Source organism: Arsenophonus nasoniae, from assembly GCF_004768525.1.
Classification (GTDB): Bacteria; Pseudomonadota; Gammaproteobacteria; order Enterobacterales; family Enterobacteriaceae; genus Arsenophonus; species Arsenophonus nasoniae.
The window spans coordinates 1,782,925-1,840,595 of record NZ_CP038613.1 but is presented as its reverse complement, the minus strand read 5'-3'; the positions used below and the strand labels follow the sequence as shown (position 1 = coordinate 1,840,595).

The following is a 57,671-nucleotide window of genomic DNA, read 5'->3' as shown; positions in this document are numbered from 1 at the left end:
ACATAGTCACCGCTTTTAACAATGATATCGCCGGCTGAGCCTATATGCTGTTGGACAGGAATAATCAATTCATTAGCTAAGGGCAGTGTAAGTAACGGAACTTGATTTGATTGTATTTTCATTTCAGGCGGATGTATACCACCTGAAAAAGACCAAATTTTTTCTTTATTTGCAGTAAGTTTTTGGAAAAAGTTAAACATTTGCTCGCTCCTTATTAGCAAATGCAACAGTTGGTCTTGAGCTTGATGAGGGGGTAATATTTTTTACTGGAATAGTGGTGAGATCCCATTTCCAGTTTTTGATCGTGGTTTTTATCGGTAACAGGCTAATACAGTCTGTTGGGCAGGGAGCAACACAAAGATCACAACCGGTACAGAGATCTTCTACCACCGTATGTAACGCGCGCGTTGTTCCAACAATCGCATCGACGGGGCAAGCCTGAATACATTTAGTGCAGCCAATACAGTTAGCTTCATCAATAAAAGCTACTTTTCGTTCAGGTGTTAATTTATCTTCATCAAGCGCTTGAGGTTCTACATTAAGTAATTCGGCAATTTTTAACATTGCTTGTTCGCCGCCGGGCGCACATTTATTTATGGTTTCACCATTATGGGCTATTGCGTCAGCATATGGGCGGCAGCCTGGATAGCCACATTGGCCACATTGGCTTTGCGGTAAAATATGATCAATTTTTTCCACTATTGGATCATCTTCTACTTTAAAACGAAGAGCGGCAAATCCTAAAATAAGTCCAAAGAGAAGGCCAAATCCGGCAATAACACCGATTGCAATTAATAAAGTACTCATTAGAATTTTACCAAACCACTAAATCCCATAAACGCTAAAGACATTAAGCCGGCAGTAATAAGGCCAATAGATGATCCACGAAAGGGGGCTGGGACATTTGCCACCGCGATGCGTTCACGGATAGCTGAAAACAGTACCATCACTAAAGAAAAACCTATTGCAGCTGCAAAACCATAAACGGCTGATTGTAAAAAATTGTGCGATTGATTGATATTTAGCAGTGCCACACCAAGAACTGCACAGTTTGTAGTAATTAATGGTAAAAAAATACCTAAAAGACGGTATAGTGTTGGACTGGTTTTGCGTACCACCATTTCAGTAAACTGAACAACAACCGCTATAACTAATATAAAGCTCAATGTGCGTAAATAGATCAAATCTAGTGGTATTAAAACAAACGTATCCATCAGCCATGAGCAGATGGATGCTAAAGTCATCACAAATGTTGTCGCAAATCCCATACCAATAGCGGTTTCTAGTTTTTTAGAGACCCCCATAAAAGGGCATAAGCCAAGAAATTTTACCAGCACGAAATTATTTACCAAAACGGTGGCGATAAATAATAAAAAATAATCTGTCATCTGAACGCCTAAATTTTTTTATTTAGTCAGTAGAAGTTGCAAACATAAATGGTCGGCTATGATAGCAACTGATTGTAATATAGGTTATCGATCTTGTGTGAAAGTCAATTTTAGTGAATTAATCGTTTTGAGAAAATAAAAAATAGCGATTGCAGCTAAAAAATAAAGAGGTACGCTAAGTAACCTGCATTACCTAATTTAGCGGTAATGTGTTGCTTTAAGTTTATATATGAATGTGTTAAGGGGTTGTTATGAATAAACCTATTAAGGTTGGTTTGATTGGTTACGGTTTTGCCGGTAAAACCTTTCATGTTCCTTTTATTACAACAATAGAAGGATTTCAATTATCGGCTATTGTGAGTAGTGATGAACAAAAAGTAAAAAAAGATTGGCCTAATGTTCCGGTTTTTGCTTCGCTTGAACGACTATTGGCTGAGCAGCCAGAAGTAGATTTGATTGTTATACCAACACCAAATAAAACCCATTTTCCATTGGCTAAACAAGCGCTCGAAGCAGGAAAACATGTCATCGTCGATAAACCGTTTACCTTGACTGTTCAAGAGGCCCTAACGTTAAAACAATTAGCGCAGGCAAAAGGTAAATTACTCTCTGTTTATCATAACCGTCGCTGGGATTCAGGTTTTTTAACGGTGAAATCTTTGTTAGAAAATCAAACATTGGGTGAGTTGAAATATTACGAATCACATTTTGATCGTTATCGGCCTGAAGTTCGTCAAAGATGGCGAGAATCAAAAGAGGCAGGTAGTGGTCTATGGTATGATTTGGCGCCGCACATGCTTGATCAAGTATTGCAACTTTTTGGCAAACCTAAATCGATTATGGCTGATATAGCGATGATACGCCCAAATGCCGAAGCGGTTGATTATTTTCATGTTTGTTTAAATTATTTAACTACCAAGGTTGTTTTACATGCAACCACTGTCGCAGCGGCAGAGTCACCCGTTTATCTACTTCATGGCATGAAAGGAAGTTATATCAAGTATGGTTTGGATCCCCAAGAAGAATGCTTAAAAGCAGGGCTATTACCAACAGCAGAAGATTGGGGTAGGGATAGCCGCGATGGTTCTGTGACGCTGTCACACAATGGCGAGCTGATTGTTGAGCCATTAGAAACTGAACAGGGTAATTACGGTATGTATTATTGTGCCATTCGTGAGGCAATCAATAACGCTGCACCTAATCCAGTTACTGCCGAAGAGGCTATTTTGGTTATGAAATTGATTGAAGCGGGGATAGAGTCGGCGAAAATGCAACGCACAGTAGAGCTGGCAGTTTAATTTCATTCATTTTGTCTATTCTTATTTATAAATATTAAAATATTAAAGGAAGCGTTATGAGTTGGTGGCGTCGTTTACAAATTGACTATTTTTTGCTGTTTATGCTAATGACCATCATGCTCGCTTCCTTTTTCCCTTGTCAAGGTAAAGTAAAAATCGTATTTCAGCATTTAACCACCATCGCGATTGCATTACTTTTTTTTCTCCATGGCGCAAAACTTTCACGCCAAGCTATTTTAGCCGGTGTTGGTCATTGGCGATTACATCTGTTAATTTTTACCAGTACCTTTATTTTGTTTCCTCTTATTGGTTTAGCATTAAAACCTTTGGTGCCTGATTGGATCTCACCAACGATTTATATCGGATTTCTTTACCTTTGCGCCTTACCTGCGACAGTACAGTCTGCAATTGCGTTTACTTCTGTCGCCGGTGGAAATATTGCCGCTGCAATTTGCAGTGCATCTGCTTCTAGCTTGCTAGGGGTGTTTTTGTCGCCAATATTAGTGAGCATCTTGATAGATATCGATAATCATCAACAGATTAATTTGTTGTCAAATATAGGTGCTATTTTATTGCAAATTATGTTGCCATTTGTATTAGGCCATTTGTTCAGGCCTTTAATGGTAAAATGGATTAATCGCTATCGAAAATTGATTACTATTTCTGATCGTTCATCTATTTTATTAGTGGTTTATGTCGCTTTTAGCGAGGCAGTCATTGAAGGGATTTGGTATAAAGTTGATGGCTGGTCATTGCTATTGATTGCGATAATTGGTTGTTTTCTATTGGCTATAGTGGTTTTATTTAATATTTTCACTGCGCGCTATTTTGGCTTTAGTAAAGCAGATGAGATCACAATAGTTTTTTGTGGCTCTAAAAAGAGTTTAGTTAATGGTGTTCCAATGGCTAATATTCTCTTTCCTGCTCATCTGGTGGGTATTATTTTACTACCGGTGATGATTTTCCATCAAATTCAATTAATGGTGTGTGCGGTATTAGCACAACGTTATGCTAAGAGAGCAGTTAACGTTAATGATTAATTAATATTATTTAATTGATGATACATATCCATTTAATCTAGCTCTTTCATTTTGCATTTTTTCTTCTTGGTGAATTTGTTTTTAACTTGTATAAGTTTTTGACTTAATAGAAAAGGGCAGACAGGTAAAGACAAGCTTTCAGCTGAATGTATGTTTTTTGGTGTTCCTTGCAGGGCGACATTTTCTGTCGTGGAGTTATATTCTAGATTAAGGCGCGAAGTTAAATGATAATGATGATAATTTTTTATTTGAATTGAACTGTCAAGATTAAGACGTAACATTAGTTGATGATAAAATTTAGCTTTACTTGAACCAATGGTTGTTGAAATATGAATATTATTGAGTACAAAACAATTTTTTATTTTACTAATTAAAGCGTTTGTTTTTAATTGATTTTGCTGCTGGCTATTTTTTATTAAAGGCCGATCTTTAGTAATATTAATTTTATTCGACATAAAACCACCTCCGATATTAAAATTGATGCAAAGAGCCAGTATTTTATCTGGCTCTTGTCATTTTACTAAGTTTTAATTTGATTGTGGGGCGGTTTTTGGTATTGTTGGTGGCAGAGAGGTTGGATTGTCCATCAAGCCGATATTAATCAAAAACTGATCTAATTTAAATTTCTGCTTATTCATTTCCAATTCGTCACCGACGTAATCAATATCCATAGTAATATTATCTTTTGTTACCAGCATCCATGGCAGAAATGGTCTGTTTTCATTCAATTTTGCTTTTTTCTCATCGCTGAGGAAGTATTCCGTCGGTGATGTAAAGACATTTTGTTTAGCTGAACTTTCAAATTCACTAATTTGTGCGGTTGCTTTCTGGTTAAACAATGTTTTTTGTTCCGGTGTAACAACTTTGTCATCGGAATTTAGTACTTCTATTTGGCTAAGCATTTCTATCAACATCGGTTTTGATAAATCAACATTGATATTAAAATGATTAAATAGTGCTTTGATTACCTGATCATATTGATTATTTTGGCTATAAACAGAGAGTTGATTCAACGTCCAAGGCTTCATATCTATATCTATATCTATTTTGATATTGCTCTCACCGGCACTATTTTTCCAATAAAAGGGTTCGATGACAATTCGCGGGCTATTCTTTAATAAGCTAGGTAAGTTATCTATTAATAATTGGGCGAAAATAGTATCTGCATTATAAAGAGGATTACCATTAGCTAAATTGTGAGCAATTTCATCATTATAATTTTTTAAGAAATTACCAAAAGCCTTAGCATCCATTCTTTCGATTAATAACGTAAGCTCACCAGAACCTAAATTTTGTTCTTTAGCGATAAAATCATTGATGCGATAAGAAATTTTACCGTCAATGTTATCGCCTTTTAATACAGAATCTAAGTTAATAGCAAAGTTTTTAAATGAAAATTTAATGTCGTCGCTGTTAAAATTAATATCGGAAATATTAAGCGTCTGTTTGCCAGAATAGAAATTAAACGGAGTCAGAGATAAATCACTTTGGATGTTGAGTCCTTTAAGGATCATGTTTTCCGTTTTCTCTTTATTACCGATAACAAAATTATCACTAACAACGGAAACTTTTATATCTTTAAGATCGGTATTGCCCACATAATTGATTGTACCACCGCTAAACGTTATATTTTTGCCGTAACTATTACCGTCTAGTGGACTTAAGTGTAAATTTGCATCTAGACCTTCATTAAAACCGACATCAACATTACCCGTTATAAAAGCTTGCTCTTGGGTATATTTGAATAGTTCTTCTGTGGTTTCATTTTTAACAAGTTCAATAGTGGCTGAGGCTAACCTTGGTAATAGATTAAGTTTAACTATCTTGCTAATAGGAAAAGGGCCATGAAAGATTTTTGTGGCAAATTTAACAATAGTATTTTTTCCTTCTTCATTCTCTTTTATATTAATAATGATATCGGCGTTAGAAGTGAAAAATCCACGCTGATAATTTTCTGTTTTAACATCAATATTAGCTTCTGGTGCATTATTCTTTAGTGTAGTATTAGTACGTTCAATGAAAGCATTAAATTCTCCCTCAATTTTTTTTCCAGTATACCAAGAGCCAATTGTCCAAATTATGGCAACAATTACAATGACACTTACAGCGACTAACGATTTCTTCATATATCCATCCCTTAAGGATTTTAGCGAATAAAAGCGATCAAATTTATAAAATATATTATATACAGCTTTGCATGTATTTTAATTTTTGCTAATAATTAAAAACTCTGGCCAGTTTACCTTTTCCATTAAGCATAATTTGTCTTTCGGATGCGGATATAAATATAGATTCACCAGCTAGAATTTCGGTAGTTTGCTTTTCTGAGGTGATAGATATCTTACCTTCAACACAAAATAAAATTGTTGCTGAACTGTTCTCTATTGTAGTCAATTGATTGTCAATGAGATATAAAGAAAAAGCAAAATCATCGACTGGAATGGGATAACAACATTCATTATTGTGTATATTCGGTTGTAATAATAATGTGTTGCAGGGTTTGGCAATGAAATCTATATTAGCCAGTAATTCAGCAATATCAATATGCTTATTCGTTAATCCCGCACGTAGTACATTGTCAGAATTAGCCATCACTTCTAATCCAACGCCCTCAATATAGGCATGCGGCGTTCTGGCATAAAGAAACATCGCTTCACCAGGTTGTAATTCAATAATGTTCAGTAACAATGGTGCAAATAATCCATTATCGTCAGGGTGTAGTGTCAGTATTTTTTTGATTGTGTGCCATGGCTCCCCTTGTTTTTGTTGTACAACAGATTTTAAGGCGGTAAGTAGCGGTTGTTTTTCGCTTATTGTTAGGCTTAATAAATGGCTAAAAAGTTGTGCTAGTTGAGTTTCTGATGGTGTTTTTAAAAAAAGTTGAATAATTGGTGAAGCTACTGCAATTGGTATCAATAAATTAGCGATTTCTTTTAAAGGGCGAAATGAATTTAGCGCTTTAAAGGGCGTTAAAGCATAAATTAATTCAGGTTTATGATTGTCATCTTTATAATTACGATTTGGACTATCAAGGGCAATCCCCGCAGCGTTTTCACGCCTAAACCCCGCTTCGGCAGCAATTTTATCTGGGTGTACTTGGATTGAAAGCGGCTGAGCTGCGCAGAGTACTTTAAATAGAAAAGGTAATTGATGAAATTTTTGCGCAATTTTTTCACCGAGGTAATATGTTGGATCGGTTGTAATTAGTTTATCTAACGATATTTTTTGCTGATTATTAATATCTTCGACAATCGAGCTGGCCTTAGGATGCGCCCCCATCCATAATTCAGCCATCGGTAAATGCTGAGGATTTTTGATATGGTAAAGCTTAGTTAGGGCATCTTTACTTCCCCAGTCATAGTGTTGAATTTTATTGATCATTTTAAACATATAATACTGCTCTTAGTTGATAAAAATTTATTTTTAACTGTAATGCAATAAACTCGCTTATCTCTCACATTTTAAATTAAAAATAGTGCATGATCTCCAGTACAATTAGTTTATCTGCAATGATGGATTATGCATATCCAATTATTTTATGCTAAGGAGATAACAATAATGTCAGAATATCGCATTGAAAAAGACTCAATGGGGGAAATTAAAGTCCCAGCAGATAGGCTATGGGGCGCACAAACTCAACGTTCGCTGGAGCATTTTCGTATCTCAGTGGAAAAAATGCCAGTTGCCTTGATCCATGCATTGGCATTAACTAAAAAAGCAGCAGCTGAAGCAAATACCGATTTAGGTTTGATAACAAAGGATAAAGCTAATGCTATTATCGCCGCTGCTGATGAAGTCTTAGCGAATAAGCATATGGCTGAATTCCCATTAGCCATCTGGCAGACTGGCTCTGGTACGCAAACTAATATGAATATAAATGAAGTCTTAGCGAACAGAGCGAGTGAAATTTTAGGTGGAAAAAGAGGTCAGCAACGTTTAATTCACCCAAATGATGACGTAAACAAAAGCCAGAGTTCTAATGATGTATTTCCAACGGCAATGCATGTGGCCGCAGTTATTGCTTTATACCAACATCTGTTACCTAAATTAAAAGAACTACAGACTACTTTTGAGCAAAAATCTGCCGCTTTTCATGATATTGTCAAAATTGGCCGTACACATCTTCAAGATGCAACACCTTTAACTTTAGGCCAAGAAATATCGGGCTGGTCAGCCATGCTAGCTCATAATATTCGCCATATCGAAGAAAGTATTCCTCACCTTTGCGAACTCGCCTTGGGTGGAACTGCGGTTGGTACAGGTTTAAATACCCATCCTGAATATGCGGTTAAAGTTGCCAGTAAAATTGCAGCATTGTCTGGTCTGCCGTTTGTCACTTCGCCTAATAAATTTGAAGCTTTAGCGACTTGTGATGCTTTAGTGCATGCCCATGGCGCTTTAAAAGGTTTAGCAGCTTCATTAATGAAAATCGCTAATGATGTAAGATGGTTAGCATCAGGTCCTCGTTGTGGTATTGGCGAAATTATGATCCCTGAAAATGAGCCGGGTAGTTCGATAATGCCAGGAAAAGTTAATCCGACCCAGTGTGAAGCATTAACTATGCTTTGTGCGCAAGTTATGGGTAATGATGTAGCTATTAATATTGGTGGCGCATCAGGTAATTTTGAACTTAATGTCTTTCGACCCATGATTATTGATAATTTTTTACAATCAGTGCGTTTATTAGCGGATGGCATGCTGAGTTTCAATGATCATTGTGCTAAGGGGATTGAGCCTAATCGTCAGCGTATAGACAAATTATTACACGAATCCTTAATGCTAGTTACTGCACTAAATACCCATATTGGTTATGATAAAGCCGCTGAAATCGCCAAAAAAGCACATAAAGAAGGATTAACCCTTAAGCAAGCGGCATTAAAACTTGCTTATTTAACGGCAGAAGAGTTTGATAGTTGGGTGCGGCCTGAAAATATGGTAGGTAGTATGAAAAAGTAGTTTTATTCTTTAGAAAGAAACCGAGCTATTATCTCGGTTTCCTTATTTAAATCTCTTGATAAAGATGTAATCGAGCAATAATTAATTTTAGTTTTTTATTTTTTGGTTTATGTTTTATTTTTATATTATTAATATCATAGTCAGAAAGTGTACCTAATTTTGTCAAATGTTTTGTATCACAACTGAACGATAAAAGTGGAAGAGGGCAAGCATATTGCACTTGTCGTTTTTCATTTGCGTACCAAACTCTGGCTATTGGCTGAACTTTTACCGGACGTTGTATTTTTAATATGGCATCATTTGGAATGCTATTTATGTCTTGGATCTCTTTTTCAACTAAATAACGCCATTGTTGCTTGGTATATGCCGACATTGCTTTTTCAGATCGATAGTTTTTATGTAGTCGTTCAAGTATTTGCGCTTTTGTCACTTTATTAACAATCTTTTTATTAGCCCAGCCAAAATTTATACTATCGGGTGAGTCGACATAATTTATTTTACGATAGGCATTAAGGGTAATTAATCCATGCAATTGTTGGTGAATAAATTCAAAGCGTTGTTCTTTTTTTATCCCTGATTCACAAGTAACAATATCTTTTAATTTTGTTTTTAACTTATTAATTGTTTCCAATTGTCGTTTTATAACTGAATAACGTTGTGCTGAAAGATGAAAACATAACGCTCCAGGTAGCCTGATTGCGGTTTTATTACTAATGTGATACGGATTATCATGAATAAATAATCTATTATAGTTTGCCAATGCTAAGTCTAAAGCTGTATCTCCTGTCAAAGTGGTAATTGTTATTTGATTAATATCATTATTTTCATCTCCTTTCTTGGTTTCAGGTAATTTAAATACAATGGCAGAGGTTAAAGATAAACTATTAAGTTCGGTTAAAAAATCAGCTAATCGAACTTTCAATAAATCAAAACATTTTGATAATTTATATCTTGCATCATATTTCATATTAAACATCTTAATTTAGTTACAACATACTATTTATTATAATCCAAAAATACCTAACCTACTAAGAAAATTGTAAAATTTCTACAGATAACACAACAAACTATTATGAGCAAGATCTCTATGTGTGCAGTTCAAGGAATCAAAACAAATTTACTAAGGGCTAGGGTAGGTATAAAAACAAATCAAAAGGTAGGATTTGTCTTAGCTCACATATTTGGTTTAATACTGACCATCAATTAACAAAGTAGTACATCTCGTAATCAAAAGGTAATTAATGAAACTTATTAACTTATTTTTTACTCTTTTCGCTTGTTTTTGTACTAAAAGTTATGCCTCAATTATGAAACATTCGACATCACATGAAAGTGTTTTTCAGCTTTCAAATATTATTATCTATTATCAGCAACTGTTAGCCACCAATCCGATAAAATATTCTATATATGGTCGGGATAAAATAGACGATGTAGAACTTATAAAATACAAAATGGCATCTGAACGTAGCACGCTACGCGTGAGCGGCGCAGCGGTGCTGCTTCGGGGATGTTAATGAGTTGAGTACTGTTTTATACTCTGCAGTAGGTTAATTTTTTTCAGGGATTCATCTCGATGGCTCGCAATAAATCTCCCAGAAAGCGTAAACCGGTTAAATCAGGCAGGCTGCCCGTCACTTCACGTGCCACAGCGCCTGTTTATCCGAAACGTTTTATGATCTCTCTCCCACCCGAAAATGATGATGACAGACCGCCTGAATTTTTTTATGACACCCTAAAAGAAGCCATACGCCACTGCGTCCGACTCGGCCCCCAATTTTTTCTCGACACGCAGTATTACCCGCCGCTAGTCACGATTATCAGGGGTTTTGAACAACGCCAAGACCAAGCTGATGACGCTGGATACGACTACACTGAGGGGGGAATAACTGAAAGTCTGCCTGCCGATGAATTCATCACCTATACGGAGCTAGGAATAATCCCTGTTTCCTTTGAACCCTGGGATAAACACACCGATAACTGGGCTGACGAATCTGACAATTTCTGTTTCTTTGGCAAGATGCCCATAAGGTAATTGAGTCAGATGTATATCCCTCGTCCTGCTAAACTACTTTTCACCATTGATGACGGTTGGAATAAATTCCTCGAAAAATACGGCGATAGCGTTAGTTCGTGGACGAGTTTATCTGTGGAGCGCATGCTTGCCTGCGGCACTTGTGCCATGGGTGTCCGGCGCTATTGTTGCGCTTCGTCTGATTGTTCTCACAGCCGTTTTTTCTGCCAAAGCTGTAAGTCAAAAGCCTGCAGTTCATGTGGCTTTAAAGCCACCGAGCAGTGGTTAGCACAGCAGGTTCATATTTTACCCGACTGCGACTGGCAACACATTACTTTCACCATGCCACATCTCCTTTGGCCTTTTTTTAACAATAACTGGCCGCTACTTAATGCTCTGTTTCGGGCAGCCACTCGAGCTATGCTGCAGTTGGCTCGCAAACAGGGTATCGAAATTGGTATTTTCTGTGCCTTGCATACTTATGGCCGGCAACTCAATCAACATCCGCATGTTCATGTTTCCGTCACTCGAGGGGGTTTGGATAGTAAACATAGTGTATGGCGAAAGCTGTTTTCAAAAAAAAGGATGTCGAAGAAATCTGGCGAGGGGCTGTTATCCGACTACTGCGTCACAGTTATGATTTAATTAACCCTGGCCTTCTTCCCGGTCTTGGCCATATCCGTGACAAAAAACATTGGCGGCGTTACTTGAGGGCGCAGTACGGACGTTATTGGAAAGTGCACTTTGCTAAAAAAACGAAAGGGGCATGGCATAGTGTTAAGTACCTCGGTCGCTACCTTAAACGCCCACCGGTATCTGCGTCAAAACTGCGGCATTACCGAGGGGGTTCCGTTGTTCATCACTACCATGACCACCGAACTGGCCAGCATCGGCAGCAGACTCTGCCGCAGGAAGAGATGATTAGACGCTATATAAGCCATATTCCGGCCAGGCATTTTAAAATGGTGCGTTACTCTGGTTTTTTGTCGAATCGTAAACGGGGAAAACTATTGCCGAAAGTGTATAAGGCACTTGAGATGACGGCACGTAAAAAACCGGAGAACCCAGGTTTTTCTGTGCTGATGAAAGGATTTCTGCGTACCGATCCGTACAAATGTATTCTGTGTGGCGACAGGCTGCTTTTCACCGGGGCGCAAATGGGTAAAAAAGCAACGGAATTGTTGTCAGAAAGACTGCATAACCTGGAGAAAAAGCGATGGTTACGCAGCTAAACGCAGGATCAATGTGTCTAAAATAAGGAAATCAGGTTAGAAATTACACTCTCTGAGGAAATGTTAACTGGCACTAAACACAATAAATCGATCCCCATCTCCTTTTTGCAATAAGGGATGGCTTTTGCTACTCACTTTAAAAGCGATTCAATTTCCTAACCATCAAGTATGGTCACCCGAAAAATTAGTTCCTCCGCAAACTTGGTTTCATAATCTTGATATATATATTCCGACAATACCAAAGCCTAAATATGCTCTTATTATAATAAATAGTAGGGGAAGGTATAATTACAAGGATTTTTTGCCAGATTTCAATAAAGAAATGCTTCTCGATATTGCAAAAAAAACTAATACTATCGTTATTTCAATTAATAATATCGTCAATAGCTATGTTTTATCGAATGATGATAATAAATTTCTCAATGAAAATGATCAACAATATGATCTTATTGCCCGTAATTGGGCGCTATTTATGAATAATCCTGAGAGGAGAGTATTACCATTAGATATACCTATGACTGCCGTTGTTTCACAGACTATTCGATTTACTAAACAAGAATTAAAAAAATGGAATATCAATAAATTTATTGTATCAGGCGTATCAGCTCGAGGATGTACGGCATGGTTAGCTGCTATTGCCAATCCCGATATAGCTGCCATCGTTCCTTTTGCTAATGATGGCCTTAATACTAATAAAATGCTAAAACATGTATATCGGAGTTATGGTAAAAATTGGCCATTCGCATTTCTTCCTTTTTATAATCAAAAAATTGATCAAATGATTGGCTCATTTCATTTTTTAAAGCTAATGCAAATAGTTGATCCTCTACAATATCTTAATTCCGATCATCAAAACCGACTCAGCATACCCAAATATATTATTAATGCGAGCAGTGATGACTTTTATACCCCAGATAATTCTCGTTTTTATTACGATAAATTGCCAGGCACCAAATCATTAAGGATCATTCCCAATACCAATCATATTAATATATTAGCTTTTACCGTACCCTCTTTAATATCATTTATTGTCAACGATCACCGAAAACTGATCCACTTTTTATCTAAATCCGATCAATCAAAATTGATCCACTGTTTTACTCAGTTATTGCTCCTGAGCGCCGCTTATCTTTCAATCGGTAGCTTTCACCGCTTAATTGCAGTACATGCGAATGATGAAGTAAACGATCAAGCATAGCGGCAGTTAATGTTGCGTCATCAGCAAAAGCACTTGGCCATTGCCCAAATGATAGGTTACTCGTCAATATGACACTGCCATGCTCATAACGCTTGGCAATCACATTGAAAAACAGGTTTGCTTCTTCTCGCCCAAACGGCAGGTATCCAATCTCATCGATAATCAACAACTTCGGGGCCATCACCGAACGTGATAGATATTGTTTGAGCTTATTTTGTCGTTTGGCAGTTGAGAGTTGCAACATCAGTTCAGCTGCCGTGGTAAAGCGGGTTTTCTTCTTGGCCTGTACTGCTTTTAATCCTAACCCAATAGCTAAATGCGTTTTGCCTACACCGCTTGGGCCAAGCAACACGACATTTTCATTACGTTCAATAAACGTTAATGCGCTTAATTCCTGTATGTGTTGTTTGGGGATCCCCGTTGCAAACTTAAAATCGAACGTATTAAGTTCTTCATGTGCTGGGAATCCTGCCATCCGACTCAAAAGATTACGAGTTCGTTCATCTCGTTGTTGTTGCTCACATTTTAACAGGGACAGTAAAAACTCTCCGTAGCTTTTGTCTTGGGCAATGCATTTTTCGGCAAGTGATGACCAATGAGTCGGAATAGAATTTAATTTCAATGACTCACACAGGTGTTCAATTTGTTCATGCAATAACATGTTCACCTCCCAGTAATGCTTCGTATACGCTGATTGAGTGTTGCAAACTGACAGATTCAAGGGGCGGTACGATAGGGATATTAAGCGTATTAGTCTGTGGGATAGATTGGCAAACCCTTGCTGGTAAGGGTAGAAGAGACTTAACTTCCTTAGCTAATCTATCTGCTGGCTTCTCTAACGTTGTTCCATGAATTCGCTGATGGGCAACGCGTTGTAACCATGGACCCACTTTTGCATTAGCTATTTCAATATCCAGTTCAAGATTATGAGCACGAAGGTCGGTGTTTAATGGCACGATAAAGCTGTTTTTTAAATAGTGGTTAAAGCGCTCTACTTTCCCTTTCGTTTTTGCCCTGTAGGGCTTGCAAGCCTTCAATTTAAACCCGTAATCTTTCGACATTTGAAGCATTTCGACATGTAATTTATGCTCACCTTCTGCATAAGCATCCCGTTCGATGATGAGGGATTTTGCGTTATCACACAATACTTCCTGTGGTACACCACCAAAGTAGTCGAAAGCTTCTCTTAAACCTTGCTGCCACGATTCTGCTCGTTCATTATCAAAGAACTTTACATAACTCGCACGCGAATAGCCTAGCGTTGCAACAAACGCTTTCAGCGATTTTTTACCTCGCCGGATGCTGGTGAAGTCGATTTGCATTTGTTGACCTGGCTGTGTTTCAAAACGGACGACTACTTCGGGAACAATGCTTGGTTTAAATTGACAAACAAATCGGCGTAATTGAGCAATACCACCTTGATAGCCGTTTTCAACTACCTCATCAAATAAGACTGTTGCAGGGATCCAATCAGGTTTAGCCAGTTCAATTCGCTGAAGCAAATAAGGTTTAAAGGGGGATAATTTAGTCGGTTGTTGACTTCTTTTAGCATAAGTTGGCATTGTCTGTTGTTGTAAATGATGTTTTACGGTGTTACGGGATATACCCAACTCACTGGCAATTTTTCGAAGGCTTTGTCCTTGTGCAAAGCGAACATGAATATCCACAAATATCTCCTTGGTTAACATAAATTATCCGTACAAAAATGTGCGAATAATACCAAGTGGATCAGTTTTAGATGATCGTTAGTGGATCAGTTTTGCATGATCGGTGACAATTTATTAATCGCTTAAATAGAAATGTACCATTACCAAAATTGAGCACCTGTATTAATAAAAATAAACTTACTGTTCACTTCTCAGAAAAACCTGTCAAAATTACCCGCTGGATTGCAAAAAATTCCGTTGCAAGAGATTTTCGTTACTCATGCGGTATAAGGTATTTGCCATCATCAATCAAAATTGGCAAAGGTGAAAATATAACTGTTGCTATGAATTCTAAAATAATGGGTTGGCAAGCAACTTATATTGAAGCTATTTTTAGTGACGGTTATGTTGCTACAACAGAAGTATATATTACACCCGATGAAAAATTTCCAATAACTGCGCCGCCAGCAAAAAACTCAAGTTGCCAAACATTGCCAGGGCGAATATAGCAATGGATATTAAAGTTAATTAATACAGATTTAGATAAATCAAAGTCTTAATTAAAGTATAGAGTTTTGTATTTAATTAAGACCCACAATTTATATTTTCCTTAATTTGATGCTAATAATTAATCCAAGCGAAGTTAAAAATATAATAAAACCAATAATTCCATTCCATTTCCAATGACTCCAAAATACACCGCCTAAAGTGCCGGCTATACTGGAACCACCATAGTAGCTGAACAAATACCATGATGATGCTTGGGCTTTAGCTCGCTTTGAACGTTTTCCAATCCAGCTACTGACAATAGCATGAGCTGCAAAAAATCCTACCGTTAATATCACCATTCCTAATATAATAATTGCGATGGGGGAAAAAAAAGTAATTGTGATACCAATAAACATTAAACAAATAGCAATAAATAAAATATCTGCATAGTTATATTTTAAGGCTAGAAATCCTGCTTTAGACGCGCTATAGGTACCGGCTAAAAAGATGAAAGATAATAATCCAATCATAGTTTGACTAAAATTATAAGGAGCTTCCAATAATCGATAACCTATATAATTATAGAGAGTTATAAAACTTCCCATAATGATAAAACCAATTATAAATAAAAAAAGTAATCCCTTATCTCTAAGGTGGACTCTAAAATTAACCAATAAGAAACGTGGACGAACTGACGATGCTCTAAAATGTTGTGAAGGCGGTAATAAACGCCAAAAAATAATGGCGGCAATAAAGGTAAATAAACTAAATACAATTGTTGCTATCCGCCAAGAAAAATGATCGGTTAGAATACCGGTAATCAAGCGCCCACTCATACCACCTATAGAGTTACCACTGATATATAAGCCCATAGAAAGTGCTAAGTAATTGGGATGAATTTCTTCACTGAGGTAAGTCATAGCAACTGCCGCAACACCACTTAAAGCAAGACCAACCAATGCTCTAGTTAATAAAATACCATTCCAACTTTGCATAAAGGCACTAATAAAGGTAATAATAGCCGCACTTAGTAAAGCGAGCACCATGATATTTTTGCGGCCTACCGCATCGGAAAGGGGACCAGTAACAAGCAATCCAAGCGCGAGTAGGCCTGTACACAATGAAAGGGACATACTAGATTGGGCGGGTGTTATTTTAAACTCACTTGATAAAATGGGCAGTATTGGTTGTACAAAATAGAGTAACGCAAAAGTTGATAATCCCACCATAAAAAATGACAAAGTAACACGTATATAAAGAGCATCACGATATTTTATATGATGCTGAAAATTATCTTTTGGGCAACTGTCATTCTCTTTGTTGTCTTGTTGAGATTTTTTCATCTAATACCTGATAATTATTCACTAATAATTGATACCAGAATAAATAAAATGACATATTTTGTCCAATATATAATTTGAATAAGCTTATTAAAAATAGCAACATAAATATAAAAAGTTAGCATTATTTAAATTAATGAAATTTTAATTAAAATAAGTGACAAATTTTTTTGTAAATACTATTTTTTCTTCGACTCTTCTATATATTTATTCTATTTATTCTAAATTAATTTCTTTACTCAATAAGTTTGAATAAAATTTAATTAATCATCATAAAATACCCAGATATTTATTCTTATTTCATCATTAAAGAAATTATCTGTTATTAATCAAAGCGATACTAAAACATTTTTTCAAACTTAAGTAAAATTCCCTATATCAATATATTTTTACTTTTCATTAGCATTATCTCTATAAATTTCTCCTTTATTTTTATATTAAAAGATATGCATTAATATATTAACACTCTAAAATTATTACTGCGCTATTATACAATTCATGAAAATAGAACTGAGCAGAAGGAAAGAGCAATTATGGCGAATAAAATAACGAGTCAAGTGAAGTGGCTACCATTAGTAATTATCACTATAATCGCAACATTTTTTTTGTATCAAAACCCACCAACAGGATTAAGTTTTGCTGCCTGGCAGACCGTTATTATTTTTGTAGCAACTATTGCTTCAATTGTTGCTAAAGTATTACCCATCGGAGCAATCGGCCTAATCGGAATGACGATCTTTGCCCTTAGTCACGCTGCCGGAGATGAAAGTGCAAGTGATGCCATTATAACTGCACTAAGTGAGCTTAATAGTAGTTTAATTTGGCTCATTGTAGTTGCTTTTATGATTGCTAGAGGTTTTATTAAAACCGGCTTAGGACGACGAATTGCATTACAAATGATCCGGCTATTAGGTAAAAGAACACTAGGATTGGCTTATGGTCTCGCGGTGGCTGATTTGATTTTATCTCCTGCTATGCCAAGTAACACAGCACGCTGTGGTGGCGTTATTTATCCTATTGCTGATTCATTAGCACGTAGTTTTGATTCCCACCCAGAAAATGAATCTGCTGATGGAGTTTTTTTAACCGCATTTCTCGTCGACCTGTGCCAATAACAATGTGGCCATTAGCAATAAATTTTTTAGTTATTGCTTCACCAAACCCCGCGGTAACACCAGTGACAAAAATTATCATTATTTACCTTCTTTTATTTTTTTGCTTCTAATTAAGTGTAAGTAAAAAATCTCACATGAAAAGAGTCAAGTGATATCTTTAAAGCATGTTAGCTACGTAATAAAGTTATATTCTGTCAAAAAAGAAAAATACTTAGAACATTAAATTAACAAATAGATAGAATAAACTTACACATACCTTATACTAGATGAGCAAAAAAAACGCTGCTAGTAACCAAATCAGCCATTCTAAAATGCTTTTAAGGAAAATTTTTTATAATAGGATTTTTTATGAAAAAAACTATCAAGTTAGTACTCAAGATATTTTTTGCTTTATTTTTATCAATATTAATTTATTTTGCCTATATAAAAATAAATAGTGATAAGTTATGGCAAACCATTAATCAACAATGTATTCCTCAGTTTAAAAATGGCAACTTACAATCGCCATGTATCAAAGTTGACCAACAACACCGATATGTTATCTATAAGGATATAAAGGGACCATTACATGATTTATTATTACCGTTAGATAAAATCTCTGGCATTGAAAGTCCTATTTTGCAACAAAAAAACACAGAAAATTATTTCATGCTAGCATGGCAAAATCGGGATCTATTTATAAAATCAGCGAATAAACCTATTAATGAGCAATTTCTTTCTCTCGCAATAAACTCAAAATATGGTCGCACGCAAGAACAATTACACATTCATTTAGCCTGTTTAAAACCTGAAGTCTATCAAACAATAAAAGAAAATGAGCATACCATAACCGCGAACTGGCAACCCTTAAAAGAAAGAATTAATAGTCATCAATACATAGCCATTAAAGTTCCAGCGTCAGACATAAATAAAATATCACCCTTTAATTATCTAGAAAAATATGTTGCAGAGCAGGGTGATAATATTGCCTATTATGGCTTAGCGATGACACCAAGCACACAAAAAAATGAGTTTAATAACCACAACAAAATAACGCTTATATTATTATCAAAATAGTAACCAATCACGTTTATAATATTAAAAAATTAACTTAAATAATAATTTATAAATTTTCCACTTCAGAATAAAAGTATAAAAATTATAACATAAGTCAATATTTCTAACCGAAGATACATTGCAATATACTAAAGCTAACTAATATAATGAATAATGATTAATTTTGTTGCAATTTAGCTATTTTCTAATAGTCAAAAAAATGCTATTTATTTTCTCTATACGATAACAATCCGTATTTTACATTATGTGAACATAAAAAATGATTTGTTTTAAAAATCAATCTATGTGACATATTAATCAACCATTAACTAACAAAATGTTAAATATTTTAACACAAATATGCGCTTTAAATTAAAGTGAAACGATTAATGACATAAAACTCTTATGGAGATGACAAAAAAATTTTTACTTTACGCATCATAAATTCTGCATTAAATGCTGTGCTAGTTAATTAAAATCCGGTGGAGGACTATGTGCGATTAATCAATGTAGCAATTGTTGCATGGTGCTTTTCTATCATCATGTATTCTACTGGATTTTTTTGGGTTTGCTTTAGCAGTGGATTAGTCTCTAGCCTGCTAATTATCTATTATTTTAGGAGAAAGATTTTGTTTAAGAAACGGAAAATTGAAAGTACAGAAAACAAACAAAGCACAGAAAATAATTTTGAAAACAAAAGTGACAAAAAGACCATTATATGTGCTGAAACTTGTTTCACAGGAGATATTGTCTCAGATGCAGATATACTTATTGATGGTAAATATATCGGCAATATTTTATGTAAACAAAACACAGTTATTGTAACAAAAACTGGCATTGTAACGGGTAGTATATTAGCCAAAAAATCAATTATCGATGGCAAAATTGAAGGTCGTGTTGAATCTAATTTAATCGAAATTCAAAAAAATGGCATGATTGAAGGTGAAATTTATAGTGAAAATCTGTCCATTGAAGACGGTGGATTCTTTATTGGGTTATCAAAAAAAATCACAGTAGATCTGAATAAAAAAATACCTGAACGAAATAATGTGCAAGAACATAAAAAACATCAAAAAATTGATGCTGCCAATACGGTTGCCTTAAAAGAGAAGAAAGAAAAAGTTTCTTAATTTACTTGTAGATTAGAATCACTGGAAACATATTTAATGTTTCCAGTTGTCATATTCCTACAAGGAAGGGTAAAATTAAGGTTAACAATAAGTTAATTTACATAAAAATTTTTAATATCCATGAATATAAATAACTCTAATTATTCAAATTTAAGTCAATCTACTGTCAAAAAAGATGACCGTATTTATAACGATTCAAAGGCAAGACCTGTTGAGATAGCAACCAAATTTAATCGTGTTACTAATAAAGTGGAAGTCTCGCAAAATATCCCGTTGATGACACCCGAGGATAAAATGCATCTTAATCGTATGTTTGATCGCTGTTTTACTAACGTTGAAAAATACGCACATCTAAAAAGATAAATTTAGACAAGCCAAGCGCGACAATTACCGCGTAGCGGTTCGGGGTTCTGGTACCCCCGAACTTTACCCCAATTCATAGGGGAGATTTCCTTTGTATATCATATAAAACTCCTCATCAGGTAAAGCGAGTCAGGCTTGAAAACTATAACCAGGACATTCCTAAACCAAGACATTCCTAATGAGCCACAAATAGACATTAGCATTGAGCCTCTACAACAAATATTCGCATAATGTACAACGTTATGTTACAAAAGGGTTCTTGCCCATTTCGGCAAAATTTCGCCTGTCGGAATGGGCGAGGTTCGTCTTTAACATAGAGTGTATTGTGCGATCCTGAAAATTAATAGTAGTCATTATTTCGTTTGTTTTGATAGTAAATTATTCCATACCCTATGCTATTTATTGCTAGAAAAATAATGAACTGCCAGAATGCAGTTCCGTACCATTCAGGCTCTATCTTAATGGGAAAATTGTCTCGAATCCCTGCTTTATAGTCGAGTATAGGGAAAAAGCTACACCATAGTAGACTGAGCATAAGTGGGGTTGTTAATTTTATTACGTTGAAATTTGAACGGAAGTACCAAATAATAAAGCTGATTAGTGCGATCCATATGACAATTTTGATGCCTGTATTAATTGCGATGTCAAGAGGAATTTCAAAAATCTTCTTGATCCAGACAGCAAATCCTATAAGTTGTAGTAGCTCAGACTAGATCTGACAGTTACCAGTTATTTATACAGTATCTGTCAGGCTAAATTTGATTTAAATCTTTTTCTCTCCAAATTTGTTTTCCATCGTGTAAAGTTGCCATGGGTGTTCGACCGCAACACATTTTTCCTTGATGAGTACGCTGGTTATTGTATTCCTCTAACCATTTATCTAAATCAGTTTGTAATTCCTCTAAATTACCGTAGATTTTCTACGAAAAACCACCCGGTAGAACTCTTGTAATACGGTTTTATGAAAACGTTCACAAATTCCATTAGTTTGAGGCGAGCGTGCCTTGGTTTTTGTGTGATCAATATCGTTGATAGCCAGATAAAGTTGATAATCGTGATGCTCAACTTTACCACAATATTCACTACCTCTGTCCGTCAGTATACGTAATATCGGTAATCCATGTTGGGCATAAAAAGGCAGAACCTTGTCATTTAATAAATCCGCAGCAGTTATCGAACTTTTCGTTGTGTAAAGTTTACAATGAACGACTTTGCAGTAAGTATCAATATAAGTTTGTTGGTAGATACGACCAACACCTTTAAATGACCAACATAAAAGTGTCCTGCGACCCCAGGTAACCCGGATGTGCTGTTTCAATCTCACCACTGGCTTCATCATCCTGTGCTTTTCTAACGCGGTGATTTGTGATTCTGACAGAATAATCCCTTCCGTCGCTATTTTATCTTCAAGCGCTTTCAGACGTTTTTTAAAATTTTCTAGATTATGACGTAGCCAAACAGAACGAACGCCACTACCAGAAACAAAATGCTTTTTTTCTTAGTTCATTACTACTACGATGTTGTCCGTGGGCAGGGTATTCAATCGCATACTGAACCACCGCGTTTTCAATCTGTTCATCTACTCTGTTTTTTACGTTAGGTACCCGTCGATTTTGATTAATTAAGGCGTCTATCCCCCCATCGTCAACAAGTTCCTGATAGCGATAAAAAGTATCTCTGGATACCCCCATAATCTTACAGGCTTTTGATACGTTATGAAGCTCTTCAGCAAGATTAAGTAAGCCGACTTTATGTTTGATGATAGGATTATTTGTTTGATACATAAAATTACCTTTTATTTAATTATCTAACGATGTTAATTAAAACCGGTAATTTTCTTTTTTAAATCAGAATTGTCAGATTAAGTTAAGACTAATACATATAAGTAGTAAAAAACCTAAAACAACAAACAAAATTTCAATTTGATTATTATCTGTGCGGTTCATCTATATTTTCCTTTTTTAAAATGCTTAATTTTTAGTCTTTTTTTCTCATAACATTGACTGTTATGTTTAAATTTTCACCGCGAAGCGGTTCGGAAGTTCTGTTACACCCGAACTTTACCGTGGTTTCCCACGGTAATTATTAGATTAATATTACTCTTAACTATTATTTAACATTATTTGGGTGCTTTTTATACTTGTGTTATTCGATCATCGTAATGTTTATTTCTATTAGTATTTTTTTTGTTTTTTGGGATTTTCTGGTGATATGGTGTTTAGCATATCTTTTCTTGCCTCTTCTAAATAATTTTCAATAAGATAGTGTACTACTTCAGACCATTTAATTATGTTGTTTGTTTTATTTGATACTTCTAGTGCTACTCTTTCTATCTTCATTTTTGTTTCTTCGGTTACTGCTATGTGTTTTCTAGCCATATTCTCTCCTTTTTTATTATTTTGGATTAAAATTTTAACTGTTATACATTTTAAACTTTTAAAGTTTTGAATATTTAATATTCTTATGCTATAAATAATTTATTGTTTAAAATTTTAAAAGTTTAAAATGTAATACGATTGGCTGAAAGCAGAACAGGACTTTATTTTTCCGTTACCGATGTTAGGGGACGTTACACCCGAACTTTACCGTGGTTTCCCACGGTAATTATTAGATTAATATTACTCTTAACTATTATTTAACATTATTTGGGTGCTTTTTATACTTGTGTTATTCGATCATCGTAATGTTTATTTCTATTAGTATTTTTTTTGTTTTTTGGGATTTTCTGGTGATATGGTGTTTAGCATATCTTTTCTTGCCTCTTCTAAATAATTTTCAATAAGATAGTGTACTACTTCAGACCATTTAATTATGTTGTTTGTTTTATTTGATACTTCTAGTGCTACTCTTTCTATCTTCATTTTTGTTTCTTCGGTTACTGCTATGTGTTTTCTAGCCATATTCTCTCCTTTTTTATTATTTTGGATTAAAATTTTAACTGTTATACATTTTAAACTTTTAAAGTTTTGAATATTTAATATTCTTATGCTATAAATAATTTATTGTTTAAAATTTTAAAAGTTTAAAATGTAATACGATTGGCTGAAAGCAGAACAGGACTTTATTTTTCCGTTACCGATGTTAGGGGACGTAGCTTATCAACGTATACGGATTGATACGGGAGAGGCCTTTGAATTGACTCAGCCAAATTTTTGTCATGAGGGATCATTTTGTGATTTGGTCAATATAAGGATACGCGGTTCTGTATTGATTATGAGTGGTAATCCGTCTCGATGGGGGAAATTGGATAATGTATTTGGCTGTCAATCTGTTGATGAATGTTTTGATGTTTTTAATGGTATTTTATGTTCTTTAGGATTACCGCCGTTTTCAAAAGGGGCTCGTTTTAAATTGCGTCAGTCTCCAGAGGGTACAGTAGCGGGGCACGTTTGGAATGGCGCATTAATTAAAGAAATACATATCAATCAAAATATTGCAGTAGGTTATGACAATGAAAGGGCGTTTATTCGGGGAATGTCGACACTCCGTTTTAGAAATTCGATCCCTCGGTTACATACCAATGGTATGACGTGTGATTGGTTATCGAAATTAGGTAATGCTCATTTAATTTATCCCAGTGTTTATTGTAAGGCGCATGATTTATTAATTCACTCAATGAAGAAAATAGAAAATAAATTTGGAAATGAAAGTCAGGAATATAAATATTTAAAGATGTTATATGAATACTTGGTATTAGAAGGCATAGTCAGATTTGAATTGAAATTACATGGCAAATATTTACAGCGATATAAATTATGTTATTGGGGTTATTCAGAATTTGATGAATTAAAAACGTTATTAAATGAGTTTATCGCATTACCAGAGAAATTATCGGTGACGAACATGGATATAAAAACGGTAGCAAATGAATTAATTGAAAAAGGTATTGTTGATAGTACCCGAGCTGCTAATACAACGGCTTTTTATGCGTATTCATGGACGTTAGGTGAGCGCTTTGATTTAAATAAAAAACAAGTACAAGTTCATCGAGCACGTTTACGTAAAATCGGTATTGATATTGCGGATGAATATAACGTGTCTTTATTTCCTAGTGTGGTGGTGCGTAATGTGCGTGAAATTAAACCTTATATTGTTGAAAAACCAAACTGGTATAGAGAAAGAAATCATTTAATGCTGGTCGCTTAATAAAGAGAGAATTAAATATGGCAATGATAACGGTAGATTCAAGATATTTATTAATGGTTGAAATTGAAGAAAGTGATGTTCGGGTTTTAGAAAAGGAATTTTTTAAAAAAGATGAAAATGGTAATAAAAAAGATGAAGCGATAAAACGTTATTATCAAATTGGATTATTACATAAAGGTCGACAAAATATTGAAATTTCCATTCCATTAAAAGAAGGTCAATTGCCATATTCCGCAGGGCAATATTTATATCATCCGAATTCTTTTGCGGTAAATAAATATGGCAATCTTGAAATTGCTTATGATCAAATATTTGTGCTTATTTCAGAAGCTAAATCAAAATAATTTGATATTAATGAACTAGTTTGTCGTATTTCAGGTTATAAGCGTTCCTTTAGATATCCTGATAAAAAAACAGGGTAAATGACATTTGGGTATAACGTTGAAATGTTCCTTGATTTAGCAGAGTAGCTAGTATGGAAGATGACTTTGATATTACAACTAAATTATGTCATCCCATTGTGAATACTAATGGGAATGAAAATAGTTGTAATGACGTAATTTTGAAATTATCGAAAACAGAAGTTATTAAGCTTCAATCTTTGGTTATTTCAAATAATCCGCCGTTAGGAGAATTCAATGTAAATATCTTAGGGGCTGGGTTAGGGCTTGTCTTGATCTTTTATGTATTAGGTTACGGATTAGGACGAATGATTAAAATGTTAAATTTGTAGGTGTTTTATGAATATTACAAATAGTATTTCTTCTGCTTATTTAAAAACGGGCGTTTTCGCAACAATGGCATTAAGTTCTTTTGCGTTTGCTGAAGATGCGCCTGTATCGGCTAATTATCTTGATGGATTATTAAAAAAGATTGATGTCGCTCCGATTATTACGGGCGTTGTTGCTGTGGCGGGGACAATTATGGGCGTTGCTGTGGTTGTTATGGGCATTAAAAAAGTTGCTCGTATGCTCAATGCGTTTTAGCTGACAGGGGCTTTATTGCCCCTTTTCAGAGGTATTTATGTGGGAACTAATGAGTTTTTTTACCGGTGTATTATGTGGTTGGGCGGTTGTACAGGGATTTAATACTTATTGATGATAGGCAATGATAATGAATCGATATTCTTTGAAGAAAAAAATGGTTGTTTATCATTTGATTTTTATCTTTTTATTTTTTCCTATTTATTATTCCTATGCGAATCCGGCGATTTTACTTGCTCGTACGGCTATTGGTGCGGGTTTAGCCAGAATAATAGCGACGAGAGCTTCTGCTATTGCTGCTAATGATGCCGTGTATTTATCCTTAGTGAGTAATACAAGCCGTTCTATTTCAAGTTCACTGTTGAAACGTATTTCATCAAAGATAAGTGATAAATCAATTTATAAGTCCGTTGGAGGGGCGTTGAGCTGGGCTGGCGTGGGTTATAGCATTGGGACTATAAATGAAAATGCTTTTGTTTCTGATGAAATTAAAGTCGCTACGAGTGGTAAGAAAAGAGATGATGGTCGGTATGATGTTTTTATAAATGGAAAAAACTATATTTCAGATTTTGAGCCATCTCCAGATAATCCCTTTTTTATAACAATAAATACAACAGAAAATGGTGATGTCATTATTTCGGATTCATTAAATAACTCTTATCCATTTTATACTTATTTTAATAAGAAAATCATACAGGGTTATGATTGGGCAAGTGTTGCTTTGTCTTATTTTTATCAATATAAAAATTCAAATCAAAAAAAAGTTTGTGGATTAGCTGGAGTCGCTTGTAGTGTTGATTCGCCTAGCGTAAAGCGTATTAATAAAGATATGGGTTTTGTGACATTAGAATACGTGGGTGTCTATACTGAATCTCGGGGTTTTTATAAAAAAGGCGAGGTGGGAAAATTTGAGACTAATGTTCATGTTCATACTAATAGTGGTTTCAAAGGTATTCCAAAAGAACCTGAAAAACAGCCTAATCAAGTTAAAGAATCTTTTTTAAAAAAATTAAACGAGGTTTCGATAGATATTGATGAATTAACAAAATTTTATAATGATATATTTATGGAAGCTTCTTTATCTACGGATTATCAAGGCGTTCCCTATAGCTCAAGTAATGCAATTTCTAAGGAAGAAGTCACTTCCAGTAATCCTGAATTATCTAATCTTAAAAAAAGTGAATGGTTTAAACCTGCACAACTTAATTCTCATTCACCTATTCAGGTGATGCCATCATATTCCAATAATAATGAATCAGGTGATTTATCCGGCAATAATGTGGATTTTAAAGAGAATGATATTAAATATCCTGACTTAAAAATGCCAACGGCGGAACAGATATTACAGCCTTATAAGTCGTTTTTTCCCTTCTTGCAAAATTTTAGTTTACCGTCCCGTAATGTTCAGTGTCCGGTCTGGAGTGTTCCATTTTATGGCAAAGATTACAAAATTGACTCACATTGTCCGTTGATTGAACAAAACAGGGGAGTTATTGGAACCATATTTGCGTTGGTTTGGGCATTTATCGCATTGCGGAAATTATTAAGTGCATAGGTGATATATGGGACGATTATTTATTACGTTATTCAGTGGTGCATTTGAGTTTGTTTTTAAAGGAATTGTGCCTAAGTTTTTTTTGTTTTTTGCGTTGTTTTATATTACGACAGAGTTTATTCCTATTGTTATAGACGTGTTTTTGCTTAAATCGACAAATTTAGCGGAGCTTTTTGCTGCTTTGCCTGATGCGATTTGGTATTTCCTAAATTTATTACAGTTTCCATTTGGCGTGCCATTGGTGATATCAGCAATGGTGACGCGCTTTATTATCCGTAGATTGCCGATAATCGGGTAAGGGGATTCGTATGCCAATTACTGCTTATGTCGGCGTTCCTCGCTCCGGCAAGTCTTACGAGGTGGTGAAATCGGTTATTGTTCCTGCGATTGCGTCCGGTCGTCGTGTTGTTTCTAATATTTACGGGCTGAATGAGCAAAAAATAAAAGATTATTGCCTGAAACAAAATAAAAAATTGATGCATGAAAAATTAGGCTTATTGGTTCACGTTGAGAATGGTCAGTGTCTTGATGAAGATTTTTTACCGTCGATGGAAAATCAGTCTACCTTTTGTCAGGCTGGCGATTTGGTGGTGATTGATGAAGTTTGGCGGGTATGGGGCAGCGATAAAGATATTCCTAAAAAATCATCGTTCGTTTATTGCTGAACATGGTCATTTTATAAATAAAAAGACGGGTATTATGTCGGTTTTGGTGGTGATTAATCAGACGGTAACGGATATTCCCCGTTTTATTAAAGCCCGTATTGAAACAACCTATCGGATGCAAAAGCATGTTTCTCTGGGATTAAGTAATCGCTATCGGGTTGATGTGTTTCAAGGCGTTAAAATCACCAAATCGAATCGGATGAATTATTATCAGGAAAAATACGATAAGGCGATTTTTGAGCTTTATAAATCGGTTGAGGGAAATAATCCTAATACCTTAAAGACGGATAAACGGCAGTCTATTTTTTCATCAACAAAAGTGTTGATGTTAATGGTGCTTGTGCCTTTGGCTATTCTGGTTTCTCTTTATTTCGTTTATCAGTACTTCAATCAGTATTTAAATCCTGAAAAGCCGAAACATGCGCAATCTGTTAATTCTGTTTCTCAAAGTTCTAATCCAGTAGCTAGTTTTTCCATCCGTTCGTCTAAAGTGGTTTTATCGTCAAATTTCGTACGGATAGCCGTTTTCATGTGGTGAGTTCACCTAGATTAAGAGTGAAGAATGGAGCTCAAGCATCATTTTCTGTTGGTTCTGATGTGCCTGTATTAGGTAAGGTGAGTTATTCTGATAATAAGCCTGTGCAGTCAATAGAATATCGTTCCAGTGGGGTTATATTAAATGTACGTCCGCAAATCCGGCAACAGGGTGTAGATTTAACCATTGACCAGTAGTTATCAAATTTTGCCAAAACTGAAACAGGTGTCAATAACAGTCCAACATTGATTAAACGTCAGGTCAATACGCAAGTGAGCGTTGCTGATGGCGATATTATTTTGTTAGGCGGTTTGGCTGAGAATAAAGTGACTGAAGTCGATACCGGATTTTCATTTTTGCCGAAGGGCTGGTTTACGGGGGCGTCGGCAGAAAATAATAAAACTGATATTTTAGTGATTTTGCAGGTGAAGAAGGTTCAGCGATGAAGGCAGGCAGCGTACCACAGCATTAGCGAGGAACGCGGCCTGTCTGAAGAGGCGAACCGACGTAGCCGGTAAGAAAATAAAACGTCGGTTTGTTGTATTACATGTTGTTTGTTAAGCGTTAAGTTGTTTTTTAGCGCTGTATAGCCAGACTTCCGATCTGACTATACAGCTATCACATAAACCTGACTGGAGGTCTATATGACTGTGTTCGATCCTACTCAATATCCGGAATTACGCAATCTTTTTCCTGAATTAACGCCAGTACAGTTTGAAACGGCATTGTTATTTGCTTTTGGCATTCCACAAAAAGAAATCTCAGTGTTGCGTTCAGTGGCGTATAAAGTGGTGAGACAGACGATAACAGAATCCAGAATGAAATTTGAGCCAGCCTCATTAACGGGATTATTAACGGTATTTCATGTTCGATTGGTGTTATTTGCCTTGTATGATTGCCAGCAACGCATTTGTAAGACATAAAAAAGGCGGTCAATCTAGGTGCGTTTAACGCACCTAGGGTATTTTATTCGATGAGATAATATCGATGCGGTATTAGGTTATAACTTCTAAAATTAATCGTAAATACCGCCACTTCTGATTTTGAGTCGCATCACACCATATCAGGGAAACCCGCTACTTTATGGCGGGCTTTTTTTATTTCTGCTTCCCCACAATTAAAAAATCACAGAACAGCTATAGGTTATTATCGGTTGGTATATACAATGGTGTTGCAGTATGTAAATCGGAGGGGCTGTGACTATACCACAATCGTAAGCTTTACGTATAATACCTGATATTGAATATCAATAAGTATAATTAAGATATAAATTGACTTAAATTAATAGGGCTATTATTTCATGAATAATATAAATGTTTTTTCATCTATTTCTTCACCAGAGCGACAAGAGCTCAGTATTATTAATAATGCTCCTGTGATTAAATCACCGTTACCGCAATCTCCTATACCGAATGAAATATTATTAAATATGGTAGGTGAGAAAAAAACCGGGAAAATCACCTATCAGCAGGCAGACGAGGCTTTAGGAAGGGTGTTAACTGTTTTCCACAACACAGAGAATCTGACTCTAAAAAATATCGAGAAAGTGTCAATTAACGATTTATTTTTACTCTCATCAACTCTTAGTTTAAAGATATTCGGTGATACTGCTAATTCAGTCGCTAAGGCTAGTAAATTGATGACGGATACTCAAGCGTTTTTACGTGATCAAAACGTTAAGGCATTTCAAGAAGAATTGGCAAAAAAAATTGAGCAATCCGAAAAAAATAAATGGCTAGTTCTTTTCGATTGGATAGTTGGTGTGGCTGAAATAGCTTATGGCGCGGTGTTGACTTGTCTTGGACAACCCGCAGGTCCAGTTTATATCGCCGCGGGTGTGGCAGGTATAGTCAAAGCTATTGCTGAAACAGCAATATATTTTGGTATAGGTGATAAAGAAATGTGGCAAAAAGTTGCTGATGCAGCATTTTACGTGCAAACAGTACTTGAAGTTGGTGCAGTTATTTTAGATGTTTGCAAAGCTGGAGCATTAGTAACGTTGGGTAGAGGGATCATGAAAGGAACACAAATTATTTTAAAAGAGATGATCCCCCAATTAACTCAAGCAGTTTTAAAGAACTCAATAAAGGAAGGTTTTAAAGCAATGAAGGCACTCGCTGAGAAATTTTATGAGATGTTTGTTCGTGAAATAATGCCTTATATTACAAAACTTAAATCACCTAAAAACGCTATAGAAGCAGGTGCTACCATTTTGAATGGCGTGACTAATGGTGGTCTAGCTATTGCTAAAGGAAGTATTTATTTAGATAAAGCTGGACTTCAAAAAGAGATTGAAGAGTTAATGCTTGAGCAGAATTTCTTTGAATTTTGTTTTGACTGGTATGATAAAATGAAAGAACAGCAACAAAAAACGCTTAAAAATCTTGTAGATAAGCAAGCCGATAGTTTGGAAGGCGCTAGTAAAAACATAAGTGAGACAGGGATGTTACAGGCACGTATTGCTAGCTCGATTGTTTAGTAATTTAGTTTTCTTAGTAACAAATATTTTTAAAATGTCCGTCAGGACATGGAAGGCGGCAGATTGAAATCACAAAGATAACTGAATGGAAAACCGCCGAAGCCAGGGGGGACTTATCGGGTAGCAATGAACCCTCGCGTTAGCGCTCCTGCTAAGCCATCTTTTTACGATAAATAAAGCGACTGAGTAGTTTGAGGGTCGAAGACAAGCGAATCGTTTAGCGATATTTTGTTTGTTTTTTAATTTCACACCAAATCAATAAAACAATAAAATGATTATTCCTAGATTAATATTCCATAATATACCATCAAGGTTCGCATAATACATATTATGTTAAATAGTTACCACTGTAATGAAATAATAAAGAAATAACTTTATGTATAATCATCAGTTTTTGCCACTCTCTATTAATTATCCGGGCAAGGCATCGCTTTTATTATTTCTACGCACACATATGGTAGACCATATAACCGTTACTTTAGATAATGGACAGGAAATAACAATTCAACAAGATGAATGCAATGTACTGTTACGTTCTCAGGATGGGCAGACGCAAATATTGAATGAAATGGATTTGGCAAAACTTTATCACAAAATAGTTGATGATATTGAGTCCAATCCAGGAATCTATAGGATAGAGCTACCTAAAGAAGTGGAAATTAAAAATTCAAAAGAACAACTAACTATATCAGAATTAGTAAAATTTATATCAAAATTAGTAGAACTAAATAACAAAATATCTGCTAATGATTGCCTATTGTTAAGAAAGTCACCAGATGGAAACTATTTTTACGTGGCTAAAATGGAAGAGGTAAATAAATCTAGCACACTGCAATTTCGCGCAAATCAAGCGGCTGAATTCATTGGGAATATGCTAGGGAAAGAGATTAAAAAAAATCTCAGTATGGCTGACTTTGCCATACTGACATCACCACACATCCCCGTCAGTCCGACACAGGCCTTTAATAAACCGGTATGTAGTACACCATCGGAGGTTACAATGCGTTGGATAACGACATTAGCTCAAGCCTTAACTAAAGTCGAGAATACAGAGCAGCAAAAAAAACTGATAACGGATTTGTTACAGGCGCAAAAAAGTCGCTGGTTGGCCCATGATATGAACTTGGAAAAAACTGTAAAATCGCTCACTAACGACAGTAATGCTTTGCGTAGCAATGGATTAAACGATTTAGCAAATCTGGCCTATAGCGAAAATTCGACGACGACAGACTTGGTATCTCTTTTACCGCAGAATGAACAAGAGCTTTTTTCTACGCGACTACACGATAATATTTATGGCAGATATTTTGAGTCCGTCTGGATCGCTGAGTTTGTCAATAACCCTCCTCAAGAGGTGTTGAACGCGATGCATACTATCGGAAATGGAATAGCTGATTTACTAGAAAGCCAAACAGACTCAACACAAAGAACATAAGCACGCCTTTGGCGTGAGCATCGCGGCAAAGGCGCTCTATTTCTAGGCAATTCCCTTCTCGTCTTTTATACTCTGCTCTATGTACATCCCCAGACCTGCAAAACTGCTATTTCAATACGATGACGGATGGAACCTTTTCATCGAAAATAATCACGTGGATGAATGGCAACTACTCTCTGTCGAAAAGATGCTCGCCTGCAGCACCTGCGCTATGGGCGTTCGCCGTTATTGCTGTTCTTCACCTGAATGCTCTCATTCACGCTTCTTTTGTCAAACCTGTAAATCCAAAGCCTGCAGTGCGTGTGGCCTCAAAGGCACCGAACAGTGGATTGCCCAGCAGCGCCATATTTTGCCGGATTGCGAATGGCAACATATTACCCTCACTATGCCTCACCTACTTTGGCCTTTTTTTAACAATAACTGGTACTTGCTCAACCAACTCTTTCGCTGTGCAACCCGCGCCATACTCAAACACGCCAAGCGCCAAGGCCTCGAAATTGGCATTTTTTGTGCGCTGCATACTTACGGTCGCCAACTCAATCAACATCCGCATATTCATTTATCCGTCACGCGTGGGGGACTCACTAAATATGACACCTGGAAACCGATTTTCTTTAAAAAGAAAGACGTTGAAAAGGTCTGGCGCAGTGCGGTCATTCGACTCCTTAGGGGATAACTATTTTCAGTTACAACCCAATAAATTGCCTGGCTTCGGGCACATTCGCAATTATCAGACCTGGTGCCGTTACCTCAATGCCCAGTTTCAACGTTATTGGAAAGTACATTTTGCCAAAAAGACACGCGGGGCCTGGCATAATGTGAAATATCTGGGCCGTTATCTTAAACGTCCCCCTATCTCCGCTTCTCAATTGAAACACTACAGCGGCGGCACCGTGGTTCATCATTACTATGACCACCACAGCCAACAATACAGACGACAGACCTTATCCCAAGAAGAAATGATACGGCGTTATGTCAGTCATATCCCTGCGCGACATTTTAAGATGATCCGTTATTACGGTTTTTTAGCCAATCGCAAACGCGGGTGCTTATTACCGAAGGTGTATGAGGCGTTAGACATGATATCTCCTAATGTGCCTGAAAAACCTGGGTTTGGGGCCCTTATCAAAGGTTTTTTAAATACTGATGTCAACGATCACCGAAAACTGATCCACTTTTTATCTAAATCCGATCAATCAAAATTGATCCACTGTTTTACTCAGTTATTGCTCCTGAGCGCCGCTTATCTTTCAATCGGTAGCTTTCACCGCTTAATTGCAGTACATGCGAATGATGAAGTAAACGATCAAGCATAGCGGCAGTTAATGTTGCGTCATCAGCAAAAGCACTTGGCCATTGCCCAAATGATAGGTTACTCGTCAATATGACACTGCCATGCTCATAACGCTTGGCAATCACATTGAAAAACAGGTTTGCTTCTTCTCGCCCAAACGGCAGGTATCCAATTTCATCGATAATCAACAACTTCGGGGCCATCACCGAACGTGATAGATATTGTTTGAGCTTATTTTGTCGTTTGGCAGTTGAGAGTTGCAACATCAGTTCAGCTGCCGTGGTAAAGCGGGTTTTCTTCTTGGCCTGTACTGCTTTTAATCCTAACCCAATAGCTAAATGCGTTTTGCCTACACCGCTTGGGCCAAGCAACACGACATTTTCATTACGTTCAATAAACGTTAATGCGCTTAATTCCTGTATGTGTTGTTTGGGGATCCCCGTTGCAAACTTAAAATCGAACGTATTAAGTTCTTTATGTGCTGGGAATCCTGCCATCCGACTCAAAAGATTACGAGTTCGTTCATCTCGTTGTTGTTGCTCACATTTTAACAGGGACAGTAAAAACTCTCCGTAGCTTTTGTCTTGGGCAATGCATTTTTCGGCAAGTGATGACCAATGAGTCGGAATAGAATTTAATTTCAATGACTCACACAGGTGTTCAATTTGTTCATGCAATAACATGTTCACCTCCCAGTAATGCTTCGTATACGCTGATTGAGTGTTGCAAACTGACAGATTCAAGGGGCGGTACGATAGGGATATTAAGCGTATTAGTCTGTGGGATAGATTGGCAAACCCTTGCTGGTAAGGGTAGAAGAGACTTAACTTCCTTAGCTAATCTATCTGCTGGCTTCTCTAACGTTGTTCCATGAATTCGCTGATGGGCAACGCGTTGTAACCATGGACCCACTTTTGCATTAGCTATTTCAATATCCAGTTCAAGATTATGAGCACGAAGGTCGGTGTTTAATGGCACGATAAAGCTGTTTTTTAAATAGTGGTTAAAGCGCTCTACTTTCCCTTTCGTTTTTGCCCTGTAGGGCTTGCAAGCCTTCAATTTAAACCCGTAATCTTTCGACATTTGAAGCATTTCGACATGTAATTTATGATCACCTTCTGCATAAGCATCCCGTTCGATGATGAGGGATTTTGCGTTATCACACAATACTTCCTGTGGTACACCACCAAAGTAGTCGAAAGCTTCTCTTAAACCTTGCTGCCACGATTCTGCTCGTTCATTATCAAAGAACTTTACATAACTCGCACGCGAATAGCCTAGCGTTGCAACAAACGCTTTCAGCGATTTTTTACCTCGCCGGATGCTGGTGAAGTCGATTTGCATTTGTTGACCTGGCTGTGTTTCAAAACGGACGACTACTTCGGGAACAATGCTTGGTTTAAATTGACAAACAAATCGGCGTAATTGAGCAATACCACCTTGATAGCCGTTTTCAACTACCTCATCAAATAAGACTGTTGCAGGGATCCAATCAGGTTTAGCCAGTTCAATTCGCTGAAGCAAATAAGGTTTAAAGGGGGGATAATTTAGTCGGTTGTTGACTTCTTTTAGCATAAGTTGGCATTGTCTGTTGTTGTAAATGATGTTTTACGGTGTTACGGGATATACCCAACTCACTGGCAATTTTTCGAAGGCTTTGTCCTTGTGCAAAGCGAACATGAATATCCACAAATATCTCCTTGGTTAACATAAATTATCCGTACAAAAATGTGCGAATAATACCAAGTGGATCAGTTTTAGATGATCGTTAGTGGATCAGTTTTGCATGATCGGTGACACCCTTATCAAAGGTTTTTTAAATACTGACCCGTACCAATGTATTTTATGTGGAAACCGATTGCGGTTTATGAGTGCGGAAAAAGGAATACACGCCGTCACTTTACTGTCAGAAAGGCGGGATAAAATGGTCAAAAAACGATGGTTACAAACCGCAGCCTAGGAGCAGTGTGCCTATTATTAGGCTTTTAGATGATAATTTAACCGAATTACTGTTCTCATGGTTAATCAACGAGAAAACTGTCAGAATTTAATAGAAATATTAAGTTCAAAACACCTCCATTAATGCCTTACTGTATTGATTGAGATTCCTAACCATGAACCTTGGTCAAGTATTTGCAAAAACGTATTGATGGTGATATACGATTTTGGTTTAATCAAGTGGATGGTGTTAGCCAATTTTCTGAATCTGCTTGGCCAGAATCAAAAAATTTACTGCTAAAATTATTACGAAATGAAATAACCAATGGGTTTGAAAGTATTGCCATACCCTATTTAGCTGTGAAGTTGTTTAATGGCTTTTCTCAAATTGACAACTTGAGAAATGCAGCTTGGTACCAACAGATCAACTCAAATTACAAATTTATGCTTACTCCACACCGAGGTCGCACTGGCGCAACGCCAAACAATCCTGTATCCCCTGCAGCAGGTATAACGCTGAGGCATCAATTAGCCGCAGTGTCAGAAAGTTGGATGACAATAACCGACAGACCGGCATTGCATTACAAACCTCGACTAAATAAGCAAATAACGCCAATGCCATACCGCACTGCAAAATGGGATCCCTTATAGTGCGGGGATATCTGGCTCAACGAATGTCATGCTTGGTATTGTGTCTCACCTACGTGAGCAAGGCCTGAACATCAATCCTAATTTTGCTCTGCTTGGCATCATGATGTTTATGACTTACGATGGCGGACACTCACCGCATGAGGTTTTATGGACGGCAAACCAATTTGGCCCCGAAGTCGGATTTGACTTCAACGCACAACTAAATAAGAAGGAGCCAAAATCTGCCCCATTAGATTTTGTTTCTGATTATCAGTTATTCGCCAATATGTATAACGAAACCGGTTGTGAAAAGGCTATGAAGGATGCAATTGCACTGGCTTTTGAAAAGACAATATTGCATTGTGAAAGGTTAGGCAAACAATAATACTGCTTATTGCATTGCTAAACGTTCGGCCAAAATAACTTCACAGAAAACGCTTCACGGAGTGAGTTGTGGGCTGTTAAACCAGCCCCACTTAGCTTCTATGTAGCGCCCTCGCCCACAAAACGGTTCTTCACCCCCAATGATGCTTGGAATAAGATTCTCAAAAAATTCAGCGACTGTATTCGCGAATACGCTTAATTATTTCTGGGAACCAAACACATTGCTTAAATGTAAACGATACTCTTCGATATAACTTGTAACATCGGGTGATTTAATCACATCGTTAACAATAAATGTTGATAAAGGTTCCATCCCCAAAAATTGATTAGCCTTATGAAAAGGTAAATAAACCCCATCTACACCGGCTGCATTAAAAAATTGCGTTTCATCGTTAAAAGCCTCTAAAGGTGCATTCCAGGTTAATGACAACATATATTTCTTGCCCTGAATTAATCCACCTGAGCCATATTTCTTACTCGCATCTGAGCGGGTACGTCCATCACTGGCATACAACAAGCCATGCCCTTGGGTAAAAACTTCGTCCATATATTTTTTTACCGTCCATGGCGCCCCCATCCACCATCCCGGCATCTGCCAAATAATCACATCAGCCTGTAAGATTTTTTGTACTTCAGCGTTAATATCATATTGGCTGTCAGCGTGTACCACTTCAACAGCATGACCGATTTCAGCTAAATAATTTTCTGCTACATTAGTTAGCGTATTATTTAATTGCCCCCCTGAGTGGCCAAATTTTTTGCCGCCATTAATAATTAAGATACTACTCATCATAACCTCTAATTAACTTCGTTATAATTATAATAGGTGGTAAAAAACCAAGCTTAAATGACGAGAATGTATAAAATTATTTGCTTATATAACAATAATCAGACCAATGACTAAAATCACTACTAAACAAATGGTATTATTTTTATTTGTGGTCAAAATTAATTTTAAAGTTATTTAATTTTTTAGCGTGCCTAAGCATTAGTAACTAGCTGTAGGAATAATATTAATGAAAGCAAATTCTGAAGAGTTGATGATTTATTACGATCAAGCGTAGCTATTGCGGCCATATCTTCGCTATCCAGTTTCAATTCAACGGCTTTTAAATTACTGGCTAAATTTTCCCGCTTCGTTGAAGAGGGGAGCACACTATAACCTAGCGCCATCGCCTAGGACAATATTACCTGTGCTGGCGTCGCCTGATGTTTTTTAGCTATCTGCTTGATAACTTCATCTTGCAGTGCTTTACCATAAGCCAATGTCATATAAGAAGTAATATGTATTCCCTGCTCTTTTGCCCAGGCAGTAACTCGACGATTTTGCAAATATGGCGACAGTTCAATCTGATTGGTCGCAATATGTTCTATGCCAACGGCAGCTACCGCTTGTTGCATCAAATCAATAGTAAAGTTCGACACACCAATCTCACGTGTTAATCCCATTTCTTTGGCTGTTAATAAAGCCTCCATACTTTCTTTAACACTTACCGCGTTATTGGGGGACGGCCAATGAATTAAGGTTAAGTCAACATAATCTGTGCCTAGTTTGCTTAAACTCTGTTTAAGGCTAGCGATTAACTTTTCTTTACTCAGATTTTCTGTCCATATTTTTGTCGTAATATAGATATCTTCACGTGGTACAGCACTCTCTTTTATTGCTTGCCCTACATCAGCTTCATTATCATAAATTTGCGCCGTATCAATAGCACGATAACCCAATTCAAGTGCATTTTTTATCGATGAAATCACAATATTACTTTTAAGGCGAAAAGTACCTAATCCAAAAGCAGGAACTGACATAAAAACCTCTTAACATTAAATGTATGAATCCTTATTGTTAGAAAATTAAGCTTAATAATAAAGTATCAAATTGACACAAATTTTTTGCTGATTAAGCAATAGTTGTCTTTTAACTGCCATTTTACTATTTCCACAATGTCCATATTTAGATACTTTAAATCCTATTATAGTCAATAAAGACCCTATATTAGGACACTAACCAACAATATTATTTAATCATTATAATGTGCTAAAATATACCCATAAATGTGACTTTATTGCTTTAATGTACTTAAATGAGGATATTATGAGCATATTTGAAGAATCAGCTTCAGCGATCGCTGCGGAATTGGGCGAACGTTTGAAACAAGCTCGATTAAATCATGATTTAACGCAAGCTGAAGTAGCTGAACTGTCCGGTATCAGCCGAAAAACGGTCCTAAATGCAGAAAAAGGTAACGTCCAATTAGAGAACTTAATCGCTATTATGGCAGCATTGAATTTGCTTGAACAATTAGATCTATTTTTGCCTAAACAGGATATCTCACCGATTCAACTTGCTAAGTTACAAGGTAAAAAAAGACAACGCGCATCAGGGCATAGAAAAAATAATACAGAGGATTTAGCAGAATGGTAATGGAAGTTATCAATGTCAACTATAAGCAACATGAAGTGGGTGCAGTAAGTTTTGATACTAGCAAAGGTTTAGGTTTTTTTGAATACAATTCTCGCTTTATCAAACAAGGAATCGAGTTATCGCCATTGAAAATGCCATTAGCAACGCGAATTTATAGTTTTCCCGAATTGGATTTTAATACCTTTAAAGGATTACCTGGTTTAATTGCTGACTCGTTACCCGATGACTTTGGTAATGCAGTACTTAATGCTTGGGTTGCGACGATGGGTAAATCTCCTGACACCATTACACCATTACACCATTACAGCGACTACAATATACCGGTAAAAGAGGGATGGGCGCGTTGGAATACGTGCCAGCAACTAGGATCAAAAGTCTCAATGCCTCACAACAGGTTGAGATCAGTTCTCTGGTTGCTATTACTCAAGAAATTCTTGATTCAAGACAAAAATTTACCGTTGAGCTACATAAAAATGGTCAGGAAGATCGCAAAGCAATGATGGCTCTGCTTTCAGTTGGCATGAGTGCTGGTGGCGCGAGACCAAAAGCCGTTCTAGCTTTTAATCAAGATTTCACCCAGGTTCGTTCGGGACAAACTAATGTTCCGGACGGTTTTACCCATTATTTAATAAAGTTTGATGGTGTTAGCGAACATAATAAAAATCAACAAACCTTTGGTGATCCAGTTGGTTTTGGTGCAATGGAATATGTTTATTATTTATTGGCAACCCGCTGTGGCATAGAAATGATGCCTTGTCGGCTGCTTGCTGAAGGTAATAGACGCCATTTTATTACTCAGCGCTTTGATCGTTTTGGTAATAAAAAACGCCATGTACAAACCTTAAATGGCCTTGCTCACGTTGATTACAAAAAACCCGGCTCTTTCTCCTACGCCGAATTATTCGGTGTTGCTAGACAATTAAAACTTTCAGCAAAAGAAGCAGAACAACTACTAAAAAGAATGACCTTTAATATTGTGGCACGCAATCATGATGATCACGCTAAAAATTTTTCTTTTATGCTAAAAGGCGATAAGTGGATGTTAGCCCCCGCCTATGATTTAGCTTATAGCTACAAGCCCGGTAGTAAATGGGTAAACAGTCATTGGATGAGCTTAAATGGGAAACGTGACAATTTTTCTCGCCAAGATTTTTACTCATTAGAAAAGTTAAGTCCCCTGTTTACTCGAGAAATGATCAACGGAATTATTGATGAAACAATAGAAAAAGTTTCAGAGTGGCAAAAACTCGCTGTTGAGTTTGCAGTACCTAATTTGTTAGCGCAGGAAATTAACGCAAATTTATGTTTAAATATCTAGTATAGTGTCTATTGGCTAATCAACGGTAACTTAGCTGTCCGGCAATTATCCGGACAGTTTTAGCTAACATTTTAATGCTTAATTGCCTGCTGCTGTTGCCATAGCTGATAAAGTTCAACTTGTGACGTTAATTTTAACTGAACAAACGCAAAATTCTTGCTGTTGCTGCGCTGGTAATCTTAATTGTTGAGCTAATTTTTCACTAGAGAGGCCAAAAGATGCAGCATATTGATTGGAATAAGCATAAAAACTCACCTAATCCCTACCATTCTGATGGCCGCTAAACACATTGGACAAGGTTTTCCACTAGTATAAACTGTGCAATCCGCTAATCAATTTTACCTAATGCTTGATCAACACCAGAAGCAATAAGGGTATTATTGGTGACAATCACGACACCAAAGAGTCTACCGCTTACTTTAACATTTTCTTTTGCTAAATTAATTGCTTTTTCCAAAAACTGTTGGTCACTCATTCTTTAGCTCCTGCATTTTGTAGGATCTGCACAAGTTGTTGATAACCTTTTTGTTTAGCTAACTTCAATGGTGTATTACCTAAATGATCAGTTAAATTAACATCAGCACCGCCAGTAATTAATTGTTGCACGATCTGAGCGTATTTATTACTGCCATCACCAAGAATAATAGCTTCAATTAGTGCCGTCCAACCTAGAAAATTGACATGATTAACATCTACACCCGCGTCAATTAACATTTGTACCACTTGCACATGGCCCCGCTCTGCCGCCGGTATCAAAGCTGTTCCGCCATAACGATTAGTACTTTTTAAATCAGCACCGTGAGTCAACGTCATGGTTAGAATTTCCTTTAATCCTTTAGCACCAGCATAGAGATAAGGTGAATCCAAACTAGCATCTTTCGCATTAACATCTGCCCCGTGTTCCATCAAAAATCGCGCAACTTGAATTTGATTAGTATGAGTAGCCGCCATTAGTGGTGTCCGTAAACGCCAATCACGTTGTTCTAGATTGGTGCCATTTTTAAATGCCTGTTCAATCGCCATTAAATCGCCAGTTTCTGCAAGCTTAATTAGGTTTATTTTTGCTGATTGCGCCATCGCGCAGCCTATCAATAATAGTGACAATATTATTCCTCCTATGATCCAGATTGGAACAAGGTATTTTTTCATATACTCCTCCGACAAACCTTACTAATTTGTTAAAATCATTATTAATGAATAACACTAATTTTAATGAAATAAGTAAATTCACTTAGCTATTTAATTAAAAAATTCAAGAAAATATTTGTACAATGAGTATAAAAAATAAGCCTAAATTTATAATACAATTGATTGCAAAAAAATTTATTTATTGCTATTAAATTTACATTAATAAATAAAATTTAATTTAATTTAATTTAATTTAATTTAATTTAATTTAATTTAATTTAATTTAATTTTCATTTAGTAATAAATCGTGCGAAAGTTTTTTATTTTCAATAAGTTATTTTTTATGGAAAAATTGATTTTATCTTGATATAAATCAAGATCTATTTATAAAAAATTAATGTTATTCGATCCAATCAAAATAACGTTACTTAAAAAAATAATAATATTAGTTATAGAATAAAATATAAAATATTTAAAACATTTTATTATTTGCTAAGTTGGTTATTTTTTATCATTATCACCGCATTTCCTGTAAAGTATAGCGATGGCAATCCTGCATTGGTTTTCAATTTGACTTGGCTGGTCATAACGTTGTTATGTCTAACAATGCAATATCATAAAAACGCGGTGAAATATGCTGAAGTGATCTATTGAGCCACAATGTCTTGCCTTAGCCAATATAGAAACAGATCAATTATTAAAAAATGCTAAAAATAAAATTTAATAATAGTAGTAAATTAAATAATAAGATTAATGACCGGTGATTTTCATCAATTAAAATAAATTATGTTTAATAATACACCTAACTTGAAATTATTATTTATCAATTTAGTCAGATAAAATGATCAAAAACACAATCTAACTAATTCACGTAACTGCTTATTATTTGTTTATTAAATTTCAAACAACAAATAATCACTATACATAATAAGACCAAAAAATAATAATCACCCTGCACCTATCAAATAGTTAACAATTGTTTATCAATTAAACACTATTTTTTAATGATTATGATTTGATAAGGAGATTAACTATGGCGGTTGTTAGTAAATTTATTCGTGATCTTGATCCAAGAAAAGACATGGAAGAGCAGTTGAAAGAGACTCTCAATATCCTAGTCAAATTGGGAGAAGCCAAATTAGAGAATTTCAAACATGAAATGAATAATTCCTGGCATCAAAGTGATGAAGACAGCTTAGCACCTGGAGTCACCAAAGATTTTCAAACCGAACGTATGCATGTCATGACCAAAACAGATAGTAAAGATGCAGTTGGTAGTGCAATTGCGAAAACCATCGAATCGGCATTCTCGCTTTCGCAAGAACCAAATGGCGAAAAAGTAGGCAAATTTATTGAAGAGCTGGCAACAAATGGTTTAGATGCTGTGCTAGGTTCTGGTTCCGCTTCGGAAGATCAATATAAACAGTATATTATTTATCCAGATAAGGATTTTTTATGTCGCTGTGATATTTGGTATTGGCGTTATAGTATCGAATCGAAAGGCTTTCAAGAAAAACTAGAACATGTCGTTATTTATCGTATGCAATATGGTGCTGTTGATATTTCACGCGTAGTATCATGAACAGAATAGACTTTTACAACGCTTTCTGGCTAAAGAAAGTGATAACGTAACTCAGAATAATAAAAACCACCCGCCACCTAATCTGATTAATTAAGTCATTGATTATCTGACAAAATATAAAAACGACGAAGCAAAAATAGCAATCCTTGTTAAGCAATTATTAATTCCATTAAATGAATATGGAGCTAATGAAGGAGAGAAAATTTCGCCACAACGCCAACAAACTATTGTTGCAGATTGGCTACAATTGGCGATATTAGGTATGCCCTACGATCAATGGCTATCGAAGCAACTCGCTGATAATAAAGCAAACCCTATTTCATTATTGAATTATGCAGATCTAAAAAAATATCAATTCGACCAATTAAACCGTAAAACCGAGTTTGGCTACCTCTCGGCCGAAGCCAAAAATTATTACCAACACCATGTGCTAAAACGAGTGATGCCAACATTGATGTTGCAAGTTAACTCGCCGCTTGAACATGAAAGACTACAAAAAATGACCGTAGATCAAGCGCAATGGGGCTATTTGCATGCCGGTGCGATGCTACTGGTAGAAACGGGTGATGAAATTAATAAAATGTCGCTGGATAATATTATTACCACAGGCATGTTACTCGACAGTCTTTTATTGGCAGAAAACACCTCGGCTGAATATTCTTGTTATTTCAAATTACCCGCCCTCATCCACAACCAGTTGGATGCTGAAAATAAAAAAACGTTTGGCCAAATAACTGAACAAGACAGCCAAGTTATTTATCAGCAATATGTTAATTACTTACATCAATTCAGCCAGAATAATCCCTTTGTTCAACTCAGGCAGTTATTACAGGATTGGCAATGCCGGCCAGCGCTTGCCCGTCAACAATTAAAGCAATATGATATTGCTGAAGATTGGTTAAATAATTACTTATATAAAAATAGAGAGGTTGAATATCCCAATAATCAAGGAGAGATAACGTTATTACCCAATATCGATGAGATTTTTAATCAGCAAAATCAACATATCGCTGATGTTTTTAAGCAAACCTACTATGTTCTTTTACCCCAAGTGTTTAATTCACTGAGTGAAGAAGAACAACAATTTCTACAACAGGCCGAAATAAATCAAGTTAAGGTTGAATATAATGCCCGAGACAATAGCATTCATTCTCTGCCACCCGGCGTAGCCGGGTTAGTTGCTAACAATGGCCTTATTATTCCTGTGCCTGAGGCAATTGATATGCTCAGTTGTTCGTTTAACCGAGAAGAGCGTCTTTATGCCCTGGAAAAAGAGCAAAAAATGGGCAACTATAAATTATCACGCGTTGACCGCAACCGGGAGCTCATCTTTGACTTAATAAAAGATCACAAAAATAGCCGCCATAACAAAAATTTCGCCTTAAAAATCCACTCCCCCATCTTACTAAAAAAGCCGCTGAACAGCCGAAAATAGCGGTAGAATTCGCTTTATCAACGGTTTTTACCCGCTATTCCTCCAATGCCATTTTTGGTACTGATGGGAATTCTCCATTAATGCTGCGCTATTATGCTTATGCCTTAATGGAAAAAGCCCATCAACTCGATCCAACACTGTTGGGTTACCAGATGTTCAAAAATTGGAAAAATCGCTTACTTGGAACAGAAAATGCCTTCACTTGTACCGCACTTTTATATGATATTATGATTATTCATGCAAATGAACAGTGTAAAGAGACCTTGCATAAAATTATCCCTCCAGCCTGGCGGTAAAGTTTTTGCCGGTAAGTGTTTCAATAATAATTGAATAAAAAAACAACCCCTTGGCAAGGGGTTGTTGATGCTTGAAAATAGTTGATATAGGGCAATTAATAGCAATAACTATTTTATTGCATGCTGTTCATTAGATACTGACTGGCACTGAGTGATGCTTTCGCCCCTTCTCCCGCCGCAATAATAATCTGTTTATAGGGAACAGTTGTACAATCGCCGGCAGCAAAAATGCCTTTTATATTGGTTTCACCTTTGTCATCAACCTGAATTTCACCGATTGCATTACGGGTTATTACGCCATCTAACCATTGGGTATTAGGTAATAAGCCAATTTGGACAAAAGTTCCAGCAACCGCTAAATCATTTAGCGAACCATCCAATCGATTTTTATACTGTAAGCCAGTCATTTTTACACCATCCCCTTTTACTGCTAGGGTTTCAGCTTGTAAAATAATATCTACATTGTTTAAACTCGCTAGTTTCTGCTGCAATACCGCGTCTGCTCTCATTTCTGGGGCAAATTCTAATAAAGTCACATGCTCAACAACGCCAGCAAGATCAATCGCGGCTTCAACGCCAGAATTACCGCCACCAATCACAGCGACTCGTTTGCCTTTAAATAACGGCCCATCACAATGGGGGCAATAAGTTACCCCTTTGGTACGATATTCTTTTTCGCCTGGCACATTCATATCACGCCACTTAGCTCCTGTCGCAATAATAATACTGCGAGAACGTAAAGTAGCGCCCGATACGGTTTCAATCTTATGCAACTGACCCACAGTATCGGCAGGAATAAGTTTTGCCACCATTTGTGAATCGATAATATCAATATCATAATCATTAACATGGCTACGTAGTGCAGCCGCTAATTTGGGCCCTTCGGTTCTCGATACAGAAATATAATTTTCAATATCAATAGTATCTAAAACTTGGCCACCAAAACGCTCGCCAATAATACCGGTACGAATACCTTTGCGAGCTGCGTAAATAGCGGCTGCAGCGCCGGCCGGACCGCTACCCACAATCAAGACATCATAAGGTGGCTGCTGATTCAGTTTTTGGACAGTATTTTTTTCAGCATTAACATCAACTTTAGTGACAATGTCACTTAAAGTCATTCTCCCTTGCCCAAACTCTTTACCGTTTAGAAAAACGGCAGGCACTGCCATAATATTTCGTTGCTGTACTTCTGACTGAAAAATAGCCCCATCGATAGCAGTATGCGTAATATTAGGATTTAAAACCGCCATTAAATTTAAAGCTTGGATAACATCTGGGCAATTATGACATGACAATGAATAATAGGTTTCAAAGTGAAACTGTCCTGTTAATTGACGAATTTGATCTAATACTTCTGCCGCTTCTTTCGCAGGATGACCGCCAACATGCAATAGTGCTAAAACTAATGAGGTAAATTCATGGCCTAACGGCAAACCGGCAAACCTTAATCCGCTATCTTTACCCGGATTAGTAATTAAAAATGACGGTTTACGTACCGCTAAGTTATTGTCTGTGATAAAAGTTATTTTATCTGACAGTGTGCTGATATCCTGTAATAATGCGTTTATCTCGGCAGATTTTTCACTCTCATCTAATGTTGCTATTAACTCAACTGGCTGGATTAATTTTTCTAAATAGGCTCTAAGTTGAGATCTCATATTATTATCAAGCATTGCTCTATCCCCGAAAAAAACGGGTGCTAATGCACCCGAATACAGTAAAATTACTCACAAAGTTTTTAATTAGATTTTTCCTACCAAATCAAGTGAAGGCGACAACGTAGCTTCGCCTTCTTTCCATTTGGCGGGGCAGACTTCACCTGGATGGCTTGCGACATATTGCGCAGCTTTGATTTTACGTAATAAATCGGATGCATCACGTCCGATACCCTCAGCAGTAATTTCTACTGCCTGAATAATACCTTTTGGATCAATAATAAACGTACCACGATCCGCTAATCCTAATTCTTTCTGTTCATCATTTTCTTGATACTTACGCATCACTTCAAAATTACGCGTTAATGTCCAACTTGGATCACCAATCATGGTATATTTAATTTTACCAATTGTATCTGAGTGATTATGCCACTCTTTATGAGTAAAATGGGTATCCGTTGAAACAGAATAAATTTCAACGCCTAATTTCTGGAACTCTTCATAGTGATCAGCTAAGTCACCTAATTCAGTTGGGCAAACAAAGGTAAAATCAGCAGGATAAAAGAAAAAAATGCTCCATTTACCTTTAATATCTTTTTCAGATATCTCGATAAATTTTCCATCTTTAAACGCGGTATTTTGAAAAGGTTTAATTTCTGTATTAACCAAAGACATTTTACTGCTCCCTTCTATTTGATATGTATTTAATGTATAAACATAAAGATATAACGTCTAATTCCTTTCTACTATTAATTCAATAGGTATTACCTATTATAAGAAAACATAAGATATAAAAAAACCGATTAATGAGACGATTTTCAATTGAAAATCAGGTGTCTGATTAATTTTAAGGATATCAGTTAGAAAATAATCAGTATCACGACACCAATTGCTAATTACTGGCAAGATCGTTAGGCGTTTTTTGTGCAGTTACCACAATATTGTATGTACATAAAAATGATTGCTTTGGCACTCGATAAAAACTTTGAGGCTGACTAACAGGCTGAATAAGAATATCACCAGCGCGTAATAATTGTTTTTTCCCCCAACTATTAATAAAGGTAAACGCCGATTCGGTTTCAGGTACAACAAAATAATTCATCATTTTACCAGTAGGAACAAAACGTAAATAATTTGGCTTGCCCAACACGGTAACAGGATCATGATAATATTGGTGAAATTTTGCTTCTTCAACCAAATATTGCTCATTACCTGTGGCTGGACAAATATTTTCCACCACCCAATCACCCTCTTGAGCTGGCTGTGATATACCCTCAGTGCCAACGCCTTTAATGATGGTCTTAATAATTTCACCTGGCGTAGCTAGCCGCGCATAGACCGACTTGCTTTTTTGCGCAATGCCAGTTAAGCCTTCTTGTTGTGCTTGCTTGAAATAGGCCAGAATATCTTTTGTCGGATACTGTTCTAACGAAGTTTGTTCATCATAAGCTAAAACTTGTAAAGGTAATAATATAACAAGTAATTTTAGGTAATTAGACTGTTGATTCTTGTAATTTAATAATAAATATTTAATCATAGAATAGCTCTCAGTAAGAAGAAAAAGATACTAAAAAACAATATCAAAAGTGCTCATTAACTAATACAAGTTTACCAATCAAATTACCTGACTCCATAAAACAATGCGCCTTTTCTGCTTGATGGTTAGGAATCTCAATCAATACAGTAAGGCATTAATGGAGGTGTTTTGAACTCAATATTTCTATTAAATTCTGACAGTTTTCTCGTTGATTAACCATGAGAACAGTAATTCGGTTAAATTATCATCTAAAAGCCTAATAATAGGCACACTGCTCCTAGGCTGCGGTTTGTAACCATCGTTTTTTGACCATTTTATCCCGCCTTTCTGACAGTAAAGTGACGGCGTGTATTCCTTTTTCCGCACTCATAAACCGCAATCGGTTTCCACATAAAATACATTGGTACGGGTCAGTATTTAAAAAACCTTTGATAAGGGCCCCAAACCCAGGTTTTTCAGGCACATTAGGAGATATCATGTCTAACGCCTCATACACCTTCGGTAATAAGCACCCGCGTTTGCGATTGGCTAAAAAACCGTAATAACGGATCATCTTAAAATGTCGCGCAGGGATATGACTGACATAACGCCGTATCATTTCTTCTTGGGATAAGGTCTGTCGTCTGTATTGTTGGCTGTGGTGGTCATAGTAATGATGAACCACGGTGCCGCCGCTGTAGTGTTTCAATTGAGAAGCGGAGATAGGGGGACGTTTAAGATAACGGCCCAGATATTTCACATTATGCCAGGCCCCGCGTGTCTTTTTGGCAAAATGTACTTTCCAATAACGTTGAAACTGGGCATTGAGGTAACGGCACCAGGTCTGATAATTGCGAATGTGCCCGAAGCCAGGCAATTTATTGGGTTGTAACTGAAAATAGTTATCCCTAAGGAGTCGAATGACCGCACTGCGCCAGACCTTTTCAACGTCTTTCTTTTTAAAGAAAATCGGTTTCCAGGTGTCATATTGAGTGAGTCCCCCACGCGTGACGGATAAATGAATATGCGGATGTTGATTGAGTTGGCGACCGTAAGTATGCAGCGCACAAAAAATGCCAATTTCGAGGCCTTGGCGCTTGGCGTGTTTGAGCATGGCGCGGGTTGCACAGCGAAAGAGTTGGTTGAGCAAGTACCAGTTATTGTTAAAAAAAGGCCAAAGTAGGTGAGGCATAGTGAGGGTAATATGTTGCCATTCGCAATCCGGCAAAATATGGCGCTGCTGGGCAATCCACTGTTCGGTGCCTTTGAGGCCACACGCACTGCAGGCTTTGGATTTACAGGTTTGACAAAAGAAGCGTGAATGAGAGCATTCAGGTGAAGAACAGCAATAACGGCGAACGCCCATAGCGCAGGTGCTGCAGGCGAGCATCTTTTCGACAGAGAGTAGTTGCCATTCATCTACGTGATTATTTTCGATGAAAAGGTTCCATCCGTCATCGTATTGAAATAGCAGTTTTGCAGGTCTGGGGATGTACATAGAGCAGAGTATAAAAGACGAGAAGGGAATTGCCTAGAAATAGAGCGCCTTTGCCGCGATGCTCACGCCAAAGGCGTGCTTATGTTCTTCTAAGGGATACGTTTTAGCAATAATGGGTTTAATTTTACCTGAATAAATAAGTGGCCAAACCTTATTTTCTAACTCTTTAGCAATGGCTATTTTTTCCACTAACGTCCTTGCTCGCATTGTTGAACCGGTATGAATTAATTGCTTAACCATTAATGGCATCAAATTTACCTGCTGAGGTGCCCCACGCATCATACCAACTTGAATGATACGGCCATATTTAGCGGCAATTTGATAATTTTTATTCACATAATCGCCACCAATCAGATCAACAACCATATTGACGCCTTTATTTTGGGTATATTCAGCTATTTTTTCAGCAAAATCTTCTGTCATATAGTTAATCACTTTATCAGCACCTAAAGAAGAAGCCACCTTCATTTTTTCCACTGAACCAACAGTAGTAAATACTTTAGCACCAAAAATTTTTGCTAACATAATAGCGATACTACCAATACCAGAGGTACCACCATGGATAAGAACAGTTTCATTTTTTTTAAGTTGACCAATTTGAAAAACATTAGCCCAAACAGTAAAAAAGTTTTCTGGCAGTGCCGCGGCTTCGATATAACTGAGATCACCAATAGGTAAAGCGATAGCTTCATGCACCAAACAATATTCAGCATATCCTCCTCCGGCAACTAAAGCACAAACTTTATCGCCGTTTTTCCAACGCTGACAACCTTCTCCGACACTAACCACTTGACCAGAAATTTCTAATCCTGGTATTGGAGATGCATCTGCTGGAGGTGGATAAACTCCCATACGCTGAAAAACATCTGGACGATTGACACCCGCAGCGGCAACCTTAACAAGCAAATGAGATTTTGGTGGTTTTATTAGTGGTAATTGGCTGGGTTTAAGTTTTTCCGGACCTCCTGGCCCCACAATTTCGATGGCAAGCATCGTTTTTGGTAAAGCATCTATATGATGGTGCGGCATTCAATAATAACTCCGTTGCTGAGCCAATCAACTGATTATTGTACTTGATAGCCGTAAATTTTTCCTCTAATAATTTAACTAATATTTAATATTATATTTTGACTAATAGAAAGTTTGATCAGAAATGCCACTGAGCAATGACGTCAAATTTAGTTAATTTATAATTAATACCATCTATTTCGTTAAGAAATCTCGTTCCAAGACTAACTTTATGATTTATTTTAAACTCAATTTCCATAGCATCAAAATTTTTCATTCTATTTAATTGTCTACTACTAACAAACTGATTTAAATTATTAAAATAAAATTTCTTTGTACTATTTTTTGTAATAAAATTGACCTTCAACTTATCATTTACATTATTTTTTTGTTGTTTTAAACAGGCTTTAGTGACAGCGTCACTAACTGAGTTACATATATTACTTATCGTTAAATTGGCTGGCAATTTATATTGATTTTTAATATCAATAAGATAATTTATATAACACTTCATTGACATAGATTTTATTGGCGTTTTTTTGTTTGTCTGTAAAATGGGTCTAAACTTCGTTTTTTGACTAAAAACGTCATTTTCGTTACTAAGTTGTGGATAAAAATTATCAGCCCAGCGTTGCTGCACTAAGAATGGACATGATATTGCTTGCGGATAAGAAAAAAATAGCGTTCCAGCATAATAGTTATTAGTCTGCAATATGATGATAATAGCAATGCCTAACTGCCAACCTTTCACTATTCAACGCCTCTAAACTGTTTTCTATAAAAAAATAATAAAACACCAATAAAACTATTTCTATAAGTTATTAGTTGGTAAAATTTTAAAAAAACGTCGTTTCTAAATTATATATTGATTAATAAAGGCTTTCAGAATAAATATGTTTTATAATAAAAAACGTTATTAAGTAATATTATTGGAAAATAAACTTTACTAAAAACAAATAAATAAAGTTTAAAATTATAAATAACCACATTTTCAAAACTAATTAAAAATTAATATATTATTAGACAAAATTTGATTTTATTTTTACTTTTCTATAAGTTATAACAATTAGCTTAAGTAAAATAAATGACTGTCAAGTGAACTGTTTATATTGATAATATTAGTTAAATAAAAATACAACTAATTATTAATTCTTTTACTCAAGCGTAGAATATGTGTTAAAATTGACTAAAATCAATATTTCTTATCATAATGAGTCAAGTAATATGATCCCAGAAAAACGCGTTGTTCGCCGAATCCAGTCTGGTGGCTGCGCTATCCATTGCCAGGACTGTAGTATTAGCCAGCTTTGTATTCCATTCACATTGAATGAACATGAACTGGATCAACTCGATAATATTATTGAACGTAAAAAACCAATCCAAAAAGGGCAAACCCTATTTAAAGCGGGTGATGAATTAAAATCACTTTATGCCATCCGAGCAGGTACTATAAAAAGTTATACTATTACCGAGGAAGGTGATGAACAAATTACCGGTTTCCATTTAGCCGGTGATCTTGTAGGTTTTGATGCTATTATCCATAATCAACATCCAAGTTTTGCTCAAGCTCTTAAAACTTCAATGGTTTGTGAAATTCCTTTTGAAAAACTCGACGATCTTTCAGGTAAAATGCCTAATTTGCGGCAACAAATAATGAGATTAATGAGTGGTGAAATTAAGGATGATCAAGAAATGATATTACTGCTTTCGAAAAAAAATGCGGAAGAAAGATTAGCTGCTTTTATTTATAATCTATCACGCCGTTTTGCTCAACGTGGTTTCTCAGCAAAAGAATTTCGCCTAACGATGACTCGAGGTGATATTGGTAATTATCTCGGTTTAACCGTTGAAACAATTAGTCGTTTATTGGGTCGCTTCCAAAAAAATTATACTCTCAGTGTCAAAGGTAAATATATTACAATTAATGATATGTATAAGCTGACCGAAATTGCGGGTAAAACCTCAGCTTAAACAACATTCATAAATGTAGGCCAGATCACATTAACTTATTATTTTTTTGTGATTTGGCTAAGCTACTATCTATTATCCTAACCCATATTGGTTTATCTTTAGTGATATAAATGTTGTTCAGCCTCTAAGAGGAACCATTATGGCTAATTACCGGAATCTGTTAGTTGCTATCGATCCAAATCAGGATGACCAACCTGCACTCCGACGTGCTGTATATATAGTACAACGCAATGGTGGACGCATTAAGGCTTTCTTGCCGATCTATGATCTCTCTTATGACATGACAACCTTATTATCCCCTGAAGAACGCAATGCAATGCGCAAAGGGGTTATCAGTCAGCGAAAAGTATGGATAAAACAACAAGCACACTACTACTTAGAAGCGGGGATTGATATTGAAATCAAAGTGATCTGGCATAACAAACCTTATGAAGCAATTATTCAAGAAGTTGTTGCCGATAAACATGATTTATTATTGAAAATGGCTCATCAAAATGATCGTTTTGATGCCATGATATTTACCCCCCTTGATTGGCATTTACTACGTAAATGTCCTTGTCCAGTCTGGATGGTAAAAGACAAAGAATGGCCTAACGATGGAGCTATTGTTGTTGCGGTTAATTTATCTAACGAAGAATCCTATCATGAGAAACTTAATATTAAATTAATTAAGGAAACAAAAAATATCAGTCATAGGATTGTTAAAAGTCCACATATACATCTCGTGAGTGCCTACCCTGTTGCCCCGATAAATATTGCTATTGAATTACCGGACTTTAATCCAAATATCTACAATCAGGCCTTGCGTGGTCAGCATCTTATTGCGATGAAAAAATTAAGACAAAAATTTACCATAGATGAAAAAGATACTCATGTTGTTGAAGGACCCGTTGAGAAAATAATCCCTGAAATCTGTGACGAATTACATGCAGGTATTGTTGTACTGGGTATTTTAGGCAGAACAGGTATTTCAGCGGCGTTTTTAGGCAATACCGCTGAACAGATCATTGATAAGTTAAAATGTGATTTATTAGCCATTAAACCTGATGGTTTTGTTTGTCCAATAAATCCAGCAAATGGCCCTATCAAATAGAGCCATCAGATTATTAAAAATCTTATAAAGCACGCAAAATAGCTTCTACGCTTACTTTTGCATCACCGAATAACATTTGGGTATTTTCTTTAAAAAATAACGGATTCTGAACGCCGGCATAACCCGTGTTCATTGAGCGTTTAAATACAATCACATTTTTCGCTTTCCAAACTTCCAGGACAGGCATACCCGCTATTGGACTCTTAGGATCATCTTGTGCTGCTGGATTAACAGTATCATTTGCCCCAATCACTAATACCGTGTCTGTACTAGCAAAATCCTCATTTATTTCATCAAGCTCTAAAACGATATCGTAAGGTACTTTTGCTTCAGCTAATAATACATTCATATGACCAGGCAAACGTCCCGCAACAGGATGGATCGCAAAACGAACATTAATCCCTTTTTCACGTAATTTTAGGGTAATATCGTGGATGGGATATTGAGCCTGCGCCACCGCCATTCCATAACCAGGAGTAATAATTACCGAATGGGAATTTTTTAATAATTCAGCCACCTCATCCGCTGTGGTCTCACGATAATTTCCTTGGCTATGCTCATCATCCACTAATATGCCATCAGTGCCAAACCCGCCAGCAATGACACTAATAAACGAACGATTCATGGCTTTACACATAATGTAAGATAAAATCGCACCTGAAGAACCCACTAGCGCCCCAGTAACAATTAGCAAGTCATTACTCAACATAAAACCCGCAGCAGCAGCGGCCCATCCTGAATAAGAGTTCAGCATTGATACCACAACTGGCATATCTGCACCACCAATTGAGGAGACTAAATGCCAGCCAAATGCTAAAGCAATGATGGTCATCATTAATAAGACAAATACTTGCAAGCCAATAGCTGTCGTTTTGACAAAAATAACTAGCAAAATAAATGAAATTAATAACGCCAATAAATTAAGTTTATGGCGATTAGGAAGCATTAAGGGTTTAGATGCTATTTTGCCGCATAATTTACCATAAGCAACAATTGAGCCAGTAAATGTTACTGCCCCAATAAAAATACCCAGGAAAATTTCTGTCAGATGAATATTTTCCATTATATTATCTGAAAATACTTCATGAGCAATAAAGCTATTAAAACCGACTAAAACAGCCGCCAAACCGACAAAACTATGCAAAATAGCAACCAGTTCTGGCATCTCAGTCATGGCAACTTTATTTGCTAAACGCACCCCAATAACGCCACCAATAACCATTGCAATAATAATCCAGCCAATATTATGTGCATCGGGACCTAAGATAGTTGCAATTAAAGCGATTGCCATACCGGTAATACCCAATATATTACCGCGCTTAGAACTTTCGAGACGAGACAAACCAGCCAGGCTGAAAATAAATAAGATAGCCGCCACAATATATGCTGCTGTCACCATTCCACTAGACATAATTTAAACTCCTTATCCTTTACGGAACATTTTCAGCATACGTTGCGTGACTGTAAATCCACCAAAAATATTGATACTAGCAATTAGTACTGCAATAAATGAGAAGAAAGTAACCCAACCACCGCTACCAATTTGCAATAATGCACCTACCACAATAATACCGGAAATCGCATTAGTTACTGACATAAGTGGCGTATGAAGTGAATGGCTGACATTCCATACAACGTAGTAGCCAACAACACATGCCAGCGCAAATACGGTAAAATGAGAAAGAAAATCTTTAGGTGCTACACGCGCAAAACCGCTAAAAAGTATAATTGCCAACATTAAAGAAATATATTTTAGCCAGGGAGAGATTTTTCTCGCTGCCGGTTTTTCTTCATATTTTATCAGTTGATTTTTTGTTTGCGGTTGTTGAGATACGTGAATCGGTGGAGACGGCCAGGTAATTTCTCCTTCTCTAATAACAGTGACTGCACGCACAACAATATCATCAAAATCAATGGCTAGTTGACCATTTTTTTCTTTACAAAGCAGTTTGATTAAATTAACGATATTAGTTGCGTATAGTTGTGAAGATTGTGTCGGTAAACGACTTGGTAAATCGGTATAGCCAATAATTTTAACTTCATGATCAGTAACGATCAGTTTATCTGCTTCGGTTAATTCGCAATTTCCGCCCGACTGCGCGGCTAAATCAACAATTACACTACCAGGCTTCATCGAGTCAACCATCTCTTTGGTAATCAATTTTGGCGCAGGTTTTCCTGGTATCAATGCGGTGGTAATAATAATATCCACGTCTTTTGCTTGTTTAGCGAATAAAGCCATTTCAGCTTGAATAAAAGCCTCGGACATCTCTTTAGCATAACCATCGCTGCTTGCTGAATCCTGTTTAAAATCCAATTCAAGATACTCAGCCCCCATGCTTTGTACTTGTTCTTTTACTTCTGGTCTGGTATCAAATGCTCGCACAATAGCCCCAAGACTACCTGCTGCACCTATTGCGGCTAAACCGGCAACACCTGCGCCAATAACCATTATTTTAGCTGGCGGCACTTTACCAGCTGCTGTAATTTGACCCGTAAAAAAACGCCCAAATTGATAGGCTGCTTCTACCACTGCGCGATAACCGGCAACATTAGCCATAGAACTTAGTGCATCAAGTGACTGAGCCCAGGAAATGCGTGGCACCGCATCCATTGCTAATACGGTAATTTTACGGGCTGCTAATTTTTGCATTAAATCTGGCTGTTGGGCCGGCCAAATAAAGCTAACTAATATTGCCCCCTCTTTGATAAGAGCGATTTCTGTTTCTAGCGGCGCATTAACTTTAAAAATAATATCCGCATCCCACACAGATTGTTGCTCGACAATTTCAGCGCCAGCTTGCTTAAAAGCAGCATCTTCGAAACTAGCAAGATGGCCTGCTTCTCGTTCAACAACGACAGAAAAACCTAATTTAATTAGCTGCTTTACTGTTAATGGTGTTGCTGCAATACGTGCTTCATTGGTAATTCTTTCTTTCGGTACACCAATACGCATAATGATCCCTTCTAGTTCAAAGTTGCTTGATGTTTCTTCCCAGCTTACATAACTAATTATATTATATATATCTGTTATATTGAGTGAAAAACATTGTTGAAACCTACTGAAAATAGTAATCATGAGCCATAATTTATCGGATTTCCACGACATTAAATTAAATTTTTTTGGCAAAAAATGATATTAGTCAAATAGCCTACGACTTGATATTAATTTATAAAAATAATTAGCAAAAGTAGTGAGTATTCAACTAAATTAATAGTTTCACAAGAAAACAATGGGACAATTGCTGTTATTACATGTAATAATTATTATCTGTATGATACGACTATTAATTCAGCACTTTGATAGTAAATTGTGTAATGCGGAAGGATTTTGTATGAAGCTTAAAATAACGGCCATCACAACTGCGGTACTTTCACTAAGCAGTATAATAAGTGTGCAAGCCGCTGTAGAATTAACACCGGAACAAGCTCAAGAATTAAAGCCTTACCAAAGGATCGCTGTCACAGGCCGCTTTAATGCCATTTATGAAGCATCCGATGCAGTTTCTCGCCGAGCAGATAAAGAAGGCGCCTATTCTTACTATATTCAAAGCCTAGATGATGTAGGTGATAGTGGTAATTTACGGGTAGTTGCCGATTTGTATCGCAAAGATGCGACAAAAGTAACCCAACTCCCCTATCGTATCTTTGCTGGCATCAAAGAATTACCTAAAACAGAAGCAGTAAGATTATTGCCATTTGATACTGTGACTGTCAGTGGTTTGTATAGCTCTGAAGCCGCACTTAATGAGGCGCTCGCTAAAAAAGCTAAGAAAAAAGGTGCTGCTTATTTTTATGTCGTCCGTAATGTTGCTTTAAATGATGGCGGTAACACACTTGCTACTGCTTATATTTATGCCGCAAATGCGCCACAACGGATAGTGCAAAATGATAACGCTGTAGTACCCGCAGATACAGAAACGGGTAAAGCCTTATTAGCTAAAGGAGGCGAAGCAGCCAAAAAAGTGATCATACCTGGGGTGGCTTCATCTTCGGCACCGAAGGAAAGCGTAGGCCACTTTTTTGAAACGTCAATGTCAGGTTCGGGTAAAACCAACGTAACACTACCTAGTGGATATCAAATTGAAGAAGTTAATAAAGCAGCAGCTGCGCAGATGGTCCCTTTCGATTCAATTACTTTCTCAGGTTTCTATACTTCTACTCCTGAAATAAGATATCAAATTGCTAAACGTGCAGAGAAAAAAGGCGCAAAATATTTTCATATTACACGTGAATGGCAAGCTAATGGTGGTAGTGTTACAATTAGTGCAGATCTTTATAAGTAACAAAATTTGAATGTTATCTTATAGTTAAATAAATAAGTATTTTAACGGACAAAATTTTCCGTTTTTCTTTTGTGTAATAGATAAGATAATAAATAACAATTTTTCAACAAAAATAAAGCGAATATTTTTTTCTTTTTTGTGCATATTTAACGATTGCATATCATGTTCCATAACC

At 36.4% G+C, this 57,671-nt stretch carries 55 protein-coding genes and 10 pseudogenes (1 of these 65 running past the window's edge); 37 read left to right on the top strand and 28 right to left on the bottom strand.

The features are described 5' to 3' along the window. The 3 genes in view from rsxC to rsxA are tightly spaced (each overlapping or abutting the next) and all read right to left on the bottom strand, a layout consistent with a single transcriptional unit that may run on beyond the window. A protein-coding gene (gene rsxC, locus ArsFIN_RS09140; protein ID WP_034249272.1) for an electron transport complex subunit RsxC crosses the window boundary here: on the bottom strand, nt 1-200 show its 5' portion. 1,561 nt of this gene lie to the left of the window's left edge; 200 of the gene's 1,761 nt are visible here — the first part of the coding sequence; the start codon lies at nt 198-200; its stop codon lies off the left edge, out of view. Beyond that, on the bottom strand, nt 193-807 hold the full coding sequence (rsxB, locus tag ArsFIN_RS09135; protein ID WP_026822006.1) for an electron transport complex subunit RsxB: 615 nt from the start codon (nt 805-807) through the stop codon (nt 193-195). The genes rsxC and rsxB overlap by 8 nt, the downstream gene beginning before the upstream one ends. Further along, entirely contained in the window at nt 807-1,388 is a 582-nt protein-coding gene (gene rsxA / locus ArsFIN_RS09130; RefSeq protein ID WP_026822007.1) for an electron transport complex subunit RsxA, read from the bottom strand. Before rsxA ends, rsxB begins: the two co-directional genes overlap by 1 nt. Nucleotides 1,389-1,639: 251 nt before the next feature. On the opposite strand from rsxA, the gene ArsFIN_RS09125 reads away from it, so the two are divergent. Together ArsFIN_RS09125 and ArsFIN_RS09120 are read left to right on the top strand one after the other, a co-directional pair. Beyond that, a complete protein-coding gene (locus tag ArsFIN_RS09125) occupies nt 1,640-2,686 on the top strand; it encodes an oxidoreductase (RefSeq protein WP_026822008.1) in 1,047 nt (348 codons plus the stop codon). A gap of 56 nt (nt 2,687-2,742) precedes the next feature. Further along, nucleotides 2,743-3,726: a bile acid:sodium symporter family protein gene (locus ArsFIN_RS09120; RefSeq protein WP_026822009.1), complete on the top strand. Its 984-nt coding sequence runs from the start codon at nt 2,743-2,745 to the stop codon at nt 3,724-3,726. A gap of 32 nt (nt 3,727-3,758) precedes the next feature. On the opposite strand, the gene ArsFIN_RS09115 is transcribed toward ArsFIN_RS09120, so the two are convergent. The 3 genes from ArsFIN_RS09115 to manA form a co-directional block, all read right to left on the bottom strand. Beyond that, nucleotides 3,759-4,181 carry a hypothetical protein gene (locus ArsFIN_RS09115; RefSeq protein WP_026822010.1) on the bottom strand — a complete coding sequence of 141 codons (423 nt, stop codon included), beginning with the start codon at nt 4,179-4,181 and terminating at the stop codon, nt 3,759-3,761. A 72-nt stretch (nt 4,182-4,253) separates the two neighbouring features. Then, on the bottom strand, nt 4,254-5,852 hold the full coding sequence (locus ArsFIN_RS09110; RefSeq protein WP_026822011.1) for a YdgA family protein: 1,599 nt from the start codon (nt 5,850-5,852) through the stop codon (nt 4,254-4,256). Nucleotides 5,853-5,940: 88 nt separating this feature from the next. Further along, the gene (manA, locus tag ArsFIN_RS09105) at nt 5,941-7,116 is read right to left on the bottom strand and encodes a mannose-6-phosphate isomerase (protein WP_026822012.1); all 1,176 of its coding nucleotides are present in this window, start codon (nt 7,114-7,116) and stop codon (nt 5,941-5,943) included. Nucleotides 7,117-7,284: 168 nt separating this feature from the next. Here manA and fumC point away from each other — a divergent pair, with 168 nt between their 5' ends. Then, the gene (gene fumC, locus ArsFIN_RS09100) at nt 7,285-8,682 is read left to right on the top strand and encodes a class II fumarate hydratase (RefSeq protein WP_026822013.1); all 1,398 of its coding nucleotides are present in this window, start codon (nt 7,285-7,287) and stop codon (nt 8,680-8,682) included. Between the two features lie 46 nt (nt 8,683-8,728). Here fumC and tus read toward each other — a convergent pair whose 3' ends face one another. Continuing rightward, nucleotides 8,729-9,649 carry a DNA replication terminus site-binding protein gene (tus, locus tag ArsFIN_RS09095; RefSeq protein WP_034249274.1) on the bottom strand — a complete coding sequence of 307 codons (921 nt, stop codon included), beginning with the start codon at nt 9,647-9,649 and terminating at the stop codon, nt 8,729-8,731. 340 nt (nt 9,650-9,989) lie between these two features. Here tus and ArsFIN_RS09090 point away from each other — a divergent pair, with 340 nt between their 5' ends. The 4 genes and pseudogenes from ArsFIN_RS09090 (at nt 9,990) to ArsFIN_RS09075 (ending at nt 13,123) form a co-directional block, all read left to right on the top strand. Next, nucleotides 9,990-10,196 (top strand): hypothetical protein, encoded by a 207-nt coding sequence (locus ArsFIN_RS09090; protein ID WP_135677654.1) that lies wholly within the window; start codon nt 9,990-9,992, stop codon nt 10,194-10,196. A 59-nt stretch (nt 10,197-10,255) separates the two neighbouring features. Next, complete coding sequence (locus ArsFIN_RS09085) at nt 10,256-10,714, top strand: hypothetical protein (protein ID WP_210409078.1); 459 nt, start codon at nt 10,256-10,258, stop codon at nt 10,712-10,714. A gap of 9 nt (nt 10,715-10,723) precedes the next feature. After that, nucleotides 10,724-11,925, top strand: a pseudogene (locus tag ArsFIN_RS09080) (IS91 family transposase). Between the two features lie 124 nt (nt 11,926-12,049). Continuing rightward, a complete protein-coding gene (locus tag ArsFIN_RS09075) occupies nt 12,050-13,123 on the top strand; it encodes a PhoPQ-activated protein PqaA family protein (protein WP_167876678.1) in 1,074 nt (357 codons plus the stop codon). Here the strand turns inward: ArsFIN_RS09075 and istB (ArsFIN_RS09070) are convergent. Continuing rightward, a complete protein-coding gene (istB, locus tag ArsFIN_RS09070) occupies nt 13,023-13,784 on the bottom strand; it encodes an IS21-like element helper ATPase IstB (RefSeq protein WP_135677652.1) in 762 nt (253 codons plus the stop codon). The genes ArsFIN_RS09075 and istB (ArsFIN_RS09070) overlap by 101 nt on opposite strands. Continuing rightward, nucleotides 13,771-14,811 carry an IS21 family transposase gene (gene istA, locus ArsFIN_RS09065; protein WP_135677651.1) on the bottom strand — a complete coding sequence of 347 codons (1,041 nt, stop codon included), beginning with the start codon at nt 14,809-14,811 and terminating at the stop codon, nt 13,771-13,773. The genes istB (ArsFIN_RS09070) and istA (ArsFIN_RS09065) overlap by 14 nt, the downstream gene beginning before the upstream one ends. A gap of 128 nt (nt 14,812-14,939) precedes the next feature. Between istA (ArsFIN_RS09065) and ArsFIN_RS28805 the strand changes: the two are divergent. Both ArsFIN_RS28805 and ArsFIN_RS28800 read left to right on the top strand, forming a co-directional pair. After that, nucleotides 14,940-14,984, top strand: a pseudogene (locus ArsFIN_RS28805) (hypothetical protein); the annotation flags it as partial. 81 nt (nt 14,985-15,065) lie between these two features. Then, complete coding sequence (locus ArsFIN_RS28800) at nt 15,066-15,278, top strand: hypothetical protein (protein WP_407062046.1); 213 nt, start codon at nt 15,066-15,068, stop codon at nt 15,276-15,278. A 90-nt stretch (nt 15,279-15,368) separates the two neighbouring features. Here the strand turns inward: ArsFIN_RS28800 and ArsFIN_RS09055 are convergent, their stop codons facing one another. Then, on the bottom strand, nt 15,369-16,601 hold the full coding sequence (locus ArsFIN_RS09055) for an MFS transporter (RefSeq protein WP_026823855.1): 1,233 nt from the start codon (nt 16,599-16,601) through the stop codon (nt 15,369-15,371). 530 nt (nt 16,602-17,131) lie between these two features. On the opposite strand from ArsFIN_RS09055, the pseudogene ArsFIN_RS09050 reads away from it, so the two are divergent. Further along, nucleotides 17,132-17,683: pseudogene (locus ArsFIN_RS09050) on the top strand (anion permease); the annotation flags it as partial. On the opposite strand, the pseudogene ArsFIN_RS09045 reads toward ArsFIN_RS09050, so the two are convergent. After that, nucleotides 17,661-17,792 (bottom strand): annotated as a pseudogene (locus ArsFIN_RS09045) (SDR family NAD(P)-dependent oxidoreductase); the annotation flags it as partial. The pseudogenes ArsFIN_RS09050 and ArsFIN_RS09045 overlap by 23 nt on opposite strands. 269 nt (nt 17,793-18,061) lie before the next feature. Here ArsFIN_RS09045 and ArsFIN_RS09040 point away from each other — a divergent pair. Continuing rightward, nucleotides 18,062-18,769 carry a CDP-diacylglycerol diphosphatase gene (locus ArsFIN_RS09040; protein WP_051297155.1) on the top strand — a complete coding sequence of 236 codons (708 nt, stop codon included), beginning with the start codon at nt 18,062-18,064 and terminating at the stop codon, nt 18,767-18,769. 473 nt (nt 18,770-19,242) lie between these two features. After that, nucleotides 19,243-19,878, top strand: a complete 636-nt coding sequence (locus ArsFIN_RS09035; protein ID WP_081700709.1) for a bactofilin family protein — start codon at nt 19,243-19,245, stop codon at nt 19,876-19,878. A 1,115-nt stretch (nt 19,879-20,993) separates the two neighbouring features. Here the strand turns inward: ArsFIN_RS09035 and ArsFIN_RS09020 are convergent. The 3 genes and pseudogenes from ArsFIN_RS09020 to ArsFIN_RS09010 form a co-directional block, all read right to left on the bottom strand. Beyond that, nucleotides 20,994-22,025: pseudogene (locus tag ArsFIN_RS09020) on the bottom strand (IS481 family transposase). A gap of 390 nt (nt 22,026-22,415) precedes the next feature. Continuing rightward, the gene (locus ArsFIN_RS09015) at nt 22,416-22,619 is read right to left on the bottom strand and encodes a hypothetical protein (RefSeq protein WP_135677413.1); all 204 of its coding nucleotides are present in this window, start codon (nt 22,617-22,619) and stop codon (nt 22,416-22,418) included. A 318-nt stretch (nt 22,620-22,937) separates the two neighbouring features. Beyond that, entirely contained in the window at nt 22,938-23,141 is a 204-nt protein-coding gene (locus ArsFIN_RS09010) for a hypothetical protein (RefSeq protein WP_135677413.1), read from the bottom strand. 178 nt (nt 23,142-23,319) lie between these two features. Here ArsFIN_RS09010 and ArsFIN_RS09005 point away from each other — a divergent pair, with 178 nt between their 5' ends. From ArsFIN_RS09005 to ArsFIN_RS29145, 13 genes and pseudogenes are all read left to right on the top strand, one after another. Continuing rightward, the gene (locus ArsFIN_RS09005) at nt 23,320-24,387 is read left to right on the top strand and encodes a phage/plasmid replication domain-containing protein (RefSeq protein WP_071846919.1); all 1,068 of its coding nucleotides are present in this window, start codon (nt 23,320-23,322) and stop codon (nt 24,385-24,387) included. Between the two features lie 17 nt (nt 24,388-24,404). Further along, entirely contained in the window at nt 24,405-24,731 is a 327-nt protein-coding gene (locus ArsFIN_RS09000) for a single-stranded DNA-binding protein (protein ID WP_026824084.1), read from the top strand. A gap of 131 nt (nt 24,732-24,862) precedes the next feature. Beyond that, nucleotides 24,863-25,120 carry a hypothetical protein gene (locus ArsFIN_RS08995; protein ID WP_135677648.1) on the top strand — a complete coding sequence of 86 codons (258 nt, stop codon included), beginning with the start codon at nt 24,863-24,865 and terminating at the stop codon, nt 25,118-25,120. Nucleotides 25,121-25,127: 7 nt separating this feature from the next. Beyond that, nucleotides 25,128-25,373: a hypothetical protein gene (locus ArsFIN_RS08990; RefSeq protein WP_135677416.1), complete on the top strand. Its 246-nt coding sequence runs from the start codon at nt 25,128-25,130 to the stop codon at nt 25,371-25,373. Between the two features lie 127 nt (nt 25,374-25,500). After that, entirely contained in the window at nt 25,501-26,925 is a 1,425-nt protein-coding gene (locus tag ArsFIN_RS08985) for a hypothetical protein (RefSeq protein ID WP_135677647.1), read from the top strand. Between the two features lie 7 nt (nt 26,926-26,932). Beyond that, nucleotides 26,933-27,223, top strand: a complete 291-nt coding sequence (locus tag ArsFIN_RS08980; protein WP_026821880.1) for a DUF2523 family protein — start codon at nt 26,933-26,935, stop codon at nt 27,221-27,223. 10 nt (nt 27,224-27,233) lie between these two features. Then, the gene (locus ArsFIN_RS28195; RefSeq protein WP_210409110.1) at nt 27,234-27,590 is read left to right on the top strand and encodes a zonular occludens toxin domain-containing protein; all 357 of its coding nucleotides are present in this window, start codon (nt 27,234-27,236) and stop codon (nt 27,588-27,590) included. Next, nucleotides 27,523-28,128, top strand: coding sequence for a zonular occludens toxin domain-containing protein (locus ArsFIN_RS28190; RefSeq protein WP_210409109.1), 606 nt, complete (start codon nt 27,523-27,525; stop codon nt 28,126-28,128). Before ArsFIN_RS28195 ends, ArsFIN_RS28190 begins: the two co-directional genes overlap by 68 nt. Beyond that, nucleotides 28,101-28,571: pseudogene (locus ArsFIN_RS08970) on the top strand (type II secretion system protein GspD); the annotation flags it as partial. The gene ArsFIN_RS28190 and the pseudogene ArsFIN_RS08970, both read left to right, overlap by 28 nt. Nucleotides 28,572-28,769: 198 nt before the next feature. Next, nucleotides 28,770-29,048: a hypothetical protein gene (locus tag ArsFIN_RS08965; RefSeq protein WP_026823775.1), complete on the top strand. Its 279-nt coding sequence runs from the start codon at nt 28,770-28,772 to the stop codon at nt 29,046-29,048. Nucleotides 29,049-29,425: 377 nt separating this feature from the next. Then, nucleotides 29,426-30,604, top strand: coding sequence for a type III secretion system translocon subunit SctE (gene sctE / locus ArsFIN_RS08960; protein ID WP_026824125.1), 1,179 nt, complete (start codon nt 29,426-29,428; stop codon nt 30,602-30,604). A gap of 376 nt (nt 30,605-30,980) precedes the next feature. Next, nucleotides 30,981-32,039 carry a hypothetical protein gene (locus ArsFIN_RS08955; protein ID WP_026824168.1) on the top strand — a complete coding sequence of 353 codons (1,059 nt, stop codon included), beginning with the start codon at nt 30,981-30,983 and terminating at the stop codon, nt 32,037-32,039. A gap of 79 nt (nt 32,040-32,118) precedes the next feature. Beyond that, nucleotides 32,119-33,187 (top strand): annotated as a pseudogene (locus ArsFIN_RS29145) (IS91 family transposase); the annotation flags it as partial. Between the two features lie 67 nt (nt 33,188-33,254). Here ArsFIN_RS29145 and istB (ArsFIN_RS08945) read toward each other — a convergent pair. Both istB (ArsFIN_RS08945) and istA (ArsFIN_RS08940) read right to left on the bottom strand, forming a co-directional pair. Further along, a complete protein-coding gene (gene istB / locus ArsFIN_RS08945) occupies nt 33,255-34,016 on the bottom strand; it encodes an IS21-like element helper ATPase IstB (protein WP_135677409.1) in 762 nt (253 codons plus the stop codon). Next, a pseudogene (gene istA, locus ArsFIN_RS08940) lies at nt 34,003-35,044 on the bottom strand (IS21 family transposase). Before istA (ArsFIN_RS08940) ends, istB (ArsFIN_RS08945) begins: the two are co-directional and overlap by 14 nt. Nucleotides 35,045-35,134: 90 nt before the next feature. Between istA (ArsFIN_RS08940) and ArsFIN_RS26295 the strand changes: the two are divergent. The 3 genes and pseudogenes from ArsFIN_RS26295 to ArsFIN_RS08930 all read left to right on the top strand — a co-directional run. Continuing rightward, a pseudogene (locus ArsFIN_RS26295) lies at nt 35,135-35,293 on the top strand (IS91 family transposase); the annotation flags it as partial. A gap of 173 nt (nt 35,294-35,466) precedes the next feature. Beyond that, nucleotides 35,467-35,922 carry a hypothetical protein gene (locus ArsFIN_RS08935; RefSeq protein WP_026823617.1) on the top strand — a complete coding sequence of 152 codons (456 nt, stop codon included), beginning with the start codon at nt 35,467-35,469 and terminating at the stop codon, nt 35,920-35,922. Nucleotides 35,923-35,962: 40 nt separating this feature from the next. Beyond that, complete coding sequence (locus ArsFIN_RS08930) at nt 35,963-36,286, top strand: hypothetical protein (RefSeq protein WP_135677646.1); 324 nt, start codon at nt 35,963-35,965, stop codon at nt 36,284-36,286. Between the two features lie 198 nt (nt 36,287-36,484). Here ArsFIN_RS08930 and ArsFIN_RS08925 read toward each other — a convergent pair whose 3' ends face one another. Then, nucleotides 36,485-37,075 (bottom strand): NAD(P)H-dependent oxidoreductase, encoded by a 591-nt coding sequence (locus tag ArsFIN_RS08925; RefSeq protein ID WP_026823615.1) that lies wholly within the window; start codon nt 37,073-37,075, stop codon nt 36,485-36,487. Nucleotides 37,076-37,266: 191 nt separating this feature from the next. Next, nucleotides 37,267-38,091 (bottom strand): annotated as a pseudogene (gene dkgB / locus ArsFIN_RS08920) (2,5-didehydrogluconate reductase DkgB). A 286-nt stretch (nt 38,092-38,377) separates the two neighbouring features. Here dkgB and ArsFIN_RS08915 point away from each other — a divergent pair. The 3 genes from ArsFIN_RS08915 to ArsFIN_RS27420 are packed head-to-tail and all read left to right on the top strand — an operon-like array spanning nt 38,378 to nt 40,025. Further along, nucleotides 38,378-38,707 carry a helix-turn-helix transcriptional regulator gene (locus ArsFIN_RS08915; RefSeq protein WP_026823614.1) on the top strand — a complete coding sequence of 110 codons (330 nt, stop codon included), beginning with the start codon at nt 38,378-38,380 and terminating at the stop codon, nt 38,705-38,707. Further along, nucleotides 38,701-39,207: a HipA N-terminal domain-containing protein gene (locus tag ArsFIN_RS27425; protein ID WP_246067407.1), complete on the top strand. Its 507-nt coding sequence runs from the start codon at nt 38,701-38,703 to the stop codon at nt 39,205-39,207. Before ArsFIN_RS08915 ends, ArsFIN_RS27425 begins: the two co-directional genes overlap by 7 nt. Further along, nucleotides 39,204-40,025, top strand: coding sequence for a type II toxin-antitoxin system HipA family toxin (locus ArsFIN_RS27420; protein WP_246067405.1), 822 nt, complete (start codon nt 39,204-39,206; stop codon nt 40,023-40,025). Before ArsFIN_RS27425 ends, ArsFIN_RS27420 begins: the two co-directional genes overlap by 4 nt. 328 nt (nt 40,026-40,353) lie before the next feature. Here ArsFIN_RS27420 and ArsFIN_RS27410 read toward each other — a convergent pair whose 3' ends face one another. Continuing rightward, on the bottom strand, nt 40,354-40,500 hold the full coding sequence (locus ArsFIN_RS27410) for a cytidine/deoxycytidylate deaminase family protein (RefSeq protein WP_246067404.1): 147 nt from the start codon (nt 40,498-40,500) through the stop codon (nt 40,354-40,356). Continuing rightward, on the bottom strand, nt 40,497-41,174 hold the full coding sequence (locus ArsFIN_RS08900; protein WP_026823613.1) for an ankyrin repeat domain-containing protein: 678 nt from the start codon (nt 41,172-41,174) through the stop codon (nt 40,497-40,499). The genes ArsFIN_RS27410 and ArsFIN_RS08900 overlap by 4 nt, the downstream gene beginning before the upstream one ends. A gap of 1,012 nt (nt 41,175-42,186) precedes the next feature. On the opposite strand from ArsFIN_RS08900, the gene ArsFIN_RS08895 reads away from it, so the two are divergent. The 3 genes from ArsFIN_RS08895 to ArsFIN_RS08885 all read left to right on the top strand — a co-directional run bounded on the left by ArsFIN_RS08895 (nt 42,187) and on the right by ArsFIN_RS08885 (nt 44,466). After that, nucleotides 42,187-42,735, top strand: coding sequence for a hypothetical protein (locus ArsFIN_RS08895; protein ID WP_026823612.1), 549 nt, complete (start codon nt 42,187-42,189; stop codon nt 42,733-42,735). A 262-nt stretch (nt 42,736-42,997) separates the two neighbouring features. Beyond that, nucleotides 42,998-44,170, top strand: a complete 1,173-nt coding sequence (locus tag ArsFIN_RS08890) for a hypothetical protein (RefSeq protein ID WP_026823611.1) — start codon at nt 42,998-43,000, stop codon at nt 44,168-44,170. Beyond that, entirely contained in the window at nt 44,167-44,466 is a 300-nt protein-coding gene (locus ArsFIN_RS08885) for a hypothetical protein (RefSeq protein WP_081700690.1), read from the top strand. Before ArsFIN_RS08890 ends, ArsFIN_RS08885 begins: the two co-directional genes overlap by 4 nt. A gap of 113 nt (nt 44,467-44,579) precedes the next feature. On the opposite strand, the gene ahpF is transcribed toward ArsFIN_RS08885, so the two are convergent. From ahpF to ArsFIN_RS08855, 6 genes are all read right to left on the bottom strand, one after another. Then, a complete protein-coding gene (gene ahpF, locus ArsFIN_RS08880) occupies nt 44,580-46,142 on the bottom strand; it encodes an alkyl hydroperoxide reductase subunit F (protein ID WP_026823609.1) in 1,563 nt (520 codons plus the stop codon). Nucleotides 46,143-46,211: 69 nt separating this feature from the next. Then, nucleotides 46,212-46,799 carry an alkyl hydroperoxide reductase subunit C gene (gene ahpC / locus ArsFIN_RS08875; RefSeq protein ID WP_026823608.1) on the bottom strand — a complete coding sequence of 196 codons (588 nt, stop codon included), beginning with the start codon at nt 46,797-46,799 and terminating at the stop codon, nt 46,212-46,214. A 217-nt stretch (nt 46,800-47,016) separates the two neighbouring features. Then, the gene (locus tag ArsFIN_RS08870) at nt 47,017-47,661 is read right to left on the bottom strand and encodes a hypothetical protein (RefSeq protein WP_051297121.1); all 645 of its coding nucleotides are present in this window, start codon (nt 47,659-47,661) and stop codon (nt 47,017-47,019) included. Nucleotides 47,662-47,938: 277 nt separating this feature from the next. Continuing rightward, a complete protein-coding gene (locus ArsFIN_RS08865) occupies nt 47,939-49,138 on the bottom strand; it encodes an IS91 family transposase (RefSeq protein WP_135677400.1) in 1,200 nt (399 codons plus the stop codon). Between the two features lie 33 nt (nt 49,139-49,171). Beyond that, nucleotides 49,172-50,167, bottom strand: coding sequence for an NAD(P)H-quinone oxidoreductase (locus ArsFIN_RS08860; RefSeq protein ID WP_051297050.1), 996 nt, complete (start codon nt 50,165-50,167; stop codon nt 49,172-49,174). Nucleotides 50,168-50,285: 118 nt separating this feature from the next. Next, entirely contained in the window at nt 50,286-50,897 is a 612-nt protein-coding gene (locus tag ArsFIN_RS08855; protein WP_026823203.1) for a hypothetical protein, read from the bottom strand. Nucleotides 50,898-51,370: 473 nt separating this feature from the next. Here ArsFIN_RS08855 and ArsFIN_RS08850 point away from each other — a divergent pair, with 473 nt between their 5' ends. After that, a complete protein-coding gene (locus ArsFIN_RS08850) occupies nt 51,371-52,117 on the top strand; it encodes an FNR family transcription factor (RefSeq protein ID WP_026823204.1) in 747 nt (248 codons plus the stop codon). A 139-nt stretch (nt 52,118-52,256) separates the two neighbouring features. Then, nucleotides 52,257-53,210 carry a universal stress protein UspE gene (gene uspE / locus ArsFIN_RS08845; RefSeq protein WP_026823205.1) on the top strand — a complete coding sequence of 318 codons (954 nt, stop codon included), beginning with the start codon at nt 52,257-52,259 and terminating at the stop codon, nt 53,208-53,210. Nucleotides 53,211-53,232: 22 nt separating this feature from the next. On the opposite strand, the gene pntB is transcribed toward uspE, so the two are convergent. Both pntB and pntA read right to left on the bottom strand, forming a co-directional pair. Beyond that, complete coding sequence (pntB, locus tag ArsFIN_RS08840; protein WP_026823206.1) at nt 53,233-54,621, bottom strand: Re/Si-specific NAD(P)(+) transhydrogenase subunit beta; 1,389 nt, start codon at nt 54,619-54,621, stop codon at nt 53,233-53,235. A 12-nt stretch (nt 54,622-54,633) separates the two neighbouring features. After that, nucleotides 54,634-56,166, bottom strand: a complete 1,533-nt coding sequence (pntA, locus tag ArsFIN_RS08835) for a Re/Si-specific NAD(P)(+) transhydrogenase subunit alpha (protein WP_026823207.1) — start codon at nt 56,164-56,166, stop codon at nt 54,634-54,636. Between the two features lie 379 nt (nt 56,167-56,545). Between pntA and ydgH the strand changes: the two genes are divergently transcribed. Further along, nucleotides 56,546-57,496, top strand: coding sequence for a DUF1471 family protein YdgH (ydgH, locus tag ArsFIN_RS08830; protein WP_026823208.1), 951 nt, complete (start codon nt 56,546-56,548; stop codon nt 57,494-57,496). Nucleotides 57,497-57,671: the final 175 nt, after the last annotated feature.

Excerpts from the sequence above, each read along its gene's own strand:
- ArsFIN_RS09110 (WP_026822011.1), bottom strand. The coding sequence starts at position 5,852 with ATGAAGAAATCGTTAGTCGCTGTAAGTGTCATTGTAATTGTTGCCATA.
- istA (WP_135677651.1), bottom strand. The coding sequence starts at position 14,811 with ATGTTAACCAAGGAGATATTTGTGGATATTCATGTTCGCTTTGCACAA.
- ArsFIN_RS08860 (WP_051297050.1), bottom strand. The coding sequence starts at position 50,167 with ATGCCGCACCATCATATAGATGCTTTACCAAAAACGATGCTTGCCATC.
- ArsFIN_RS08870 (WP_051297121.1), bottom strand. The coding sequence starts at position 47,661 with ATGATTAAATATTTATTATTAAATTACAAGAATCAACAGTCTAATTAC.
- ArsFIN_RS08865 (WP_135677400.1), bottom strand. The coding sequence starts at position 49,138 with ATGTACATCCCCAGACCTGCAAAACTGCTATTTCAATACGATGACGGA.
- ArsFIN_RS28195 (WP_210409110.1), top strand. The coding sequence starts at position 27,234 with ATGCCAATTACTGCTTATGTCGGCGTTCCTCGCTCCGGCAAGTCTTAC.
- ArsFIN_RS09040 (WP_051297155.1), top strand. The coding sequence starts at position 18,062 with ATGAAAAAAACTATCAAGTTAGTACTCAAGATATTTTTTGCTTTATTT.
- istB (WP_135677409.1), bottom strand. The coding sequence starts at position 34,016 with ATGTTATTGCATGAACAAATTGAACACCTGTGTGAGTCATTGAAATTA.
- pntA (WP_026823207.1), bottom strand. The coding sequence starts at position 56,166 with ATGCGTATTGGTGTACCGAAAGAAAGAATTACCAATGAAGCACGTATT.
- ArsFIN_RS09005 (WP_071846919.1), top strand. The coding sequence starts at position 23,320 with ATGTTAGGGGACGTAGCTTATCAACGTATACGGATTGATACGGGAGAG.
- ArsFIN_RS09085 (WP_210409078.1), top strand. The coding sequence starts at position 10,256 with ATGGCTCGCAATAAATCTCCCAGAAAGCGTAAACCGGTTAAATCAGGC.
- ArsFIN_RS08995 (WP_135677648.1), top strand. The coding sequence starts at position 24,863 with ATGGAAGATGACTTTGATATTACAACTAAATTATGTCATCCCATTGTG.
- ArsFIN_RS08980 (WP_026821880.1), top strand. The coding sequence starts at position 26,933 with ATGGGACGATTATTTATTACGTTATTCAGTGGTGCATTTGAGTTTGTT.
- istB (WP_135677652.1), bottom strand. The coding sequence starts at position 13,784 with ATGTTATTGCATGAACAAATTGAACACCTGTGTGAGTCATTGAAATTA.
- manA (WP_026822012.1), bottom strand. The coding sequence starts at position 7,116 with ATGTTTAAAATGATCAATAAAATTCAACACTATGACTGGGGAAGTAAA.
- ydgH (WP_026823208.1), top strand. The coding sequence starts at position 56,546 with ATGAAGCTTAAAATAACGGCCATCACAACTGCGGTACTTTCACTAAGC.
- ArsFIN_RS27425 (WP_246067407.1), top strand. The coding sequence starts at position 38,701 with ATGGTAATGGAAGTTATCAATGTCAACTATAAGCAACATGAAGTGGGT.
- ArsFIN_RS09015 (WP_135677413.1), bottom strand. The coding sequence starts at position 22,619 with ATGGCTAGAAAACACATAGCAGTAACCGAAGAAACAAAAATGAAGATA.
- pntB (WP_026823206.1), bottom strand. The coding sequence starts at position 54,621 with ATGTCTAGTGGAATGGTGACAGCAGCATATATTGTGGCGGCTATCTTA.
- uspE (WP_026823205.1), top strand. The coding sequence starts at position 52,257 with ATGGCTAATTACCGGAATCTGTTAGTTGCTATCGATCCAAATCAGGAT.
- ArsFIN_RS08955 (WP_026824168.1), top strand. The coding sequence starts at position 30,981 with ATGTATAATCATCAGTTTTTGCCACTCTCTATTAATTATCCGGGCAAG.
- ArsFIN_RS08965 (WP_026823775.1), top strand. The coding sequence starts at position 28,770 with ATGACTGTGTTCGATCCTACTCAATATCCGGAATTACGCAATCTTTTT.
- ArsFIN_RS09115 (WP_026822010.1), bottom strand. The coding sequence starts at position 4,181 with ATGTCGAATAAAATTAATATTACTAAAGATCGGCCTTTAATAAAAAAT.
- ArsFIN_RS27410 (WP_246067404.1), bottom strand. The coding sequence starts at position 40,500 with ATGAGTGACCAACAGTTTTTGGAAAAAGCAATTAATTTAGCAAAAGAA.
- ahpF (WP_026823609.1), bottom strand. The coding sequence starts at position 46,142 with ATGCTTGATAATAATATGAGATCTCAACTTAGAGCCTATTTAGAAAAA.
- ahpC (WP_026823608.1), bottom strand. The coding sequence starts at position 46,799 with ATGTCTTTGGTTAATACAGAAATTAAACCTTTTCAAAATACCGCGTTT.
- ArsFIN_RS09125 (WP_026822008.1), top strand. The coding sequence starts at position 1,640 with ATGAATAAACCTATTAAGGTTGGTTTGATTGGTTACGGTTTTGCCGGT.
- rsxA (WP_026822007.1), bottom strand. The coding sequence starts at position 1,388 with ATGACAGATTATTTTTTATTATTTATCGCCACCGTTTTGGTAAATAAT.
- ArsFIN_RS09055 (WP_026823855.1), bottom strand. The coding sequence starts at position 16,601 with ATGAAAAAATCTCAACAAGACAACAAAGAGAATGACAGTTGCCCAAAA.
- ArsFIN_RS09000 (WP_026824084.1), top strand. The coding sequence starts at position 24,405 with ATGGCAATGATAACGGTAGATTCAAGATATTTATTAATGGTTGAAATT.
- ArsFIN_RS09120 (WP_026822009.1), top strand. The coding sequence starts at position 2,743 with ATGAGTTGGTGGCGTCGTTTACAAATTGACTATTTTTTGCTGTTTATG.
- ArsFIN_RS08990 (WP_135677416.1), top strand. The coding sequence starts at position 25,128 with ATGAATATTACAAATAGTATTTCTTCTGCTTATTTAAAAACGGGCGTT.
- ArsFIN_RS27420 (WP_246067405.1), top strand. The coding sequence starts at position 39,204 with ATGATGGCTCTGCTTTCAGTTGGCATGAGTGCTGGTGGCGCGAGACCA.
- sctE (WP_026824125.1), top strand. The coding sequence starts at position 29,426 with ATGAATAATATAAATGTTTTTTCATCTATTTCTTCACCAGAGCGACAA.
- ArsFIN_RS08900 (WP_026823613.1), bottom strand. The coding sequence starts at position 41,174 with ATGAAAAAATACCTTGTTCCAATCTGGATCATAGGAGGAATAATATTG.
- ArsFIN_RS08850 (WP_026823204.1), top strand. The coding sequence starts at position 51,371 with ATGATCCCAGAAAAACGCGTTGTTCGCCGAATCCAGTCTGGTGGCTGC.
- ArsFIN_RS08985 (WP_135677647.1), top strand. The coding sequence starts at position 25,501 with ATGAATCGATATTCTTTGAAGAAAAAAATGGTTGTTTATCATTTGATT.
- tus (WP_034249274.1), bottom strand. The coding sequence starts at position 9,649 with ATGAAATATGATGCAAGATATAAATTATCAAAATGTTTTGATTTATTG.
- ArsFIN_RS09090 (WP_135677654.1), top strand. The coding sequence starts at position 9,990 with ATGAAACATTCGACATCACATGAAAGTGTTTTTCAGCTTTCAAATATT.
- ArsFIN_RS08925 (WP_026823615.1), bottom strand. The coding sequence starts at position 37,075 with ATGAGTAGTATCTTAATTATTAATGGCGGCAAAAAATTTGGCCACTCA.
- ArsFIN_RS28190 (WP_210409109.1), top strand. The coding sequence starts at position 27,523 with ATGAAGTTTGGCGGGTATGGGGCAGCGATAAAGATATTCCTAAAAAAT.
- rsxB (WP_026822006.1), bottom strand. The coding sequence starts at position 807 with ATGAGTACTTTATTAATTGCAATCGGTGTTATTGCCGGATTTGGCCTT.
- ArsFIN_RS08915 (WP_026823614.1), top strand. The coding sequence starts at position 38,378 with ATGAGCATATTTGAAGAATCAGCTTCAGCGATCGCTGCGGAATTGGGC.
- fumC (WP_026822013.1), top strand. The coding sequence starts at position 7,285 with ATGTCAGAATATCGCATTGAAAAAGACTCAATGGGGGAAATTAAAGTC.
- ArsFIN_RS09010 (WP_135677413.1), bottom strand. The coding sequence starts at position 23,141 with ATGGCTAGAAAACACATAGCAGTAACCGAAGAAACAAAAATGAAGATA.
- ArsFIN_RS08890 (WP_026823611.1), top strand. The coding sequence starts at position 42,998 with ATGCCCTACGATCAATGGCTATCGAAGCAACTCGCTGATAATAAAGCA.
- ArsFIN_RS08895 (WP_026823612.1), top strand. The coding sequence starts at position 42,187 with ATGGCGGTTGTTAGTAAATTTATTCGTGATCTTGATCCAAGAAAAGAC.